This window comes from Entomohabitans teleogrylli (assembly GCF_001484765.1).
Classification (GTDB): Bacteria; Pseudomonadota; Gammaproteobacteria; order Enterobacterales; family Enterobacteriaceae; genus Entomohabitans; species Entomohabitans teleogrylli.
Genome location: NZ_KQ947376.1, coordinates 57,502 through 112,670, shown reverse-complemented (window position 1 = coordinate 112,670; position 55,169 = coordinate 57,502). Strand labels below are relative to the sequence as shown.

Genomic DNA, 55,169 nt, shown 5'->3' with positions numbered 1-55,169 from the left:
GACAGCTTTAATCGCGTCGATCACCGCCAGGGCCTGGCGTTCATTGGCGGCAATGGTGTTGTACAGCGCGCCATGGGGTTTAACGTAACGCACCGGGGTACCGGCGGCTTTTGCCAGCCCCTGCAGCGCTCCTATCTGATAAATCACATCAGCGATCAGCTCCTCGCTCGCCACATCCATATTACGACGGCCAAACCCCACCAGATCCGGGTACGACACATGAGCGCCGACCGTCACACCGCAGGCGGCCGCGGCGCGCAGCGTCTCCAGAATGCCGTCCGGCGAACCGGCGTGAAAGCCGCAGGCTACGTTAGCGCTACTGACGACCCGCAGGATGGCGGCATCGTCCCCCATCTTCCACTGGCCATAGCTTTCACCCAGATCGCTGTTGAGATCGATTTTCTTTAACATGTTTTATCCTCAGACAATCTTCAGGAAACTGAAAATGGTGCTCACCGACAGCGCCCCCATATACCAGGTCAGCGCGCAGGTCACCACCCCGCTCCACAGCAGCCAGCGCGGATAGCGGTAGCCCTGCATCAAATCGGCGCGTTTCCAGCCCACGTAAACGAAAATAGTCAGCCCGACCGGCAGCACCAGCCCGTTAAATCCGCCAGCAAAGACCAGCAGCGCGGCCGGCGCGGTGCCCATCATCAGGTAAATAACCAGCGAGACGGAAATAAAAATCAGTGTGGCGATCCCGCGCTGGCGATCGGTCATCCCATTCTTAAATACCGTCATAAAGGAGACCGAGGTATAAGCGGCGCCAATCACACTGGTCAACGCCGCCGCCCAGAAGATAAAGCCGAACAGGCGTACGCCAAATTCTCCCAGCGCATAGCTGAAGGCCTGGGAGGCCGGGTTCGAAGCCTGCCCGGAGAGATCCAACGTCACGCCGCTGGCGACAACCCCAAGGATCGCCAGGAACAGGATATAGCGCATGATGCCGACCACCAGAATACCTTTATTGGCGGCGGAGGAGACTTCGTTGATATGCTCCGGCCCGACCATACCTTTATCCAACAGGCGATGCGCGCCAGCGTAGCAGATATAGCCGCCAACCGTGCCGCCGACGATGGTGGTGATGGTGGCAAAGTTCACCGAATCCGGCAGCACCGTCTGGTACAGAGCTTCGCCGACCGGCGGCGCGGCGACAATCATGACGCCAAACATCAGGGCGATCATCAGCAACCCCAGCACAATCATCAGCCGGTCGATAGCGGTACTGGCGCGGCGCGACGAAAAAATATAAATCGCGAACAGCGCGCTAATCAGGCCGCCCCATTTTGGTGCAATCCCGAACATGGCGTTCATGCCCAACCCGGCGCCGGCAATATTACCGACGTTAAACACCAGGCCGCCGAAGATCACCAGTACTGACAGCAGATAACCGCTGCCGGGCAACGCCGCGTTGGCGACATCAGAGGCGCGCATACGGGTCAGTGTGACTACGCGCCAGATATTTTGTTGCACCACAAAATCAATCACCACCGACGCGAGGATGCCAAACGCAAAGGCGGCGCCCATCGTGGCGGTAAAGGTGGTGGTTTGGGTGATAAATCCGGGACCAATAGCCGATGTCGCCATCAGGAAGATAGCGGCAATCAGCGACGAGCGTCTTTTACTGACAAATGATTTATTGTCTGTTTCCACAGCAGCCATAGCACATTACTCCCCTGTCGTTGCTTAGTCTTGATACCCGTTATCGGCTGATTGTCGTTGCGCATCCCCGGTCAGGTTTCACCTGTTCCGGATCAGCGCCTGGGCTGTTCAACGCCGCGGCGACGTTGTCCGGCGCGCCACAATCAAGGTTATTAACCAAGCAAGAATCAGACCATGTTGTTCAGTTGCGTTGTTGTATTTGTTAATCAATCATTAATGGATTGTTGAACAATAAATTAGTAATCGCGGATTAATTAGACAAAAAGAATATTCATCTCAGTGATGAAACAGTGAAGCCGATCACTTTCTGTCGCCGGCATGGCGCCAGAGCCCTGCCAGAAATCACCAAAATGGTGCATAAAAAATCATGATGCATCATTTCGGTGCATAATCAGTCGATTCCCCGGGGCGGCTCAGCTTGCCGCAGATCGGCAAATATGTGAATATTGCCGCTCTGCTGTATTCCCCGTGGTAGGACTGAATGAAAAAAGAGGCGCCGGTTCAAACGCTAATCGAACGTACGGCTGAGACCATCCGACAAAAAATTATTGCCGGCGATCTGATCCCCGGAACCCGTCTTTCAGAAACCGCTCTCAGCGAACAGCTGAATATCTCACGCAACACGCTACGGGAAGTGTTTCGCTTGTTAACTCAGGAAGGGTTGCTGCGCCATGAACCCAATCGCGGCGTTTACGTCTCATTGCCGGATATGGCGGCGATTATTGATATTTACCGCATCCGACGCCTGATCGAGTGTGACGCGCTGCGCCACGCCTATCCTCTGCACCCGGCGGTAATGCGCATGGAAGCGGCTGTCGCTGCGGCCCGGCAATGGCGCGAACAGGGAAACTGGCGTAGTGTTGGTACTGAGAACATGGCGTTTCACACCGCCATCGTCGAGCTTTCCGACAGCGAGAGGCTCATGCGCCTGTACCGGCATATTTCGGCGGAGCTGCGCTTAGCTTTTGGTCACTTAAACGATCACGAGATGCTCCACGCACCCTATATTGATAAAAATGCAGCGATTCTGGCGCTGCTCAATCAGGGCCAGAATGAGCGGGCCGCCGCAGAGATGGAAGCCTATCTGGAACTCTCGCAGCGTACGGTGCTGGCCGCGCTGGCGCGCTACCAGCAGGCCGGCAATCGTTAATCATCGCCAGTCTGTCCACGGGGGGAAACTGATGCCTTCAAAACGATTTGTTAAAAAACACGGCAAGATGGTGATAGTACTGGTGGCGATTTGCGCGGCGATGCTGCTGCTGCGCTGGGCGGCGATGATTTGGGGCTGAATCCGTCTGCATAAAAACCGCGGGAAAGGATTTTAAAATAATGTCACGAGGCGCCACACTTTCCGGTACGCCATTTTATTCGACAGTGAAAAAGAAATAAAAAAACCGGAACAGCAAATCCGGTTCTTTTATTACACGCTCAATAAGATAAAACTGATAATGTTTCGGCTACAGGCGCCGGAGAAATTAATCAGGACCATTCTCCGGCAACCAGTGTATGCACATTGAAGGCATCATTCATTGACTGACCGGTCGACAGCGCGCCTGGCGCGATATTTGAGCCGGCTTCAACAACGCTGGCTTTTACAGCCGCACTAGTGCCATTATCCTGTGCTGGCTGAGCGGCGAAGGCCCCGAATGACAGCATCGACAGCACCATTGCCGCAGCGGTGATATGGGTTATTTTCATATTTATATTCTCGAATGTTTTGTTATATAGCAGGTCACTGGCCCACAAGTTAATAATAGATCTACGTCACACTTTTTACCAGCCAATCGGTTTGGCTTTTTGTGGCAAATAAATTAAACACCCGATTCCCTCCGGCAAATATGAAGAAATCATGGAATTATCGTCAGCGAACAATTTTGATTTAATTGAAACGTCAAGTTAATTAAATCGAACCCAATAACAGGCAGGCAAACGTCGGCCGCAGATTAGCGGCAATGACAATGGGCCGGTAACTAACGCCGGCCCTGAAGACAGATTTACATCTTATAGCCCAGCGTGACCGATGTGCGGGTATCCGTATGCTCTGGCGCTGTAGACGGTGGGTTTGAGTTCCAGGAGACGTTATAGGCGACCTTCAGGCCGAAATGTTCGTTAATCGCCACATTAAGCGCGGTTTCCGAGTTTACCGTAGTATCTTCACTTCCCAGTACCGCCACCCCCTGGCTGAATTTAGCCGTGTCGGTGAACTGCCACGCCCAGGTACCGGAGGCGTAACCAAGCGCCTGGGTTTTATGAGTACCATCGGTATACTCGTCGTAGCGCACGCCCGGGCCAAATTCCATGCGCAGGCTCTGCTGCGGACCGTTAAGGATCTGACGTCCGTAACCGCCGGTAAAGACGTCGCGCTCATGGTAGCCATTAAAGCGATCGGTAAGCCAGCTGGCCTGGCCAAAGACATAGTTCAGATCGGTCAGGTTATAGCGCCCGCGGCCACCGGCACTGTACTTTTCCGAAGATCGTTCATCGTTTGATGACGTATTGCTGGCATTACCCCATAGCGACCAGGCGGTGGTATTACCGTACCAGGTCATGGTGGAGTCGGCAGTCAGCGATGAGTTGGTGGAATTCCCCGATTGCGCGAGATAACCAGCATTGATAGTGCCTTCAAAGGGTTTTTTCGCGGTGGAAGGATCGTCCATGACAGTAAAAACATTATCGTCTGCAACAGCGAAGTGATTCACAAGCGTGCTTCCCGTCAGTAACAACGCTGCGGGTACTGTCTTCAAAAGATTCATTTAACGTATTGTCCGTACAACAAAAAAGAGACGCTTACGGTCCCGGAATGTTTTCTGAGGATCAAGGAATGATGGCCAGAGAAAGGGGGCAAATTATAAAAAAGCCCGAAAAGCATAGCAATGGATTCTTATTTCATTTTTTGAATAAGGGCGCTCTGAAAATCATTAAAAATTACTATGAACTTCCTTTTTATATTCATATTGAAAATCAGACTGTTAATTCTTTCCTGTTGAAATATCGGTGCTACCCTTCTTAAAGCATTCCGTGATAACAGGAGGTGATATGGCTGCGATTTACACTTTAACGCTGGCGCCGTCACTCGACAGCGCGACGCAAACGCCGCAAATCTACCCGGAGGGCAAACTGCGCTGTAGCGCGCCGCACTTTGAACCTGGCGGCGGCGGGATTAATGTCGCCAGAGCGATCGTTCACCTGGGCGGCGAAGCCACCGCGCTGTTTCCCATCGGCGGCGCTACCGGGGAACATCTTCTCACCCTGCTGCGCGAAGAGCGCGTCGCCACCGACCCGCTGATCACCAGCGACTGGACGCGGCAAAACCTGCACGTGCATGTCTCATCAAGCGGTGAGCAATATCGTTTCGTCATGCCCGGCGCATCATTGAGCGCCAGCGAATATCAGGCGCTGGCGCAAAAGGCGCTGGCGGTGCCCGCCGGCTCATTGCTGGTTATCAGCGGCAGCCTGCCCCCGGGCGTCAGCGTCAGTCAATTCACCTCGCTGATCGAAAAGCTGATTCAGGCCGGCGTGCGCTGCGTTGTCGACAGCTCCGGCGATGCGCTAAGCGGAGCGGTGCAGGTGGGTAATATTGAGCTGGTAAAACCGAACCAGAAGGAGCTCAGCGCGCTGGTGAATCGTTCCCTCAGTCGCCCCGATGATGTGCGCCAGGCGGCAATGGAACTGGTCGCCCGCGGCGCCGCCAGATATGTTGTGGTCTCTCTCGGTCCCCAGGGGGCGCTGGCAGTAGACGCCGGGCAGTGTATTCAGGTGGTTCCTCCGCCAATGAAAAGCCAGAGTACCGTCGGCGCCGGGGACAGTATGGTCGGCGCCATGGTGCTGAAACTGTCGCAGGGGGCGTCGCTGCTGGATATGGCGCGCTACGGCGTCGCCGCCGGCAGCGCTGCAACCCTGAATCAGGGAACCCGGCTGTGCTCAGCGGAGAATACCGCCGCTATCTACCAGTATCTGTGCCGGCAATAGCAGCGTACGATGCGCAAGCGGATGAATATTCAAAGATATCCTGATGAGGTGAACCATGAGCCAGGAACCGATTACCCGCTATATTATCAATATCGTCTGGCAGGCTAAGGGACTGACGCCGCTGAACGAACTCAACAATCATCTGACCCGGGCCGGTTTTCAGCTCACCATGGCCGACGATGAGGGAAAAATTCACGATCTGGGTCCCGGCAGCTACGGGTTCGTCACCCCACTTAGCCAGCAGGAGGTAACGGAGCTGGTCACCTCTCTGGCGACCAGCGCTATTGGCGAAACGCCGGACATCACCATCACCACCTGGGAGCAGTGGCGCCAGGAAAAAATAAGCGATTTTCCCGAACCCTGAATGCGGGTTGTGCGATACATCGTTGTTTTGATCGCCGGTTACGCGCTAAGGTAATGATATGTCAGACAACATGGGGATAACATTATGTGGCAAGCCATCAGTCGTCTGTTAAGTGAGCAACTCGGCGCAGCGGAAATCGAACAGCGAGTCGAGCTACCCGGCGGAGAAATCCACGCAGCCTGGCGTTTACGCTATGCCGGGAAGGATTTTTTCGTAAAATGCGATGAACGCGAACTACTCCCCATCTTCACCGCCGAATCCGACCAGTTGCAGTTGCTGGCACGCAGTAAAACGGTGGCGGTGCCGACTGTCTGGGGCGTTGGCAGCGACCGGGATTATAGTTTCCTGTTGCTGGAATATTTGCCCATGAAACCCCTTGACGCCCATAACGCGTTCTTACTGGGGCAGCAACTGGCCAGGCTGCACCTGTGGAGCGACCAGCCGCAGTTCGGCCTCGACTTTGATAATGATCTCTCGACAACACCGCAGCCTAACGCCTGGCAGCGGCGCTGGTCGACCTTCTTCGCCGAGCAGCGCATTGGCTGGCAACTGGAGCTGGCGGCGGAAAAAGGCATTCAGTTTGGCGATATCGATCAGATTGTCGACCTGGTTCAACAAATGCTGGCGGCCCACCAGCCGCAGCCGTCGTTACTGCACGGGGATTTGTGGTCCGGTAACTGCGCCCTGGGGCCGCTGGGGCCGGTAATTTTCGATCCCGCCTGCTACTGGGGCGACCGGGAGTGCGATCTGGCAATGCTGCCGCTGCACCCGGAGCAACCACCACAGATCTATGACGGCTACCAGTCGGTGTCCCCGCTACCGGCGGATTTTCTCGACAGACAGCCGCTGTATCAGCTGTATACCTTACTCAACCGGGCGATACTGTTCGGCGGGCAGCATCTGGTCGCCGCCCAGCAGGCGCTGGAGCGTATACTTGCCGCCTGAGGAAAGACACTGCGCCCGGCGCTCGCTGGCCGGGCGTAAGGCGCTACAGAAAGCCTAACAGTTTAAAGAAGAAGTACCCGGCGACAATAATCAGCACCGGCAGCACATAAAGCGGGAAAAACTGCAGCAAAATCGTGTGATGAGGCACCACGACCCGGGCTTCCAGTTGGGCGCGGCTCAGCCCTTCTTCGCCTTTGGCTTTTTCCAGAATCAGTTGATCCTCGATGCCTTCGCGCAGGAAACGAGACTGACGCCACATACGCGCGCCGGAAGTCTGCAGAGCGATACCGACAAAAATCAGAATATAGATAACCCAGAACATGACGTTGGCCTGATGCTGAAAATTGGGTAGCGGCGAGTTGTACCAAAAAATGTTCAGGAAAGGTGTATTGAAACGCACCATATCGATCATGACATGGGCGAAATCCAGCATGACGGCATTGATGCCGGGCTGCTTGTCGCTGTGTTCATACATGAACTTCAGCACGGAAATAACCGTTGAGATCAGTGCCGGAATAAAAACCAGCCACCCCACAACCCGTTTCAGTATGGCAAGCCGTCCCGCTTGTTGATACGTCATTCTTTCCCCTTGATTCAGACGTCGTAATAAGAGCGCCTTAAGTCTACCCTGAACCGGGAATTTTCGCCTGAATTTTGATAACCGATGGCTAAAGGGTAACATCTGACAAGTCTAATTCTCTTCATCCAGTACAGGAGTAGTACCATGACCACAGCACCTCAGGTGTGCGCCGCGATTTTTGATATGGACGGTTTGCTGATCGATTCCGAACCCTTGTGGGACGAAGCGGAACTGGAAATCATTGCGTCGCTGGGCGTAGATATTTCACGCCGCGGCGAAATGACGGATGCCCTGGGGTTGCGTATCGATATGGTTGTCGATATGTGGTACGCCCTTCAGCCCTGGCAGGGTCCGTCGAAAGCCGAGGTGACCGGGCGCATCATCAACCGGGCCATAGAACTGGTGGAAGAGAAACGGCCCATCCTGCCCGGCGTGCGCGAAGCGGTGGCCCTGTGTAAAGCCCGGGGCCTGAAAGTGGGTCTGGCTTCCGCCTCGCCGATGAGAATGCTTGAACAAGTGCTGCAAATGCTGGGATTGCGCGAACAATTTGATGCCCTGGCCTCCGCAGAACATCTGCCCTACAGCAAGCCCCATCCGCAGGTCTACCTCGACGCGGCGGCCAAACTCGGGGTTAACCCCCTGCAGTGCGTCACGCTGGAAGATTCAATAAACGGAATGGTCGCCACTAAAGCCGCCCGGATGCGCTCCATCGTTGTACCCGCGGCGGAAAACCGTGCCGATCCGCGCTGGACGCTGGCGGATGTGCAACTGCCATCCCTCATCGAACTGACGCCGGCGCATCTGTTGGATCAGCCAATTAAAAAATAAAACGCCGTTTCATAAAAATTGTTTTTTGCGCCCTCCACGGTTATGCTTTCAGGTAAAGGGTACGCCATTCCGGCGTGCCCGATGCATTACACTGTGGGGGTACTATGATACTGGACGCTTTCAGTCTTCAGGGGAAAGTTGCCATTGTCACCGGTTGTGACACCGGTTTGGGGCAAGGTATGGCGCTGGGTCTCGCCGGCGCTGGCTGCGATATCGTCGGCGTGAGCCGTAAAATTCCCCACGATACCGCTGCTAAAGTGCAGGCCCTGGGACAGCAGTTCACTGCCGTTCAGGCCGATCTCAGCCGCCAGGAAAATATTGCGCAGGTCGTTGCCCAAGCCGTTGAGCACAAGGGGCATATCGACATTCTGGTCAACAATGCCGGCACTATTCGCCGCGCCGATGCGCTGACCTTCAGCGAACAAGACTGGGACGATGTGATTAATCTGAACCTGAAATCGGTCTTTTTTCTCTCCCAGGCGGTGGCGCAGCAGTTTATTCGCCAGAACAGCGGCGGGAAAATCATTAACATCGCCTCAATGCTCTCCTTCCAGGGCGGCATCCGGGTCCCCTCTTATACCGCCTCCAAAAGCGGCGTGCAGGGATTAACCCGCCTGCTGGCTAACGAGTGGGCGGCGAAAGGCATTAATGTCAACGCCATTGCTCCAGGCTATATGGAGACGAATAACACCCAGGCGCTACGCGAAGATGAAGCACGCAACCAGCAAATTCTGGAGCGGATCCCCGCAGGCCGCTGGGGGACCCCGGAAGATCTCCAGGGCTGCGTCATTTTTCTCGCCTCGCGGGCGTCGGACTATGTTAATGGCTACACTATCGCGGTAGACGGCGGCTGGCTGGCGCGCTAGCGTCAGGCTGTGGTGTGACGTTGACAAACTGTTACAGCGTCACTACTTCCCCCCACTATATAAAAACCCTATACTGGATAAATCGACAGTAACCCTGGGTTGTATCATGACGGCGGAAGGCCACCTGCTTTTTTCTATTGCCTGTGCGGTCTTCGCTAAGAACGCGGAACTCACGCCGGTGCTCGCCCAGGGCGACTGGTGGCATATTATCCCTTCGGCGGTCCTGACCTGCCTGTTGCCGGACATCGATCACCCGAAGTCCTTTCTCGGCCAGCGATTGAAATGGATTTCCGCGCCGATCGCCAGGGCGTTTGGCCATCGGGGTTTTACCCACAGCCTGCTGGCCGTCTTTGGCGGATTAACCCTGTTTTATCTGAAAGTTCCGGAGAGCTGGTTTATCCCCACCGATGCGCTACAGGGAATGGTGCTTGGCTACCTGAGCCATATCCTCGCCGATATGCTCACGCCGGCCGGGGTCCCCTTACTGTGGCCCTGCCGCTGGCGCTTCCGCCTGCCGCTGATCACCCCCCATAAGCACAACCAACTGGAACGCGCGCTGTGTATGGCGCTATTCGGTTTTGCTGTCTGGATGCCGTCATCCCTGCCGGAAAATGGCGCGGTGCGCTGGTCATCGCAGTTGATTTATTCGCTGCAAACCAGTTTCACGCACTTTATTTCCCATCGCGGCGACTAAAAAAGAGCCATAATCATTAATAAAAGAATAAACCATTCCTTTTGGGTATAAGCGAGCCGCCACGCCATCTGCTACCCTGTGCGGTATAAAGGCATGACCAATATTTCATGCCTGACAGGCCGGGATTGGTAACCTTTTCGGCGGTATTTTCCGCCATAGCGGCAAGTTATGTCGGGGTTGGCCGTCCCAGCCAGATAATAATGAAGGAGAACGGGGATGAACTTTCCACTTATAGCGAATATTGCGGTATTCGTTATCCTGCTACTGGCGCTGGCGCAGACCCGCCACACTCAATGGAGCCTGGCGAAAAAAGTCCTGTTGGGCCTGGCCGTTGGCGTGATCTTTGGTCTGGCGCTGCAGGTCATTTACGGCTCGGATAATCCGGTGATGGCGCAGTCTATTCAGTGGTTCAACATCGTTGGTAACGGCTATGTTCAGCTACTGCAAATGATTGTCATGCCGCTGGTCTTTGCCTCGATCCTCAGCGCGGTGGCCAGGCTGCATAATGCCTCATCGCTGGGGAAAATCAGCGTCCTGACCATTGGCACGCTGCTGTTTACCACACTGATCGCCGCCCTTGTCGGGGTGCTGGTCACCAACCTGTTTGGCCTGACGGCGGAGGGGCTGGTCCAGGGTAGCGCGGAAACGGCGCGCCTTAACGCCATAGAAAGCAACTATGCCGGGAAAGTGGCGAACCTGAGCGTACCGCAGCTGTTGCTGTCATTTATCCCCAAAAATCCGTTTGCCGATCTCACCGGCGCCAACCCGACATCGGTGATCAGCGTGGTGATTTTCGCCGCCTTCCTCGGCGTCGCGGCGCTGAAATTGCTTAAAGACGATGCCGCTAAAGGCCAGCGGGTTCAGGTGGCTATCGACACCCTGCAAAGCTGGGTGATGAAATTAGTGCGTCTGGTGATGCAACTGACCCCGTACGGGGTGATGGCGCTGATGACCAAAGTGGTCGCAGGCTCTAACCTGCAGGACATTATTAAACTGGGCAGCTTTGTGGTGGCCTCTTATCTGGGCCTGGCTATCATGTTCGGCGTCCACGCGCTGTTGCTACTGTTTACCGGCGTTAGCCCGATTAAATATTTCCGCAAGGTGTGGCCGGTACTGACATTCGCGTTTACCAGCCGTTCCAGCGCCGCCAGTATTCCGCTGAACATTGAAGCTCAGACCCGTCGCCTCGGCGTTCCGGAGTCTATCGCCAGTTTCGCGGCGTCGTTTGGCGCGACCATTGGCCAGAACGGTTGCGCCGGTCTCTATCCGGCGATGCTGGCAGTGATGGTGGCGCCGACCGTGGGCATTAATCCGTTGGATCCGATGTGGATAGCTGCCCTGGTCGGGATGGTGACCATCAGTTCCGCCGGGGTCGCCGGCGTCGGCGGCGGCGCGACATTCGCCGCGCTTATCGTGCTGCCGGCAATGGGTCTGCCGGTCACCCTGGTGGCGCTGCTGATTTCAGTGGAACCGTTAATTGATATGGGCCGTACCGCCCTGAATGTCAGCGGTTCAATGACCGCAGGGACGATTACCAGCCAGTTGATGGGGCAAACCGATAAACAGATCCTGAACAGCGAAGACGAGGCCGAACTGGCCCATCGTTAAAACATCTATGTAAAGTCCCTCCTCCGTAGCATCTTACTTAACGGAGGAGGCTCCCGGGTTGGAAAATTTCTATTAAATAACACTATATGACTCCGGAATAACGGGCTGTTTAAAATATGTATACATCGAATGGTATTGTTCGAAATAAAATCATCAAAACAGACCTTATGCAGAAATAAGAATACCTTCCTAAAAGTTACGGAGTCAGGAATAACATCAGTAGTACACTGTATTCATAGTTCTCTACATTATTGAATATCACGAATTATAAGTACCCATCGTCAAACAGGCCAAATCAAGAGCACTTCATGATGACCATAGTACATCAGAAAAGGTGCCGACATAAAAATCCCGGCACCTTTTTAAGAAAACAGGCCATTATCAGGCATCAATTAATGTTTTTTCGATAACAGAAAAACCATACTGCACTACCAGAATTGAATATCAAATCAATAAAAATTCAATTCAGAGAACATACCTGATGCCATAATATAAACCTATTACCATCCAAAGATAGAGTTTACCACACCAACTAAACCAATTTTTTCTGCAACTTTAGCCAGATCACGACCACCAGAAGATCCAAACATTTTCTGCATGTTTTCGATGAAGCGACTCGATGCGTCAGCTGCAGCCTTATCTTCCGGAACAGGTGGTGTCACAGGACCGTCTTCACTAAAAATTTTATTGATTGCTCCTGAAATATCAAGAGACTTCACGGTATTCATAACGAACAGCGCAAGAAAAATACCGCCATTGACTGATTCCATTTCTTTATTTGTTAACTGTTTCATATGTATCAATTATCCTTTTGTAAAAACAATCATAAAGAGGCATGAAAAAATTCAAGCCAGTAAATATATTACACCAACTTTCGCCCACCGCAATATGATACTCGTCATGCTTCAATCTTCACAAGCAATGTTTTATCTCACTCAACCACCCAGTCATTTTCATTTCAAAATTATGGCCATCTCAAGGCAAAATCAGAGTAATACAAGTAGAAGCGACTCATCTAAAATATAAACATTTTATATAAAAAAGCAAAACCCAGAAAAAAACAATATACTATCATTTGATAAGGAGTTTATCTGACTGTCTCTTTGATAATAAAAAAAACAAATTCATTTAACATTAAAATAGAGCAGCGCTGATAATAATGCGGTCATTATAACCTCAATACCATACCCAGGGACCTTATAATTCATCCTGCCTGACCTGATCGGCCCAGCGCTGGGCCGCCTGGGGCGCGTCAAACTTCGGGGACTGGCGAAAGCGATTCCCTGACAGCACAAACGCCACATATTTACCGCGCAACACCCAGACATCCCGGAACTCCTCCAGCCGCCAGGCATGTTCCGGCGGCGCCGGTTCAACCCGGGGCGTGTAACTAATGATGCGGCGATTTTGTTGGCGATGTGGTTTCATATGCGTCGGAATTCACTTAATTTCAATTGCACATTATGAACTTGCCATTATACCCCAGGACGCGCTGGAATGCCCTTATTCCTTAGCGCGCCGTCTCCTTCTTACCAGCCTGACGGCCTGCAGAGTCTGCCGGGTACTCTATAGTTAACGGGTTGTAACGCAACAACGACCATTTTTCAGTAATGAAAACAGGAGACGAGTGCAATGTCGAAACAACAACCAGAAAGCCATACTTCCCCGGTACATGATGCCAGTGAATCCCGGCCAGGCCTGGACTCGCTGGCGCCGGCTGATAATAGCCATCAGCCCCCCGCTAAACCCACGCTTCCCGGAGAGTTTCCCACCGCCCCCGGTAGCCTGAAAGCGCCGCAAACCCGCAGCGATAAGCTTGACGCCCTGGAACCGTTCCGCAAAGGTAGTAAAGAAGTACCGCTCACCACCAATCAGGGGGTGCGTATTGCTGACGATCAAAACTCACTGCGCGCCGGCAGTCGCGGGCCGACCCTGCTGGAAGACTTCATCCTGAGAGAGAAAATTACCCACTTCGACCATGAACGCATCCCGGAGCGCATCGTTCATGCCCGCGGTTCAGCAGCCCACGGCTATTTTCAGGCCTATGAGAGCCTGAGTGAATTCACCAAAGCGGATTTTTTGTCCGGGGCAGGTAAAACCACGCCGGTTTTTGTACGCTTCTCCACCGTCCAGGGCGGCGCCGGATCAGCCGATACGGTGCGGGATATCCGCGGTTTCGCCACCAAATTTTATACGCAGGAGGGGATTTTTGATTTAGTGGGGAATAACACGCCGGTATTTTTCATTCAGGATGCCCATAAATTCCCCGATTTCGTCCATGCGGTAAAACCGGAGCCCCACTGGGCGATTCCTCAGGGCGCCAGCGCCCACGATACCTTCTGGGACTATGTTTCACTGCAGCCGGAAACGCTACACAATGTGCTGTGGGCGATGTCCGATCGCGCTCTGCCGCGCAGCTTTCGCACGATGGAAGGTTTCGGTATTCACACTTTCCGCCTGATCAACGCCCACGGCAAAGCCACTTTCGTGCGCTTTCACTGGAAGCCGGTAGCCGGCAAGGCGTCGCTAATCTGGGACGAATCTCAGAAACTGACCGGTCGCGACCCGGACTTTCACCGCCGCGATTTATGGGAATCAATTGAAGCAGGCGATTTCCCGGAATATGAGCTTGGACTCCAGCTCATTCCTGAGGAAGATGAATTTAAATTCGATTTTGACCTGCTCGATCCTACCAAGCTGATCCCGGAGGAGCTGGTACCGGTCAGACTGGTAGGCAAAATGGTACTCAACCGCAATCCGGATAACTTCTTTGCCGAAAACGAACAGGCGGCGTTTCACCCGGGTCATATTGTGCCGGGACTGGACTTTACCAACGATCCGCTGCTTCAGGGGCGGCTCTTTTCCTACACCGATACCCAGATCAGCCGTCTCGGCGGAGCAAATTTCCACGAAATTCCAATTAACCGCCCAACTTGCCCGTATCACAACTTCCAGCGTGACGGTATGCACCGGATGGATATCGATACCAACCCCGCTAACTACGAACCGAACTCGATTAATGACAACTGGCCCCGGGAAACGCCGCCAGCGCCAAAACGCGGCGGTTTTGAATCTTACCAGGCTCGGGTGGACGGCGCCAAAATCCGCGAGCGCAGCCCCTCTTTCGGTGAATATTATGCCCATCCGCGACTATTCTGGAACAGCCAGACCCCGGTGGAACAGCAGCATATTATCGCCGCGTTCAGTTTCGAGCTGAGCAAAGTGGTACGCGGTTATATCCGCGAACGGCTGGTGGACCAACTGGCGCGGATTGATATCACGCTGGCGCAGGGAGTGGCCGACAATCTCGGCATTGTACTCAGCGACCAACAACGCAATATCGCTCCGCCTGCCGACGTTAACGGCCTGAAAAAAGATCCCTCTCTGAGCCTTTACGCCGTTGCCGGCGGGTCGATTAAGGGACGCGTGGTGGCCATTTTGCTTAATGAACGCACCCGCGCCAGCGATTTAATGGCCATACTGCAGGCGCTGACGGCCCAGGGCGTTCACGCTAAGCTGCTGTATCAGCGGATGGGCGAGGTCGAAGCTGACGATGGCTCACGCCTGCCAGTGGCGGGGACGTTCGCCGGTTCGCCTTCCGTTTCGGTAGACGCGGTGCTGGTGCCTGGAGGCGATATCGTACAACTCCGGCAGTGCGGCGAGGCCAGTTATTATTTACTGGAAGCCTATAAGCATCTGAAAGTCATCGGCCTGTGCGGTGAAGCGCGGAAATTAACCCGCGTTATTGGCGTCGACTCTCACGGCGAGCATGGCGTGGTGGAGGCGGATACCGCGGACGGGAATTTCATGGATACCTTCCTGCGCCAGTTAGCCGAACACCGTATCTGGTCCCGGGAGGGTAAAGCCGCGGCGGTTCCGGCATAAAAATAAGGGTGAGCCATAAGGCTCACCCTTATTTTATAACCGGAAAACGATTATTTCTGCTGCGCTGGATCGGTATCGTACTCTGCGCAACTCTGGTAGCCGGAATTCATCACATGACCGGTATCATCCAGCGCCACGAAGTAAGTTTCCATCTTGCCATCGCGCTGCCCCAGAATATAGGTCTGGCAGGTACCGCGGGCGTGAACCATCGTAATTTCCGATGACGGCTGACCGGCTATCTGGCGCACCTGCTCACGACTCATGCCTTTTTTCACATCTTTTACCACCGGCTGCGTGAACTGATCTTTGGTGCGATCGTAAGCCGTACACCCCGCCAGCATGGTCAGAACAGCTGCGGCGCCCAGAATTCCTGCAAAATGCTTGTTCATTATATGTCCTCTTATTATTTCACTCGTAGACTAAGCCTGGAATATAAAATAACATTTTTCAACCTGTTAGCACTTTTAGTTACAATCAATCACGATTATCTGTTCGCAGGAAGTACTTTAAAATAATGCGCTTAGCGCCTGTTCTGGCGGCGCGGCTTGTCGTTTGCCCGGCAAACGGGTAGTTTTGAGCAGGTTACTCTTTTTGCCGCCCCATCCGGGCCGGTTTCTCATTAATGGAGGGGTTAAATGGCTCTGCAGCAAGAGATTATTCAGGCACTGGGCGTTCAGGCGCATATCGATCCTCAGCACGAGATCCGCCGCAGCGTGGATTTTCTCAAGTCCTACCTGACGACTTATCCGTTTATTAAAAGTCTGGTGCTGGGCATCAGCGGCGGCCAGGACTCCACTCTTACCGGGAAGCTGTGTCAGATGGCAATCGACGAACTGCGTCAGGAGACCGGCGACCATGACTATCAGTTTATCGCCGTACGCCTCCCCTATGGCGTTCAGGCCGACGAGCAGGATTGCCAGGACGCTATCGCCTTTATTGAACCGGACCAGTCGTTAACGGTGAATATCAAAGGCGCGGTGCTGGCCAGCGAGCAGGCCCTGCGCGACGCGGGCATCACACTCAGCGACTTTGTGCGCGGCAATGAAAAAGCGCGTGAGCGTATGAAAGCCCAGTATAGCATCGCCGGTATGACCAAAGGCGTGGTGGTGGGCACTGACCATGCCGCGGAGGCCGTCACCGGCTTCTTTACCAAATATGGCGACGGCGGTACTGACATTAACCCAATCTACCGCCTCAACAAGCGCCAGGGCAAACTGCTGCTGAAAACCCTGGGCTGTCCGGAACATCTGTATCTGAAAAAACCCACCGCCGATCTTGAAGACGATCGCCCTTCACTGCCAGATGAAACCGCGCTGGGAGTCAGCTACGAGCAGATTGATGACTATCTGGAAGGGAAAAGCATGGCGCCGGAAATCAGCCGTATTATTGAAGACTGGTATACCCGTACAGAGCACAAGCGCCGCCCGCCAATTACCGTCTTTGATGATTTCTGGAAAAAATAACCGCCCTGCCGGGCGCAGCGCCCGGCAATGTTGCGACGCCGCTGTCTCAATGAGCGCGGCCGTCTTCACTAAACACAACACTGGCTGTTTACAAAACACTTATGGAATCAGGATCGCAACGCGCCACGCTGGCAGGGCTGGTGGCCATTTTATTGTGGAGCACTTCCGTCGGGCTGTTCCGTAGCCTGGCGGAACACTTTAGCCCGCTGACCAGCGCTGCGCTGATTTACAGCCTGAGCGCGATTTTTCTCTGCCTGTCGCAGGGGATCCCGCGTCCGGGAATACTGCCGCGACGCTATCTGATCTGCGGTGGCGCGTTGTTCATCGGCTATGAGATTTGCCTGGCGCTGGCCGTCGGGCTGGCGCATACCCGAGCCCAGTCACTGGAGCTGGGAATGATCAACTACCTGTGGCCGAGCCTGACTATCCTGTTTGCGCTGTTTATCAACCAGCAGCGCTGGCGCTTCTGGCTCTGGCCAGGCCTGCTGCTGGCGCTGATCGGCGTGTTTCAGGTAGTACGTGGCGATAACCCCTGGTCCTTCACCCTGCTGTGGAGCAATGTTCAGGATAATCCGCTGGCCTATAGTCTGGCGTTCAGCGCCGCCATTATCTGGGCGCTGTACTGCAATCTGACCCGGCGCTGGGCCAACGGTAAGAGCGGCGTTACGCTGTTCTTCTGCGCTACGGCGCTGGTACTGTGGGCCATGGTGATGGTCAGCGATACGCCGCCGATTCGCCCGGCCCTGTCGCCAATACTACAACTGCTGTTTATGGGCCTGTCCACCGCGGTCGCCTATTCGGCCTGGAACCGCGGTATCCAGCATGGCAATATGACCCTGCTGGCAACCGCCTCTTACTTCACGCCGGTGATGTCGGCGCTGATCGCCAGTCTGTGGCTGGGACTTTCTCCCGGCTGGTCTTTCTGGCAGGGGGTGATTCTGGTGGTTGCCGGTTCGCTGTTGTGCTGGCATGCCACCCGTGCGGCATAATCAAATACGCCGCTTTCAGGAGCGAAACGGTTCTGGCCAGGCGTTAAGTTCCTGCATCGCCCGGGCAAACGCGGCGTCGCATGACGCATCCAGCGCATGGCGGCGCCGGGCGATGACCTCGCGCCCGGCCACCCAGACATCGCGGATTTGCCGACTGCCGCGGCCGAAAATCCAGCGGTTGAGCAGCCCATAATCATCCACGTGGCTGAGCCAGGCATCCTGCTCCAGCACCAGCCAGTCGGCGCGCAATCCGGGAGCAATCCCGCCGAGCATCACCCCGGCGGCGCGGGCGCCGCCCGCCGCGGCCTGGCGCCACAGCACCTCCCCCACCTGAGGCCACTCCGGTAGTGCCATGCGTTGCGGCTGACCATCGCGCAGCCGCTGGGTGAGCTCCAGCATCCGTAATTCTTCCGCTGCGCCGGGCGTCAGGTAACCGTCGCTGCCAATCCCCCATGCGCCGCCCTGGTGAATATAGTCGCTGACCGGGAATCTCCCGGCGCCTTCGCTGGCCTGCGCCAGTGGGCACATCCCCGCCACCGCCCGGCTTTCCGCCAGCAGAGCGCGCTCCTGCGCATCCAGATAAGCAGGAGAGACCAGGCACCAACGTTCATCTACGGCGAAGCGGTTAAACAACCATTCTGCCGGCTTCTCACCGCTCCACGCCAGACATGCCTCAACTTCCCGGGCAGAGACGGCGACCGGCAGATATACCGGTAACCGGTAATCACAGGCCTCCAGCACATCTTCCATTTGCTCCTGAGTGACGGCGGACAAAGAATAAAAACCGATACCCTGATTGATCAGCGGATAACGTACCAGAGCGCCCGCCAGCGCCTGCTGGAGCCGCAGGTAGCGATCCACATCCTGTACCAGCCGGCGCTGGGCCTTATCGGCCGGACGAGCGCCGAACCCGTTGTGGCTGACTAACACCGGCAGCAGCGTCTGACCAATACCAACCTGGTCCGCCGCGACAATCAGTTGCTGGAGCATCTGCTCCCCCTGGGTCCAGGGCTTGCCCTGCGGATCGTGGTGCAGGTAGTGAAATTCCGCCACCTGGGTATAGCCGCCCTTGAGCATGTCAATATACGCCCGACAGGCAATCGCGCCAGCCTGCTCTGGCGTCAGGCAGCGCTGCAGAAGTTCACGCCACGGCCGTGAAACGGCAGGAATATCGCTGCGCACCTCATCAAGGCCGGCGATAGCGCTGAGGAAAGTCCGCGAATGCAGATTCACCATGGCGGGGATCACGACGCCATCCAGTAGCGTACAACCCTGAGCCTCGCGGCCAGGCTGGACATCGCTAATCATGCCCAGATGATTCACCTCGATACGTACCTGGCGCGCCCAGCCTCCGGGCAGCATTACAATCGGCGCGTAAAACGCAGTCATGGTCGATCCTTTTTAGCGAGTGTTGCCGCCGGCGACCCGGCAACGAAAAAAACGCGATATTCCAGTCGCGCTAAAGATTCTGGCTATAGCGCCAGCGTCAACGCCCGGTATTTTGCCGACACTGAAATGTTAACGCTATTGTAGTGAAGCCGCGACGGCTAACAAGTGGCAGGTACCGACGGGAACAAACGCAGCGGCGGGGCATATTTTGCGCTATGGCAGTGGACGGACAAAAGAAAACCGCCGGACCTGCCCACGGCAACAGCCATTTATGGACAGGTTCGGCGGTCTTATGTTCTGCGCTTCAGTAATTATTGCTGAGCAGGAGCCATTCTATCGCCTCGTGCCGGACGTTCTGTCAGGCGCTTCTCAAAATTGGCATTAAACTGTTTTTTCTGATCCGCAGTCAGGATGTTGTAGATCTTGTTCTGCGTTTCCATGTGTTTCAGCATCCGGGCTTTTTGCTGTCCGGCCATTTTGTCAATCTGGGCTTCCGCTTTTGCACGATCGAAGCTGTCGCTGGCGATGATGTCGTGCATAGCGCGACGCTCTTCCTGTGACGGCGGCTGCATGTCGCCGCGCTGGGCTTTCATGATTTCGCGCACCTGCTGTTTCTGGGCGTCGGTCAGATTGAGGTCTTTAAACATCATCTCGTGATGCGGACCGCGCGGGCCTTTGTGCTGCATACCCGCCATACCCGCCGCATTATCTTTCGGTGCCGCGGTGGTCGAAGCGTCTGCCGCGTGCGCCAGATTAGCTGCGCCAAGGGCCAGAGTAGATGCTACAAAAATCGCAGTTAATTTACGCATGTTCATGTCCTTTTCTTTCAGTTATTCAGCGACAGGGTTTGTCGCGTTGACAGGAATAAGCTTACGGTGTTTAAAGTCAATTAATCACTGTCTCGGTAAATCATTGAAAGTATAAAAATCAAATTCTACGCAATTATGGAGAAAAAAAGGATAAACCACGCAGAGTCCACAAAATAATATGATAACGACGTGATTCAGGAGAAACGATGGAGAAAGTGTAGCGCAATTATCACAGCAGGGAAAGTTTTAACCAGGAATACTCTGGATATTTGGTTTTTCTTTTTATCTGCCCCACCAGAACAATTACCATCGCCACAACGGATAATCAGCGCAGCGCTGCCCCCCAGCGATACCGGGCCAGCCCGGGCCGGCGACGAGTCTGCCGCCGGGCTAATTACAGCGCCTCCGCGGCGCACGATGTTCTGGCGGAATATCGCCGCACGGCGAGACTATCCCGTTATTGAACCGCTCGTCATGACGTGGACATCTTCATGGAAGATAAATAATAGTAATAAACCACCAATACCATCACTTCAGGAAAATAATTTCTTCGCATAATTAATAAGGAAGCAAGGAATAATGTCTCCGCGCTGAGCAATGATTTACCATACTCAACCTCAACGTATTACCCCGAAAATAACAGCGCCGATATCAGTCGTACGGTTAGCGCTGCGGTTTATACCCGTTACGTTATGGGAAAATAACCGCTCGCTAATCGCAAATGTCAATGACCTGCGGGATGAAAATAAGCCATAGCCCGACGTAGTCCTGAAAGAATAATACCCGTGAAAATTTCCCCGGTTTCCGACAGCGCACTGCGGCGTATTTTCTGCTACCATCCTGCCATCATTCACCTTGCAGAAATGATCGCGACTATGAAATTTGTCTCTTTTAATATCAACGGGCTACGGGCTCGTCCCCATCAACTGGCAGCCATTGTCGAACAGCACCAGCCGGATGTGATTGGCCTGCAGGAAACCAAAGTCCACGATGACATGTTTCCTCTCGAAGAGGTGGCTAAACTCGGCTATAACGTGTTTTATCACGGTCAGAAAGGCCACTACGGCGTGGCGCTGTTAACCAAAGAGACGCCGATCACGGTGCGGCGCGGTTTTCCCGATGACGCAGAGGACGCCCAGCGCCGCCTGATTATCGCGGAAATTCCCTCTCCGCTGGGCAACCTGACAGTGATTAACGGCTACTTCCCGCAGGGGGAAAGCCGTGACCATCCGGTTAAATTCCCCGCCAAGGCCGCTTTCTACCGCAATCTCCAGCAATACCTGGAAAATGAGCTCTCCCGAGAAAATCCCGTGTTGATTATGGGCGATATGAACATTAGCCCGACCGATCTGGACATCGGCATTGGCGATGACAACCGCAAACGTTGGCTACGAACCGGGAAATGCTCCTTCCTGCCGGAAGAGCGCGAATGGATGGAACACCTGTTAAGCTGGGGGCTGGTGGATACCTTCCGCCACGCTAATCCGCAAACCAGCGATCATTTTTCGTGGTTTGACTACCGTTCAAAAGGCTTTGATGATAACCGTGGGCTACGTATCGACCTGCTGTTGGCCAGCCAGCCGCTGGCGCAACGCTGTGTCGCGACCGGTATTGATTACCAGATCCGCGCCATGGAAAAACCGTCCGACCATGCGCCGGTCTGGGCCGCCTTTGATTTCTGATTACCCATGCGACGTCGGAAGCCCACCTCCGGCGTTATCGCCTCTGTCAAAGCTGTGAATCTATGCACCAGACCATTGATGTCGTTGCCGCCATCATCGAAGAACAGGGTAACCTGCTGCTTGCCAGACGCCCTGCCGGCGGAGATCAGCCTGGCCTCTGGGAGTTTCCCGGCGGCAAAGTGGAGCCCGGCGAGAGCCAGCCACAGGCGCTGGCGCGTGAGCTTTATGAAGAGCTGGGCATTCGCGCCCATCCCGAACGCTATATCGCCAGCCACCAGCGGGAGGTGTCCGGGCGTCTGATTAACCTGCACGCGTGGTATGTCAGAGAGTTCAGCGGAACCCTCCAGCTACACTGCCACAGCGAGGTCATCTGGTGCCCGCCGGCGCAGATTTTCGCCTGGCCGCTGGCGCCCGCGGATGTTCCATTGCTGGAGGCCTTTATCGCTCAATCCGCCGCCAGGCCAGCGGCTGAGTGCTGACCGCTTTATCATCTCTCAGGCACTGGAGCAGGATTTCCCCGACATTAATCACCGCCCCCTCGCTGTATTGCCGGTCTTCATAAACACAGCAACTGGCGCACGGAGTCGCGGCCTGGCGCTGCGTGGTAAAGACCTGCGGGGGAACAGAAACCTCCACATCCGCCGCTCGCTGTTGTGCAAATAGCGGGGCGCTGAAGCACAGCAGCGCGCCCACGACTCCCCATAACCTGACTGGCGCCATCGCCATTTCCCCTCCATAAAGAGTGACCTGGATCACTCATTGCCCAGCACGATATCCTGCCTCTGTTAACATTGAGTGTAGTAAATCAATGGACACAGCGGTATCTGCCAGTGTGTTACATTCGAATCATTTCTTCATAAGAAAATCTTATGATGTTTTTTAATAATCTTCCTCCCTGGGATAATTTTCGCTTGCCTGACGGGTAATTGCTGGTGATATAGTCAAAACGCAAACGATCAGGCAGCGTTTTATCAGGGTCATAACCATTTAGTGCACGTCTGATACACACTTCATCATAAATAAAAGTTATCAACGAACAGGAGCCAATGTTCTATGGAACAGTCTTTATCTCTGGAGCAGTTTCTTGCCAACGTAAAGCAGCGCGACCCCTATCAACCCGAATTTGCTCAGGCGGTACGGGAAGTGATGACCACGCTGTGGCCCTTCCTGGAACAGAACCCGCGCTACCGCCAGAACGCGCTGCTGGAACGACTGGTAGAACCGGAGCGAGTGATTCAGTTCCGGGTAGCATGGGTCGATGACCGCAATCAGGTTCAGGTAAATCGGGCCTGGCGGGTACAGTTCAGTTCCGCTATCGGCCCTTTTAAAGGCGGTATGCGTTTCCACCCTTCAGTAAACCTCTCCATCCTTAAGTTCCTCGGCTTTGAGCAAACCTTTAAAAATGCCCTCACCACCCTGCCAATGGGCGGCGGTAAAGGCGGCAGCGATTTTGATCCAAAAGGTAAGAGCGAAGGCGAAGTAATGCGCTTCTGCCAGGCGCTGGTCACCGAACTGTATCGCCACCTGGGCGCAGATACCGACGTTCCCGCCGGGGATATCGGCGTCGGCGGCCGTGAGGTTGGCTACATGGCCGGGATGATGAAAAAGCTCTCCAACAACACCGCCTGCGTCTTTACCGGCAAAGGGTTGTCATTTGGTGGTAGCCTGATCCGTCCGGAAGCTACCGGCTATGGGTTGATTTACTTCACCAACGCCATGCTCAAGCGCCACGGTCTGGGAATGGAAGGGTTGCGCGTCGCGGTATCGGGTTCCGGTAACGTGGCTCAGTACGCCATTGAGAAAGCCATGGAGTTCGGCGCTCGCGTGATCACCGCCTCTGATTCGAACGGGACAGTGGTCGATGAAGCCGGCTTTACCAGCGAAAAACTGGCGCGCCTGTGCGAAATCAAAGCCAGCCGCGATGGCCGCGTCGCCGACTATGCCCGCGAGTTTGGTCTGACCTACCTGGAGGGTAAGCAGCCGTGGTGTGTACCTGTTGATATCGCCCTGCCCTGCGCCACCCAGAATGAGCTGGACGTCGACGCCGCGCGGATGCTGATTGAAAATGGCGTTAAAGCGGTGGCCGAAGGCGCCAACATGCCGACCACCATCGAAGCGACCGATATGTTCCTCGAAGCCGGCGTCCTGTTTGCCCCGGGTAAAGCGGCTAACGCTGGCGGAGTGGCGACTTCCGGACTGGAGATGGCGCAGAACGCCGCACGCATGGGCTGGAAAGCCGAGAAGGTCGACGCGCGCTTACATCACATCATGCTGGATATTCACGAAGCCTGCGTAAATTACGGCGGTGAAGACAAACAGACCCACTATGTCCGCGGTGCCAATATCGCCGGTTTTGTCAAAGTGGCCGATGCGATGCTGGCGCAGGGCGTGATCTGATAGCACACCGGTTCGCGTCATTACCCTGACTGGCTCCGCCAGCCTGATATTTGCCTGCCAGGGCCCCGACTCAATACGGGGCCTTTTTATTCCCCTTACCGACCGGCAACCACTGCTCTGTATATAAAAACCGTGTTTTATCGCTGTCAGGATCGCGGCGACATCATCACACTAAAAAATCGGTATACCAATCCGCGATAATCAGAAAATGCCACTATTTGGCAGAATATAATGTTATACACAGCGCGATTCTCTGGGTATCAGGCAGAGATAACCACTTATCCTGAAAATAAGTGTGGAATAAAAAGCGGATAGCGGGATAACGTTGCGTACCGGTCATTTGCGCCTGCCCGGGTAATAAGCGTGGCGGCGCTTTTTGTACGACATAATTGCCTGCCAGTGGGCTATCCAGCGCACCAGATAAGATAAATCCATTATGACCGGGCTTAATTGTCTGCCTTTGTAATTCTATGAATTCAGTTTTTGTGAAGAGGGTCATCGTAATTAGTTGTATGACAGGTTAAGGTTAATCCGAACAAGCAGTAACATATCTTTTGATTCTTGTCTGTCCACATGGAAAGAAGCAGTTTTAGTACGCCATTATAACTTTTGGATTTAGACCAATATCTCTGGAGAAGAGTGATGAAGCTTACCAAAACGCTGTTCAGTTTGTGCATTGGCTCCGCTTTAATGTTGACTTGTCATACATCTCTGGCGCAAACGTTTCGTGCAGCAGATGTTCATCCCGCAGATTACCCTAACGTCGTCGCCATGCAGCACATGGGCGAAAAGCTCTCTGCCGCCACTAACGGTCGTCTGGATATCAAAACCTTCCCCGGCGGCGTGCTGGGCGATGAGAAACAGATGATTGAACAGGCCCAGTTAGGCGCCATCGACATTATTCGCGTTTCAATGTCGCCGGTCGCGGCGATACTCCCCGATGTTAACGTCTTTACCCTGCCCTATATCTTCCGCGATGAAGAACACATGCACAAAGTGCTTGATGGCATGGTCGGTAAAGAAATCGGCGATCGTCTGACCGCCAGCAGTAAATCCCGTCTGGTATTCCTCGGCTGGATGGACGGCGGCACCCGCAACCTGATCACCAAAAATCCGGTGGCGAAACCCGAAGATCTGAAAGGCATGAAAATCCGCGTTCAGCCCAGCCCGGTATCGCTGGATACGCTGAAAGCCATGGGCGCCAACTCGGTCGCGATGGGATCCAGCGAAGTATTCAGCGGCCTGCAAACCGGCGTAATTGACGGCACCGAGAACAACCCGCCGACCTATGTTGCCCATAACTACCTGCCGGTCGCCAAAAACTATACCTGGAGCCGCCACCTGATTATTCCCGAAGTTTTCCTGTTTTCGAAAGCGAAGTGGGACAAGCTGGAAAAAGAAGATCAGGAGCTGATTCTCAAGCTGGCGAAAGAAGCCCAGGACGAACAACGCCAACTGTGGGCGGAATATAACGAGAAGTCGCTGGAAACCATGCGCGCCAGTGGCGTTCAATTCCATGATATCGACACCGATTTCTTCTTCAAAGCCACTCAGTCAGTGCGTGATAAATACGGTAAAGATCACCTGGAATTAATTCAGAAAATCCAGGACGTCAAATAACTTCCCCGCAGGGCAATTGCAAAATTGCCCTCGTTAAATTTAATCAGGGTTGAAATTATGGGTGAACGCTACTCGTTAGTGATGGATGTCATCTACCGGATTTCAATGTGGCTGGCAGGGCTGGCATTACTGTTTATGGTAGCTGTCATCCCGGTCGGAATATTTGCTCGCTATATTCTCAACAGCGCCTTATCCTGGCCGGAGCCGATCGCCATTCTGTGTATGGTGACCTTTACGTTCGTCGGCGCCGCGGTCAGCTACCGCGCGGGTTCTCATATAGCCGTGACCATGGTGACCGACCGGCTCCCGGAATCGATGCAGAAATACTGCTCGGTACTGGCCGATCTGATGCTTATGGCAATCAGTATCTTTATTTTCTGGTACGGCACCAATTTGTGTATGGAACTCTGGGACCAGCCGGTCGCGGAATTTCCCGCACTTAGCGCCGGGCAAAACTACCTTCCTTTGCCAATAGGCTCAGCCGTTACGATTCTTTTTATTATTGAAAAACTGTTTCTGGGATCGCAATACCAGCGGCCGGTGGTCATGTTGGGTTCTTCTCATTAATTATCAGGAACCGAACCGTTCAGTAAGGAAAGCATATGGATGCATTTATTCTGGTCTTCACCCTTGCCATTATGCTGGCAATTGGCGTACCGGTGGCCTATGCGGTGGGCATCAGCGCCATCATCGGCGCCTGGTATATTGATATTCCCCTCGAAGCCGTCATGATTCAGCTCACCAATGGCGTTAACAAATTTTCGCTGTTGGCTATTCCATTCTTTATTCTGGCCGGTGCCATTATGGCGGAAGGAGGGATCGCCAGGCGGCTGGTGAATTTTGCTTATATCTTTGTGGGGTTCATACGCGGCGGACTGTCGCTGGTGAACATCGTTGCCTCCACCTTTTTCGGGGCCATTTCCGGGTCGTCGGTCGCTGATACCGCCTCTATCGGTTCGGTGATGATTCCGGAGATGGACAAAAAAGGCTATCCGCGCGACTTTGCCGCCGCGGTAACCGCCAGCGGTTCGGTACAGGCGATTCTGACGCCCCCCAGCCATAACTCGGTTATTTACTCGCTGGCCACCGGCGGCACAGTCTCTATCGCCGCGCTGTTTATCGCCGGTATTCTGCCGGGGATCCTGCTGAGCCTGTCACTGATGGTGATGTGCGTCGGCTTCGCCCACCGCCGCGGCTACCCGAAAGGTGAACTGGTGCCCTTCCGCCAGGCGCTGAAAATCTTCCTCGACACACTGTGGGGACTGATGACGGTAGTCATCATCATGGGCGGTATTCTGTCCGGTATTTTTACCGCCACTGAATCCGCGGCCATCGCCTGCCTGTGGTCATTCTTTGTGACCATGTTTATCTACCGCGATTATAAGTGGTCGGAACTGCCGAAACTGATGTACCGCACGGTGAAGACCGTCACTATCGTTATGATTCTGATAGGCTTCGCCGCCGCGTTCGGCGCCATCATGACCTACATGCAGTTGCCGATGCGCATCACCGAGGCATTCACCAGCATCTCTGACAATAAATATGTCATTCTGATGTGCATCAACATTATGCTGCTGCTGATTGGCACCCTGATGGATATGGCGCCGCTGATTCTGATCCTGACGCCGGTTCTGCTGCCCGTCACCAATGCGCTGGGCATTGACCCGGTTCACTTCGGCATGATCATGCTGGTTAACCTGGGCATTGGCCTGATCACGCCGCCGGTAGGATCGGTGCTGTTCGTCGCCAGTGCGGTCAGTAAGCAGAAAATTGAACAGGTGGTGAAGGCGATGCTGCCCTTCTATTGTGTCCTGTTTATTGTACTGTTGCTCATCACCTACGTGCCGGCTATCTCACTGTTCCTGCCAAAACTGTTCGGTGTCTACTGATGCCACGCCCGGGTATGCCTGCGCATACCCGGGTGCATTACCCTGCCGCAGATTGCTCGCCGTCAGAATCAGTGTCCGGCGCCTTACGGGCCGCCGGGCGACGTTTCTTTTTCGCGCTATCGCTTTTACTTTTGCCTTTGCCGCGCGGCGCGCCGTCGGCGCCAGATGCCACGATGCCGCGAAACTGGCGTACCGGCGTGGTTCGCGCCTGGGCTATCAGCTCATACAGCGTTTGCACCAGCGGCTGCATAAAGTCCTGGTAGCGGCACTGCTTTTCACTGATTTGCGTCAGCGTCGACTCCCAGTGTGCGGTCATATCCGGGCGCCCGGCCAGCTCCGGCAAAGAGTGGATCAGCGCCCGCCCGGCCTCGGTGGAATGGATATAGCGCCCTTTCTTAACCAGAAATGAACGGCGGAACAGCAGTTCGATAATCCCGGCGCGGGTCGCTTCAGTGCCCAGCCCGTCGGTGGCGCGCAGGATTTTTTTCAGATCCTTATCCTGGACGAAGCGAGCAATTCCGGTCATCGCCGACAGCAGCGTGGCATCGGTAAAATGACGCGGCGGCTGGGTCTGGCGCTCCACCACTTCGCCTTTTTCGCACAATAGCTCGTCCCCTTTCGCCACCACCGGTAGCGGCGTTCCGTCGTTCTCTTCGTCACGTTCTTTAGCCCCCAACAGCGCACGCCAGCCAGCCTCGGCCAGAAAACGCGCTTTGGCGACAAATTTTCCACCAGCAATATCCAGATCGATCACACACTTGCGGAACACGGCGTCCGGACAGAACTGCATCAGATACTGGCGGGCGATCAGCCCATATACCTGTTGCTCATTTTCCGTCAGCCTGACCGATGAGCTACGCGCCGTCGGGATAATCGCATGGTGAGCATCCACTTTTTTATCATCCCAGCAGCGGTTGCGGCGATCGACATCCACCACCGGCTGAGGCAGCAGTTGCGACGCATGAATGCCAATGGCATTCAACACCGCATGGCGCCCGGCAAAGTGCTCTTCCGGCAGATACCGGCAGTCCGATCGCGGATAAGTGATCAGTTTGTGGGTTTCATACAATTTCTGGCAGACATCCAGCACCGCCTGAGCGCTCAGGCCAAAGCGCTTCGCCGCCTCAATTTGCAGACTGGAGAGGGAAAACGGCAGCGGCGCCGGTTCGGATTCCCGCTTATCGTTATAAGCGGTCACCAGCGCCGGCTGGCCGGTAATGCGTTTGACAACGTGTTCCGCCAGCGGCCGGTGCAAAAGACGCCCTTCTTCATCCTGGTAAGGCTCGCAGGATTCGCTGGGCTGCCAGAGCGCGACAAAACGCTCATCCGCCGGGGTGACGATATGGGCTTTGACCTCAAAGAAATCCTTCGGGACAAAGTTTTCTATCTCTTCGTCGCGCCGCACCACCAGCCCGAGCACCGGGGTCTGCACCCGCCCAACGGAAAGCACCCCCTGATAGCCGGCGTTACGCCCCAGCAGGGTGTAGGCCCGGGTCATATTGATACCGTACAGCCAGTCAGCGCGAGCGCGTGCCAGCGCCGAAACACATAAAGGGATGAATTCGCTGTTGGCGCGCAGGCGGGCAATCGCCCGTTCGACGGCCTGTGGATTGAGATCGTTGATCAGGCAGCGCTGCACCTGCTGGCGCTTTTCCGCCGACAGTTGCAGATAGTCCAGCACTTCGTCCACCAGCAACTGGCCTTCACGATCCGGGTCGCCGGCGTGGATGACTTCGCTGGCGTCCTGCAACAGCCTCTTAATCACATTGAGCTGTTTGGTGACCGAAGGCCGCGGCTGTAACTGCCACTTTTCCGGTACGATGGGCAGATCCGCCAGATTCCAGCGCGCATAGCGGCTGTCATAGACATCCGGCTGCGCCTGCTCCAACAGGTGGCCGACGCACCATGTCACCACCTGACCATTGCCGCATTCAATGTAGCCATCGCCCCTGCGATGCGGCTTTGGCAACACATCGGCGATCGCCCTGCCCAGACTGGGTTTTTCCGCGATAAACAGCCGCATGAGGTTCAGCGGATCTCAATCATCGGACGGCCGCCGCGCGCTTCACGCAGCTCGCCAATCGGCGCCAGGGTGATACCATGCCGCTGCGCCACCGCCTGAACCTGCGCTTCGCCGTCCGCCGCAACCGCCAGCAGCAAGCCGCCCGAAGTCTGGGGATCGCACAGCAGGTCGCGCCAGGCATCCGGCATCTCGCCCATCAGGTGCCCGTAGCTGGCAAAGTTACGCCCGGAGCCTCCCGGTACGCAGCCCTGAGCGATATAGTCTGCAACGCCGGGAAGCGTCGGCACCTGATCAAACCAGACTTCCGCCTGTAGTCCGGCGCCGCGACACACCTCGCTGAGGTGACCCAGCAAGCCGAATCCGGTGACATCGGTCATGGCTTTTACCGCTTCCAGCGCCGCGAAATCCGCCCCGCAGGTATTCATTCGGCACATCACGTCCGTCGCCAGCCCCTGGTGTTCCGGGCGCAGCAGGGATTTTTTCTCCGCGGTGGTCAGCACTCCGATCCCCAGCGGCTTGGTAAGAAACAGTTTACATCCCGCCTCAGCGGTGCTGTTTTTCTTAATGCGCTCGGTCGGCACCACGCCGGTCACCGCCAGCCCGAAAATCGGTTCCGGCGCATCAATGGAATGGCCGCCGGCCAGCGCTATTCCCGCCTGCTGGCAAGCGTGGCGTCCCCCCTCCACGACCTGGCGAGCAATTTCCGGCGCCAGTGTGTTAATCGGCCAGCCGAGGATCGCAATGCCCATAATCGGCTTACCGCCCATGGCATAGATATCGCTGATGGCATTCGTGGCCGCAATACGCCCGAAGTCGAACGGATCGTCGACAATCGGCATAAAGAAATCCGTGGTGCTGATAATACTGGTGCCATTCCCCAGATCGTAAACCGCCGCGTCGTCGCTGGTTTCGTTGCCCACCAGCAACCGCGGGTCGCTGAACTTCGCCTGTTCGCTGTGCAGGATGGTTTCCAACACTTTGGGGGAAATTTTGCAACCACAGCCGGCGCCGTGGCTGTACTGGGTCAAACGCACCGTTTGCTCACTCATGGTCATCTCCTGACATTGGCAATCCGTTAATGGTAACCCGTACTTCCCGGGGTGGTAAGAGAGAGGGTCTGAAATCCGGTGTTTTTGCACATTCCCTGTGCAATCGGCCCCGTAGAATGCAATCCGGCGCGGCCTGATTCGCAAACGCGCCGGATTCAGGTTCAGAAGCGGCTGACGAAAGGCGTGGTATCCGGGGCGCTAAAAGTGGTGGAAGCTTTCAGTTGCGGCGTGCCCAGGTACAGGAAGCCGACAATCTGATCCTGGTCGCGGCAGCCAAACGCCGCGCGCACCTGCGCATCCTCAGCCCAGGCGCCGCTGCGCCAGATACCGTTAAACCCCTGCGCCACAGCGGCCATTTGCATCGCCATCACCGCGCAGCCGGCCGACAGCAGTTGTTCCCAGCGCGGTACTTTAGGATGCTCCTCACAGTGGGCCACCACCGTGATAATCAGCGGGGCGCGAAACGGCGCTGATCGGGCTTTCTCAATGCCTTTGTCATCCAGCCCCGTCTCCCGGGCCGCCTTTTCCAGCAACTGGCTGAAGCGCTCGCGGCCTTCCCCTTCCACCAGAATGAAACGCCACGGCTGGAGGGTGCCATGATCCGGCGCACGCATTGCGGCGCGCAGAATATTATCCAGCGCCTCTCCCTGAGGACCCGGCTCCGCCAGACGCGATGCGCTGCGGCGGTTGACTAACAGTTCAAGTGCATCCATCAGTTAACTCCTGTAATGATTTTTATTCACAAAATTAACACACGATAGATTTTTGTTACAGCCCGGAGGGCGATTCCTGCTGACAAGTGGAGCGCAGCTATTTAGGATACCAGCATTCAACCTGCCGGTTCGCGCAACGCAGAGCGGCGAGGAGCCCTGAAACTACTGTTATGGAGAGGACATGCGCACCATTTGGCGATTTATTGCCGGTTTCTTTAAATGGGGCTGGCGCCTGCTGAATTTCATCAGGTCGCTGGTTCTGAATCTGATTTTTATTGCCATCGTGCTGGCCGGTATCGGCGTATGGTCGCAAATGAAGAGCACCGCCTCCACTGAACCGGGGCGTGGCGCGCTGTTGCTGGATATCAGCGGTGTGATTGTCGACAAGCCGTCGGTCAGCAATAAACTCGGCGCCCTGGGACGCCAGCTATTCGGCGCCAGCTCCGATCGCCTGCAGGAAAACTCGCTGTTCGATATTATCGACGCCATCCGCCAGGCGAAAGACGATCGCAATATCACCGGCATTGTCCTCGACCTGAAAAATTTTACCGGCGCCGATCAGCCCTCAATGCAGTATATCGGCAAGGCGCTGCGCGAATTCCGCGATAGCGGTAAACCGGTCTACGCGATTGGCGAAAGCTACAGCCAGGGACAATATTACCTGGCCAGCTTCGCCAACAAGATCTGGCTCTCCCCGCAGGGCATGGTCGATCTGCACGGTTTTGCCACCAACGGGCTGTATTACAAATCCCTGCTCGACAAGCTGAAGGTTTCGACGCATGTATTCCGGGTCGGTACCTATAAATCCGCCGTCGAACCCTTTATCCGCGACGATATGTCCCCTGCCGCTCGCGAAGCGGACAGCCGCTGGGTCGGGGAACTGTGGCAGAATTACCTGAATACTGTCGCCGCTAACCGCCAGATCGCGCCGCAGCAGGCGTTCCCCGGCGCGCCGGTGATGCTGGCCGCCCTGCAAAAACTGGACGGCGACACCGCGAAGTACGCGCTGGATAACAAGCTGGTGGATGAACTGGCAACCCCAAGTACCGTGAATAAAGCGCTGGTGAAGGAGTTCGGCTGGAGCAAGAAGGATAAAGACTACCGGGCAGTCAGCATTTATGACTACACCCTGAACAAGAAGCCGGATCAGGCGGCCACGGTGGCGGTGATCTTTGCCAACGGCGCAATCATGGACGGCCCGGAAACCGCCGGCAATGTCGGCGGCGATACCACGGCAACCCAGATCCGCGATGCGCGGCTCGATCCGAAAGTAAAAGCTATTGTTCTGCGGGTTAACAGCCCCGGCGGCAGCGTCACGGCCTCCGAACTTATCCGCAGCGAACTGGCGGCGGCCCGCGAAGCCGGCAAACCGGTTGTTGTCTCAATGGGCGGTATGGCGGCCTCCGGCGGCTACTGGATCTCCACGCCGGCGAACTACATTATCGCCAGCCCCAGCACCCTGACCGGCTCGATCGGTATCTTCGGCATTATTAACACGCTGGAAAATAGCCTCGACGCTATCGGCGTGCATACCGACGGGGTGGCCACATCGCCGCTGGCGGATGTGGCGCTGACCAAATCGCTGAACCCGGAAGTACAGCAAATGATGCAGCTCAGCATCGAAACCGGCTATAAGCGCTTTATCAACCTGGTCTCCCAGTCGCGCAACAAAACCCCGCAGCAAATTGACCAGATTGCCCAGGGACACGTCTGGACTGGCCAGGACGCCAAAGGTAACGGGCTGGTGGACAGCCTCGGCGATTTCGACGATGCCGTGGCGAAAGCCGCTGAGTTAGCCAAACTCAAGCAGTGGAGCCTGAGCTTCTACCAGGAACAACCGACCTTCTGGGATACCGTTTTCGACAGTCTTAACGGTTCGGTGCGCGCGATGTTGCCGGAAGCGCTGCAGGCGGCTCTGCCGGCTCCACTGGCCGGCGCCGCGCAGGTGGTAAAAGCCGAAGGCGACAAGCTGGCGACGTTTAACGATCCGCAAAACCGCTATGCGTTTTGCCTGAATTGCGGCAATGTTCGCTAACCCTGTTCGCCACTGAACTGTCCCCATCAGCCCGGCATTGCCGGGCTGAAACCGCTGTCAGACATCAATTCCGCCCCGGCACTCACCTTGCCCACCCCAAAAACCGCGAAATCCATTTAATGATTTCCGCCCGTTAACGATAAAGCCCAAAAACACGCTTTTTTAAGCTTTATTACTCCCGAAGCCCGATAACACCGGGCTGTTATTTTTCATTTCGCTAACTATACTGCGCCTGTGTATTTATCCCCGGATTTCCCCATGACCAAAAAATCCATTTACGTTGCCTATACCGGCGGCACCATCGGGATGCAGCGTTCCGAGCACGGTTATATTCCGGTCTCCGGCCATTTGCAGCGCCAGCTGGCGCTGATGCCTGAATTCCACCGTCAGGAGATGCCGAACTTCACGATTCATGAATACCGTCCGCTGATGGACTCGTCGGACATGACCCCCCAGGACTGGCAGCATATCGCGGATGATATTCACGCCCGCTATGAGGAGTACGACGGCTTCGTTATCCTCCACGGCACCGACACCATGGCTTATACCGCCTCGGCGCTCTCTTTCATGCTGGAAAATCTGGCAAAGCCGGTGATCATTACCGGCTCGCAAATCCCGCTGGCGGAACTGCGCTCCGACGGGCAAATCAACCTGCTGAACGCGCTGTACATTGCGGCGAATTACCCTATCAACGAGGTGACGCTATTTTTTAATAACCGTCTGTATCGCGGCAATCGCACCACCAAAGCCCATGCCGATGGTTTTGACGCCTTTGCTTCCCCTAATCTTGCGCCGTTACTGGAAGCAGGGATCCATATTCGCCGACTCGGCACGCCCCCGGCGCCGATCGGCAACGGCCCGCTGACCGTACACCCGATTACCCCACAACCGGTCGGGGTGGTGACCATTTACCCGGGCATCTCCGCGGACGTGATTCGTAATTTTGTCCGCCAGCCGGTTCGCGCCCTGATTCTGCGTTGCTACGGCGTCGGTAACGCCCCGCAGAACAAAGAGTTTCTGACCACGCTGGAAGAAGCCTGTCAGCGCGGTATTGTGGTGGTGAATCTGACCCAGTGCATGTCAGGGAAAGTCAACATGGGCGGCTATGCCACCGGCAATGCGCTGGCGCAGAGCGGCGTTATCAGCGGATTCGACATGACCGTTGAAGCCACGCTGACTAAACTGCACTATCTGCTCAGTAGCTGTCTGGAAACTGAGGCCATTCGCAGCGCGATGATGCATAATCTTCGCGGTGAACTTACCCCTGATGAGTAAGGAGGACACGATGACACAGCGAGCTCTGGTGCTGGTTGATCTGCAGAATGATTTTTGCGCCGGCGGCGCTCTCGCCGTCGCCCAGGCCGATGAGACCATTGGGGTGGCTAACCACCTGATTGAAGAATTCCGCCGCCGCGGCGACGCGATTGTCGCCACCCTGGACTGGCATCCGGCGAACCACGGCAGTTTCGCCAGCGTGCAACAACAGCCCCCCTACACTACCGGCGAGCTGGACGGTCTGCCCCAGACCTGGTGGCCGGATCACTGCATACAACACAGTAGCGGCGCGCAGTTGCACCCACTACTCAATCAGCAGAACATTGATGAACGGTTTTATAAAGGGGAAAACCCGGCCATCGACAGTTATAGCGCTTTCTATGACAACGACCATCGGCAGAAAACCCGACTTGACGACTGGCTGCGCGAACGCCAGATAGACCAGCTTGTTATAATGGGACTGGCGACCGATTACTGTGTGAAGTTCAGCGTCCTGGACGCTCTGGCGCTGGGCTACCGGGTTGATGTGGTGACCGACGGCTGCCGCGGTGTAAATCTCCGTGCGCAGGACAGTCTGGCGGCGTTTCAGGATATGGCGGCGGCGGGAGCCACCCTGTACACGCTGAATAATTGGCTGGAAATGCAGGATCAAACCCTGGCGTAACCTTCCTGGCATGCTCACAGCGGCGCAACTGACCGGCTGCTGTGAGCGCCCTGATATCAAAAATTGGGTCAGGCCGGCCCTTTTTCACTCCGGCTTTAGCGAAACAATCGTCTCAGGCACAATACCAAACTCTTCCTTAAGCTGTTGTTTACTTTTCATCACGATCTGGCCGTTGGTACCGATAGTCATATGCTCCGGCTGTGTATTGTGACGCTGCTGCCACATCATCACCAGTTGCAGAGTATTCTCTTTCTGCTGGTCGGTCAGCGCGACGCCATCCGGCCACTTCCCGGTTTCCACCGCCGTGGCCAGGCGCTGGTAAACTTCCGGTGTCATTGCGGCAATTATCTGGTCAAGATTCATTCGGTGGTTCCTCTCCAGGAATAGTTAGCTGAATCGATTCTTCAACCTTTGACTGGCTGGTCGCCATTCTCATCGGCAAAGCTCAGCGAGGCCGAATTAACACAATAGCGCTCCCCGGTGGGTTGCGGGCCGTCAGGGAATACATGTCCCAGGTGGGCACCACAGTTCCCACAGCGAATTTCCACCCGCTCCATCCCGTGCGAGTAATCCTTGAGATAGCGTATCGCCTGCTCAGACACCGGCTCATAAAAGCTCGGCCAGCCGCAGCCGGAATCATACTTGCTTTGCGAGGTAAACAGCGGCGCATCGCACACCAGACAGTGATAGATGCCATCGCGCTTATTGTGCAGCAAACGCCCGGTATACGGGGGTTCGGTACCATGCTGCTGGGTGACATAGAACTGCATTTCCGTCAGTTCATTCTTCAGTTCATCGGGGTTTTTTGTGTTAGCCATAACTGTACTTCTCTGGGCAGATGGTGGCGGATATCTCTCGTCAATTCTAACAAAAAATTAACAAGCAGGGAGCGCTTTTGCTGATAAAATTGTTATCTATGTCCGGCAAAGCACTAATTGTGATCCATTTCACATATTTATCGGTCATGGTCTTTAAAATTCGCGCCACTATCCCCATATGGGGAGTGGCCGAAATGGAAACGTGAGCGAATGAATCGTGCAAGACCTGAACACTGGATTGATTTGTCGCAATGATTGACACGATTCCGCTTGACGCTGTGCAAGGTTTTTGTAATTTTACAACCAACCTTTTATTCACTAACAACTAGCTGGTGGAATATATGACTATCAAAGTAGGTATCAACGGTTTTGGCCGTATCGGTCGCATTGTTTTCCGTGCTGCTCAGAAACGTTCTGACATCGAGATCGTAGCAATCAACGACCTGTTAGACGCTGATTACATGGCTTACATGCTGAAATATGACTCCACTCATGGTCGTTTTGACGGCACCGTTGAAGTGAAAGATGGCCACCTGATCGTTAACGGTAAAAAAATCCGTGTTACCGCTGAAAGAGATCCGGCTAACCTGAAGTGGGACGAAGTTGGCGTTGACGTAGTTGCTGAAGCTACCGGTATCTTCCTGACCGACGAAACTGCTCGCAAGCACATCACCGCTGGCGCGAAAAAAGTGGTTCTGACTGGCCCGTCCAAAGACAACACCCCGATGTTCGTTAAAGGCGCCAACTTTGACAAATATGCCGGCCAGGACATCGTTTCCAACGCATCCTGCACCACCAACTGCCTGGCGCCGCTGGCTAAAGTTATCAACGACAACTTCGGCATCATCGAAGGTCTGATGACTACCGTTCACGCTACCACCGCAACTCAGAAAACCGTTGACGGCCCGTCTCACAAAGACTGGCGCGGCGGCCGCGGCGCAGCTCAGAACATCATCCCGTCCTCTACTGGCGCCGCTAAAGCGGTAGGTAAAGTCCTGCCGGAACTGAACGGTAAACTGACTGGTATGGCGTTCCGCGTTCCGACTCCGAACGTATCCGTTGTTGACCTGACTGTACGTCTGGAAAAAGCGGCTTCTTATGAAGACATCAAGAAAGCCATCAAAGCGGCTTCTGAAGGCCCGATGAAAGGCGTTCTGGGTTACACCGAAGACGACGTGGTTTCTACCGATTTCAACGGCGAAGTTTGCACTTCCGTGTTCGATGCTAAAGCAGGTATCGCCCTGAACGACAACTTTGTGAAACTGGTCTCCTGGTACGATAACGAAACCGGCTACTCTAACAAAGTTCTGGATCTGATTGCTCACATCTCCAAATAAGTTGAGATGCGACAGTAATCTGAAAGAGCGACTTCGGTCGCTCTTTTTTTGCGTTTGATACAGAGGATTGTTCACATGATAAATACGATTTTTGCCCTGCCGGTCGTCGAACAACTTACCCCGGTCCTCTCCCTGCGCAAGATGGACGAACTGGAGCTCCTGGTTGTCGATCATCCGCAGGTACGGGCCTCTGTGGCTTTACAGGGCGCACATCTGCTCTCCTGGAAACCTGCCGGCGAAGAAGAAGTGCTGTGGCTGAGCGACAACACGCCTTTTAAAACCGGCATCGCCCTGCGCGGCGGCGTGCCCATCTGCTGGCCGTGGTTCGGTCCGGCAAGCCAGCAGGGACTACCCTCTCACGGTTTTGCCCGCAATCTGCCGTGGAGTCTGTCGGCCCATAATGAAGACGAAAATGGCGTGGTGCTGACATTCGAATTGCTGGCCAGTGAAGCATCGCGCCAGTACTGGCCTCATGACTTTACGCTGTACGCACGCTATAAGCTGGGAAAAACCTGCGAGCTTGAGCTGGAAGCCCACGGCGATTTCACCACCACCAGCGCGCTGCACAGCTACTTTAATGTTGGCGATATCGCAGCGGTGAAAGTCAGCGGTCTGGGCCAGCGCTACCAGGATAAGGTCAACGGCGGCGCGGAAGGCCAGCTCAGTGACGGCGTGCAAACCTTCCCGGATCGCACCGATCGCGTCTATCTGGAGCCGGAAGCCTGCAGCGTGATTCACGACCCGAGCCTGAAGCGCACGATTGATGTTGTTCATCACCACCACAGCAACGTGGTCGGATGGAACCCGGGTCCGGCGCTGTCAGTCAGTATGGCGGACGTTCCCGACGATGGTTACAAGACCTTTGTTTGTGTGGAAACGGCGGCGGTGACCGCGCCGCAGACCGCGGCGGCGGAAAGACCTTCGCGCCTCGCCTGTGTCTTTAAAGTCAACCGTAAAGCCTGATATCCTGCGCCCGGTAATAGCGCCGGGCGCATCCACTACACCACATCCAGCGCCACTTTACGTTGTACTGGCGGATACGCCCTATCAAGCAATCGACACTCCTCGTCCGTTAAACGAATCTGCAGCGCCGCCGCGTTCTCCTGCACGTGGGCGATGGTGGCGGCTTTAGGAATGGCCATTACGCCCTGCTGGCGAATCACCCACGCCAACAGAATTTGCGCCACCGTGACGCCGCGCCCGGCGGCCACCTGACGCACTAGCGGGTGGTTGATTAATCCGTTACGCAACCGACCAGCCTGCGCCAGCGGGCAATAGGCCATAACCGGCATTCTCTGCGCCTGGCACCAGGGCAGCAGATCGTACTCAATACCGCGCGACGCGAGATGATACAGCACCTGATCGGTCGCACAGGCGCCGCCGCCCTCCACGGCCGCCAGCTCGCGCATATCATCCATGTCGAGGTTTGACACGCCCCAGCGGCGAATTTTCCCCTGAGCGATCAGCATCTCCATGGCGGACACCGTCTCTTGCAGGGAAAAATTGCCGCGCCAGTGCAATAAGTAGAGATCGAGATAATCCGTCCGTAAACGGCGCAGGCTTGCCTCACAGGCGGCAAGCGCTTTTTGCCCGCCGGCATTCCACGGATACACCTTGGATACCAGGAACACACTATCGCGCCGTCCGGCAATCGCCTCGCCGACGATCTCCTCCGCGCCGCCGTCGGCGTACATTTCCGCGGTATCAATCAGCGTCAGCCCCAGATCGATACCGGCCCGCAGCGCCGCGACTTCATCCTGGCGGCGCTGCGGATCCTCGCCCATATACCAGGTACCCTGACCAATGGCCGGCTGTCGCCCTGATTCGCCAAACGCCACGCTCTTCTCAGTCATCGCCATCCTCCCGGAGAAATTGCACCACCATAGAGCAAACGGGGCCCAAAGGCCCCGTCAGACAGCAGACAAAGGAGGAAAAAACGTGGTTTTTCCTCCTTTGTGGTTATCAGCCGAAAATCAATACATTGATTTTCCTTGCCTGTTATCGGGTGATATCAGCAAGTGCGGCAATAAATATGAGGTTTCTCATTAATCCCACGGGGCCCAAAGGCCCCGTTATATTGCACAAATTGCCCTATCAGAAACTGTAGGTTATTCCGGTAGAGAACAGGGCGCTCCAGGATTTATTGACCATCGGGCTGTCTTTAATTTCATCCGACAAGCGGGTATAGCGTCCGATACCGTATACACTCCAGTCATCGGTAAGACGGAAGTTGACAGTCAGCGCCAGCCACGGGTTCCAGCCGCTGTCAGGATCGTAACTATGCAACCCGCTGCGCCGGGATTCATTGCCGCTAACCCCGTAATAATATTCGTTCTGGTTTTCGCTATTCCACTCAACGCCGATACCCGGGATCACCGTCCAGCGCGCATTCGTGTAACGGTACAGCCAGCCAATATCCCAGATGATCCCGTTACTGTTATCCAGCGTATCCCCTACCAGGGTGGTGCGCAGGTAACCGTATGGCGTATCGTGGGTGTAGGTTAACCCGGCCATCATGGTGGATTTACGGCGGTCGAGCTGGCGCAACTGGCGGTTATCGCTGTCTTTCGGTTTGAAATAGGTTGGCGAGTAGAAGGCGGTAATCGACAGTTTGTCGCTGGTGTCGTTCCACAGATAGTAGCCCGCCCCCAGGCCACGGAACCAGAAACTTTCGCCTTCATAGCCAATGACCGGTACCGGGTAGACGTCGTGTTTGTACTCTTTATACGGATGTTCAACGAAAGCGGCACCCGCCCCCAGTGTCCATGGGCCCTGAGCGTGCGCAGCGGTGAATGTAACGGCAAACAGCGCGCCGGTTGCGAGAAGTTTGAATCTGGTCACAATCCGTTCAATCCTTTAGTCAAATAATCAACTCTGGAAGTGTAACCGCCTGACGCATTCATCCCAAATATTTTGCATCAACACATTAAAAAATTCAGAACTGTGTAATATTGCACCCCATTATGTCAGGTGGTTTTCACTTCAATGACGGTTTAGTTTCACACACAATGCTGCGCAATTCACTTTTCCAAAAATGTCCCGTTGACTCATTGATATATCGCTGAAATTTCGTGTTTGTGATATGCAAGTTTGCTAAATGCCATCTACGCTTAAATTTACGGAGGTACCACAACCCGACGCTGTCAACCGACTGTTTCCGGCACTTATGTCTTATATGGCATAAAGGTTGCTGCGATCGGCTAACGTCTTCCGGGAGCCGACATTACACTTACCAATGGCTCTTTAACCTGTGCTAAAAAACGAAAGGACGGCATGCCATGAATATATTCGATCACTATCGCCAGCGCTACGAAGCTGCCAAGGACGAAGAGTTCACACTGCAGGAGTTTCTTACCGTATGTCGGCAAGATCGCAGTGCCTATGCCAACGCGGCAGAACGGCTATTGACGGCCATTGGAGAGCCAGTGATGGTGGATACTGCCCTGGATCCCCGGCTGTCCCGTCTCTTTTCGAACCGGGTCATCGCACGCTACCCGGCCTTTGAAGAGTTTTACGGCATGGAAGAAGCCATTGAGCAAATTGTTTCCTACCTGAAACATGCCGCTCAGGGGCTGGAAGAGAAGAAACAGATCCTGTATCTGCTGGGCCCGGTGGGCGGCGGTAAATCGTCGCTGGCCGAACGCCTGAAAGCGCTGATGCAGCGGGTGCCTATCTATGTGCTGAGCGCCAACGGAGAGCGCAGCCCGGTGAACGACCACCCGCTGTGTCTGTTCAATCCTCAGGAAGATGCGCAAATTCTCGACAAAGAGTACGGGATCCCCAACCGCTATCTGGGCACCATTATGTCTCCCTGGGCCGCCAAGCGGCTGCACGAGTTCGGCGGCGACATTACCAAATTCCGGGTCGTGAAAGTATGGCCGTCGATTCTTCAGCAAATCGCCATCGCCAAAACAGAGCCTGGCGATGAAAACAACCAGGATATCTCTGCCCTGGTCGGTAAAGTGGATATCCGCAAACTGGAGCACTACGCCCAGAACGATCCCGACGCCTATGGTTACTCCGGGGCCCTGTGTCGCGCCAACCAGGGGATCATGGAATTCGTCGAGATGTTTAAGGCGCCGATTAAAGTGCTGCATCCGCTGCTGACAGCCACGCAGGAAGGCAACTATAACGGTACCGAGGGGATTTCTGCCCTGCCCTTTAATGGCATTATTCTTGCCCATTCCAACGAATCTGAATGGGTGACTTTCCGTAACAACAAAAATAATGAGGCGTTCCTTGACCGTGTGTATATCGTCAAGGTGCCTTACTGCCTGCGTATTTCTGAAGAGATCAGGATTTACGAAAAACTGCTGAATAACAGTGAGCTGACCCACGCGCCCTGCGCGCCGGGCACACTGGAAACCCTGGCCCGTTTCTCAATCCTGTCGCGCCTGAAAGAGCCGGAAAATTCGAGCATGTACTCGAAAATGCGCGTCTATGATGGCGAAAGCCTGAAAGACACCGATCCGAAAGCCAAGTCGTATCAGGAGTACCGGGACTATGCCGGGGTGGATGAAGGGATGAACGGTCTGTCGACCCGCTTTGCCTTTAAAATCCTCTCGCGGGTGTTCAACTTCGATCACGCTGAAGTAGCGGCTAACCCGGTTCATCTGTTCTATGTCCTTGAACAGCAGATTGAACGTGAACAGTTCCCCCAGGAGCTGGCGGAGAAATATCTTGAGCACCTGAAAGGCTATCTGATCCCGAAATATGCCGAGTTTATCGGTAAAGAGATCCAGACCGCCTATCTGGAATCTTACTCCGAGTACGGGCAGAATATTTTCGACCGCTATGTGACTTACGCCGACTTCTGGATTCAGGATCAGGAGTATCGCGATCCGGACACCGGGCAGTTGTTCGACCGCGAATCCCTGAACGCCGAACTGGAGAAAATCGAGAAACCGGCGGGCATCAGCAACCCGAAAGACTTCCGCAACGAGATAGTCAACTTCGTGCTGCGCGCCCGGGCCAATAATAACGGCCGCAACCCGAACTGGACCAGTTACGAGAAGCTGCGTACCGTGATAGAGAAGAAAATGTTCTCTAACACCGAAGAGCTGCTGCCGGTCATTTCGTTCAATGCCAAAACCTCAACCGATGAACAGAAAAAGCACGATGATTTCGTCGATCGCATGATGGAAAAAGGCTATACCCGCAAGCAGGTACGCCTGCTGTGCGAATGGTATCTGCGCGTGCGGAAATCGTCATAAGGAGATAATCGCCCGGCATACGCCGGGCTGTCGGCAATCTGGCAGCCCGCGCATGACCGGCCTGGCCACGAGCGTACTCGTGACCCTCTGCGCATCCGGCATTAGCAGTTTGGGGGGAATTATGACCTGGTTTATTGATCGCCGGCTTAACGGCAAAAATAAAAGCGCGGTTAACCGCCAGCGCTTTTTGCGGCGCTATAAGGGACAGATCAAACAGTCGATTTCCGAAGCCATCAATAAGCGTTCGGTCACCGACGTAGAGAGCGGCGAGTCGGTCTCGATTCCAACGGAAGACATCAGCGAGCCGATGTTTCATCAGGGCCGGGGAGGCTTACGCCACCGCGTACACCCCGGTAATGACCATTTCATTCAAAATGACCGTATTGAGCGTCCCCAGGGCGGCGGAGGCGGTTCCGGCGGCGGTCAGGGCCAGGCCAGCCCGGACGGCGAAGGGCAGGATGAATTCGTCTTTCAGATTTCCAAAGACGAATACCTTGATTTGCTGTTTGAAGATCTGGCCCTGCCAAACCTGAAGCGTAACCAGCAGCGACAGATCAATGAGTACAAAACGCATCGCGCCGGCTACACGTCAAACGGCGTGCCGGCCAATATCAGCGTGGTGCGTTCATTACAAAACTCGCTGGCGCGCCGTACGGCGATGACCGCCGGCAAACGCCGCCAGTTACGCGCGCTGGAGGAAGAGCTCGCGGATGTCGAAAACAGTGAACCCGCGCAACTGCTCGAAGAAGAGCGGCTGCGCAAAGAGATAATTGAGCTACGCGCGAAAATCGACCGGGTGCCGTTTATCGACACCTTCGATTTACGCTACAAAAATTATGAAAAACGCCCGGAGCCTTCCAGCCAGGCGGTGATGTTCTGCCTGATGGATGTCTCCGGCTCAATGGATCAGTCGACCAAAGATATGGCCAAACGTTTTTATATCCTGCTCTACCTGTTCCTGAGCCGGACCTATAAAAATGTCGATGTAGTGTATATTCGCCACCATACGCAGGCCAAAGAGGTGGATGAACATGAGTTTTTCTACTCTCAGGAAACCGGCGGCACCATTGTCTCCAGCGCCCTGAAACTGATGGATGAGGTGGTCAAAGCGCGCTACGACCCGGCCCAGTGGAACATCTATGCCGCCCAGGCGTCCGATGGCGATAACTGGGCGGATGATTCGCCGTTGTGTCATGAGTTGCTGGCAAAGCAGATCCTGCCGGTGGTGCGTTATTACAGCTATATCGAGATTACCCGCCGCGCTCACCAGACGCTGTGGCGCGAGTACGAGCAGCTACAGGCGACATTTGATAATTTCGCTATGCAGCATATTCGCGATCAGGAGGATATTTACCCGGTATTCCGTGAACTGTTTCAGAAACAGGGATCGGAAGCGCGGGCGTGATCGATAAAAAAATCAGCCAGCGATTTCGCTGGCTGATTTTCTTTATGCAATTCATTTCATGACCGCGGCAGAATCGCCCCGCGACAGCGGTTCAGTTTATCGACAGATAACGATGCATACTGCCCTGAATGAATAAAGAACCGCTACGGTAAATAGCGCCTGTAAACATGCCGGGCCATATCAGAAATGCCTGATAACTGGTCACTCATCAGACCCGCAGGAGATAAAAGCACCGGGGCAACAGGATAACTACAGCTCCGCCAGTGCCTGATTAAGCTCTTCCTGAGCATCGATAAGTCGCAAAGCTTTTTTACTGATTTTTTCCGTATCACCCTTGAGTTTTGCCTGTTCCAGTTCCTGGCGGCGCTCACTCACCTTCTTTTCCTTGTCGCGTATTTTCTCCCATGCGTCATCGTTGCGGGTCGATAGCGGTGCGCCATGGCAATATCGCTCGACGTTCGCCAGCGCTCTGTTAAGCCCTGCTACGCGGTGATAATTACCATACTGTTTTGCATACTCGATTTGTCTGAGAATGTTGCTTTTCTTTATTTCACATCCATTCTGGTACTGACCGGCGCTGGCGCTAAAAGCAACCACCAGTAAAAGGCATGAGCCAATTACCTTTTTCATAAAATTCATCCTTAATAATTTTCCTGATACGCCCACTGATTATCTGGTCAATATGTCAGTAATAAACCAGGAATGGTCTGTAATGTCCATTGCAAAAATTCCTGGTTCATTCAGGAAAACCCAGGATTATTCTTTCTGATAAGGTTTTTTCTTAAAAAATACCCATGGAGAAGACGATAAATTTTATAGCGCAGGCCATTTCGGGAAGCTAGAAACTAAGTGATTTTTCCGCCTGACGGCCGGAGAACCGGGCTGAAGTATTCTTTCTGAGCGCCCGTTCGCGCTTAGCGGCAATGATTCTGTTGGCTATTTTTTTCTCCATAATCATCATATCCCGGCACAAAAACCATGCGCAGGGATGCAGGCTGGAGAAACCGCGTCTTTTAAGAATTTTTAACCATCGCTGGTAAAGACTTTTCTCCTGCAGCCCCAAAATATTTGATAACATCGGTAGGTTGCCCCCTTCACACAGGGTATTAATGATCTGGATATCACATTCTGAAATCTTTGGCCTGGATAACGGTGAAAAAAATGCCTCCAGCAAAATATGGGCATACATTCGGGGTTCCAGACGAGGCAACGCATAAGGAAATGCCAGACGTTCTCCCGGGCACACCGCAATACGGGTTTCAAAAATACAGCGGCAGGCGGGTAAGAATTCACTGCTGACAATTTGGTTACGCAGGTACATATCAGTAATAGCAACCACTACCACTGAATCCGGCATTACCGGTTCGGTGTTAGCCGATAACGTCTGTAAATCCATGCCTGAGTAGGCATAGACTAACCTGCAGTTAATGTGGCTGTGCATACAAAACGATGCTACGCCCTGTAAATAAACACAGTCATCAGAAATAAAGGTGATAACCTCAGAAACGACCTTTCCGTTATGCTCCATCATATTAAAAAACAACCTGTGCTCCCTTCCCTTTAGCTACAGACGTCAGGCATTAAATACAAAAAATTAACTTATCACGATCTTTTATACTGTTAATAGCATTTTTTTCAGATCTATGATCCATCAAAGACATCACAAACAGAATTAAAATCTGTTGAATGATCGTTAAGTAGATCAAAGATCCGTAATATTAATAAAAATTGATCAGTTAAATAATAAAAACAAAAAAATCCAGAATATTGTTCTTGTTATTAATGGAAATAAGAGTCAGACTTTTTTCATATTTTCGCTACTTTTACGCGTGACTTATTCCTCGCAGCAATATTAGCGTCGGTCAATTCTGTTAACGGCATCCCGCAGCACTCGATAAGAAATACTTTTTCTTAACAGAGTTATCATTGCAAAAAGAATAGTTTCACCATTGCTTTCATGATGAAACAATTTCAACTCACGCTATTTATCATCTCTATATTTCAAGCCATCATTATTAATGATCTTATTATCACAAACTGTGACTATAACCTCCATTAGCCAGACAAAAACCGTGATAGAACCGAGCGCCGATATTTTCTCCCTTTAACCGATAAATGTTATGGTGTCCCCTGGTCGCAAAGCATTCAGGGGAGTCAGTGCATGTCAGGCGGTGAAGAGGTATTTCAGAAACTGATTACGCTATTACAGCAGCAAAATGCCGCATTCAGAATTATGGAACATGAACCGGTAGGCAAATGTGAGGCCGTTGCCGCTATCCGCGGTACCGCCCTCGGCCAGGGAGCCAAGGCGCTGGTCTGCAACGTAAAGGGAAATGGCGTCAAACAACATGTTCTGGCGATCCTCGGCGGCGATCGCCAGGCCGATCTGTCGTTGCTGGCGCAGCATATTGGTGGCCTGAAGGCTTCACTGGCCAGCCCGGCGGAAGTCGATGCGCTGACCCGCTGCCAATTTGGCGCGATACCGCCGTTCAGTTTTCACCCGGGCCTCAAACTGGTGGCTGACCCACAACTGTTCGGGCTCTATGACGAGATTGCGTTCAATGCCGGCTTACTGCATAAATCCATCATTCTGAATAGCGCTGATTATCTGCGTATCGCTCGCCCGGAGCTGATCGCTTTCCAGCGCCTGCAGCAGTAACCCCACCAGCATCTCCTCCGCCGGTGAAAGAAAGCGGCACATTTAAACGCTTCGGATAACGCCTGTAAAAAAAGCCTGTTTATTCACGCCGTTGCGCGTAAAGTAAACAGGCTTATCATTTCTGGCAAGGATTCACATTCATGTTCGACGTTACCCTGCTGGTCCTGCTGGGACTGGCCGCGCTCGGTTTTATCAGCCATAACACTACGGTTGCCGTCTCCATTCTGGTGCTGATTATTGTCCGGGTCACCCCGCTCAATACCTTCTTTCCGTGGATAGAAAAACAGGGGCTGTCCATCGGGATTATTATCCTCACGATTGGCGTGATGGCGCCCATCGCCAGCGGCTCGCTGCCGCCCTCCACGCTGTTTCACTCGTTCGTTAACTGGAAATCGCTGGTGGCGATTGTCATCGGGGTATTCGTCTCATGGCTGGGTGGGCGCGGGGTCACTCTGATGAGCAGCCAGCCGACGATTGTCGCCGGGCTGCTGGTTGGAACAATTATTGGCGTCGCGCTGTTCCGCGGGGTACCCGTCGGCCCGTTGATCGCCGCCGGTCTGGTATCGCTATTTATTGGCCGCCAGTAAATAGCGACGCTGCCAGCGCCCGGCCATTACGGCCAGTCCGCTGCACAGCAAGTAGTAAACCAGACCGGTAAAAATAAAAATTGCCGCCGGATAGATCTGTATCCGGTTATTCACCTGCCCGGCGATAGTGGTCAGTTCAGGCACATTCACGATAAAAGCCAGCGAAGTATCCTTTAATAATGCGATGAACAGCCCCACCAGCGACGGCAACACATTGCGCAGCGCCTGGGGCAGCAGTAACAGCAGAAGCGCCTGCCCGGCGCTGAATCCCTGACTCTGCGCGGCCTCATACTGCCCTTGCGGCAAAGCCTGGAGACCGGCGAATACCGAATGCATCACCGATGCCGATGTAAACCATGCCAGCGCCAGGGTCACCGTCAGGGCGCCGGGCAAATCGGCGCCGGTCAACGCAGGCAACAAATACCAAAGCCAGAAAATCACGAAAATCAACGGGATCCCGCGAATCAACTCCGCCCAGATAAACAGTAGTTTGCGTACCCGACCGGGCCAGCGCCAGGCAAGGCCCGCCAGCGCGATACCGCCGGGCAACGCCAGCATCCCCGCTCCCAGGGCCATCAACAGGGTGAGCAAAACGCCTCCCGGCTGCCCCTGCCCCACTCTTCCCCACAGCAGATAGTCGAGGTTATCGGTTATTACCCGTAATTCAGCAATCATCGGCAGCCTCGCTGAGCTTACGGCCCGGTGAGCGGCCAGAGACCGCAGCGCGCCGACCGCGACGCGGACCAATCCGCGCAAGCCCAAAGCTCATCGCCACGCCCAGTACCAGATACAGTAGCGTCCCGACGGCAAAGGCCTCCAGGGCATGGGCGTTATAACTTTCGATTTGCCTGACCTGACAGGTCAGTTCCGCGAAGCCAATAGCGCTGGTCAGCGAGGAGAGCTTCATCAAATTCAGGTACTGGCCGACAATCGGCTGCCAGGCATTTTCCAGCCCCTGGGGCAGCAGGATCCAGCGTAACAACCTCCATCCGGAAAAGCCCTGTGCCTGCGCCGCCTCGCGCTGACCGCCAGGTATCGCCCGCATCCCGGCGGTGATTTCCTCGATAAGAAATGCCGATGTAAATACCCCAAGCCCCCACGCCGCGCAGAGAAATTCCGGTGTCAGCCACCAGACATTGCCAGGCAACGTGGACCACATATGATCGTCATTGACGAAATCGCGCAGCGTCTGTGGCAGTAGATTCCAGGCCGCAAAATACCAGAACAGCAGTTGTACCAGCAGCGGGGTATTGCGAAACAGCGATACCCAGGCGGCGGCGATTCCACGCCCCGCCACACCTCCCGCCAGGCGCAGCGCCAGTAATAATATCGCCAGCAACGTAGCAAGGAATACGCCTGCCGCCGTCACCCAGAGCGTGGTAAGAAAACCGCTAATGATCCATTGCAGGGGCTGGCCCGCCAGTACGCCCTGCCAGTCGAAAAATGACATTAGTCCCGCGTCTCCTGATGCAGCGGATCGAGGACGTTGCGGAGAAAACGCCGCGCCCGCGGATGCTGCGGGTGGCTGAAGAAACGTGCCGGCGACGCCTGCTCCAGTATCTCGCCGCCGTCAATAAACACGACCCTGTCAGCGATTTCCCTGGCGAACGGCATCTCATGGGTCACCACTATCATTGTGATACCGCTGTGGGCCAGCGATTTCATCACCTGCAGTACTTCGCCAATCATTTCCGGATCGAGCGCCGAAGTCGGTTCATCGAACAACAAAATCGCCGGTGATGACGCCAACGCCCGGGCAATGGCCACTCGCTGCTGCTGACCTCCCGATAGCTGGGCCGGGTAATGGCGCGCTTTGTCGAGCAGCCCGACGCGTTCCAGCAATGCCTGCGCCCGCTGTTGAGCGGCGGCTTTTTGCCAGCCGTGAACCTGAGTCAGCGCCAGGGTAATATTCTCCCGGGCGCTCAGGTGGCTGTAGAGATTGAACTGCTGAAAGACGAAGCCGACCCGACTACGCAGTTCACGCAGCCCCCGGCCACGCAGCCCACGTGTAGAACGGTTATCGATCAGAATATCGCCGCTGCTCAGCGCTTCCAGTTGATTCACCAGTCGAATCAGGGTCGACTTCCCTGAACCGGATGGCCCGAGGATCGCCACTACTTCGCCGGGATTAACCGTGAGATTAATGCCGTTGAGCACCCGCTGATCGCCGTATTGCTTCACTACTCCACGAAATTCCACGCTGGCCTGCCGGAGCTGTGAAAATTCCGCGGGCGAAGCCGCGGAACCAGAAAATAGACCAGACAACATATTATTGCGCTTCTATTTTAAATGACCGGGGCTGCGGCGATGGCGTGGCGGGGCCAAACCAGGCGTCATAAATTTTTGCCGCTTCACCGCTGGCCTCCAGCTTCACCAGCTCGTCATTCACCGCTTTGAGTAGCGCCGGCTGTCCTTTCTTCACGCCGACGCCAATCTCTTCTTTACTCAACAGATCAGGCAAAATTTTGAAGCTGGCTTTATCGGGAGCGCCAGCCAACAAGCCGGCGAGGATGGTACTGTCCTGAGTGATGGCCTGTACGTTTCCGTTGCGCAGCGCGGTAAACGCCAGCGGGATATCGTCATAAGCCAGGACCCGGGCGGCAGGGAAACGCTGATGTAATGCCTGTTCTCCGGTAGTGCCTTTCACCGCGCCAATGCGCGCACGACCATAGTCGTCCAGTTTGTCAGTTGACGTAGCCGGCACCAGAAATTGTTGGCCAGTGACAAAATAAGGCGTTGAGAAATCAATGACCTGAGCGCGCTCCGGAGTAATGGTAATATCAGCGACAATCAAATCCGCTTTGCCGGACTGCAGCAGAGGAATGCGGTTTGCCGGATTGGTAGCCACCAGCTCCAGTTTTACCCCCAGCGATTTCGCCAGCGCCTGAGCGAAGTCCACATCGTAGCCCACCAGTTGATGAGTTTGCGGATCGACGGAACCAAACGGTGGGTTCGCGTCAAAGGTGGCGATTTTCACCACGCCGGCCTGGCGGATATCCGCCAGTTGATCGGCATGGGCGCCAGACGCTGCCAGGCCCAGTAGCGCCAGGACAAGCATTTTTTTCTGTGTGTGTGCGTAAGCCATAGTAGTCCCTGTAATCCCAAAGGTTTATCTCTCTGTGGTCCTACGCTCCCATAACTTAAAACCGCGCACCAATGCTTATATTTACTTTAGATATGCAAAAAAATGATGACCTGGCGCGTGATGGCATAAAGCGCTAACGGCATCGCAGCCAGACCCGTATGCACTCTATTTTTTGCTATCACCTACGGCTCAATTCAGGAGAAATCACCGCTTAGTTCCCCGGAAGAGAGCGCCTCCAGCGACGCCAGATACTTGCCAGGCGTTTGCCCCATGCCATTGCGAAACATGGTGATAAAAGCGGTAGTGGACTCATAACCCAGTTGCCGGGCTACCTGCTGTACGGCATCACCGCCAATCAGCAGGCGCAGGGCCTGAATCAGTTGTAGCTGATGACGCCAGCGCCGGTAGTTAAGCCCGGTCTCTTTTTCCACCAGTCTGGCGAGACTGCGCTCACTCATCGCCAGCGTCTTCGCCCATTCCGCCAGGGTACGCCGCTGTTCCGGATGGCGCGCCATAAAATCCACCATGCGGCGAATACGCGGATGTTCGGATACTGGCAGTTGTAACTGCTCCACCGGCTGGCGCGGCAACTCATCAAACAGTACCGCCACCAGGCGCCGGGTCGCTGGCGCATTCAGATTCTGCTGGCGATCGGCCAGCGTCAGGATCAGTTCACGCACCAGCGGCGAAATGCGCAGAGCGCAGCAATGTTCCGGCATCTCGACGGCGCCGGGCTCAATAAACAAAAAACACAGCCGGGCTTGCGCTGTCGCCCGATTGGTATGCGGCATACCGCCGGGAAGCCAGACCGCATACTGCGGCGGAACCATCCACATCGCCTGCGACACCTCGCAGGTAATACCGCCGTGCAGCGCCACGATCAGTTGCCCTTTGCGATGCTGATGGCGGGGTATTTCCTGCTCATTTTCAGTAACGCGAACCCGGAATGCCACCGCGGGATCCGCATGGTTATCCGGTTGATAGCCCTCAAGAGCCAGCCCTCTGTCCATCATATTGTCCGAATTTAGCGATAATTAGTCATTTTAGCTTGATTATACCATTCGCTGAACGCGGTATCGTAGCGCGACTGATTTATCCGGAGAGAATTACCCATATGAAAACCACCCCGGACCTGCGCACGGCGCTGCTGTTGCCCGGTATTTTGCTAATCGCCACCACGTTGCGGGTGGCTTTCACCGGCGTTGCGCCGCTGCTGGACACGCTACGCGAGGTATTTGGCTTAACCACCGCACAAACCGGATTACTGACCACCCTGCCGCTAATGGCCTTCGCCGTCGTCTCACCGCTGGCCGCCGCGATCGCCAACCGTGTCGGCACCGAACGCAGCCTTGGCGCGGCGCTGCTGTTGATATGCCTCGGCATTATCCTGCGCTCTTCAGGCCTGGTTACCCTGCTGTTCTTCGGCACCGCGCTGATTGGTTGTGGGATCGCCATGGGCAACGTCCTGCTGCCCGGACTTATCAAACGTGACTTTCCCGGCAAGGTAGCGAGGCTGACCGGCGCTTATTCGCTGACCATGGGCGTTGCCGCCGCGCTGGGCTCCCTGATGGTGATTCCGCTTATGGAATGGGGCGCCGGCTGGCAGGGCGCCCTGCTGGGACTGATGCTGTTTCCCCTGCTGGCGCTGTGCCTCTGGCTACCTCAGTTAACCTGCCGCTCCGCTGATCGTATCGGCACCGGCAGTGCCCTGAGCAGTCGGACAGTCTGGCATTCAGCGCTGGCGTGGCAGGTGACGCTGTTTCTCGGCATTAACTCACTGATTTATTATGTGATTATTGGCTGGCTGCCGTCTATTCTGGTCAGCAATGGCTACAGCGAACTTCAGGCCGGTTCGCTTCACGGTCTGATGCAACTGGCGACGGCCGCGCCGGGCCTGTTTATCGGTCTGTTGCTGAGCAAACTCAGCGATCAGCGCGGCATTGCCATACTGGTCTCTTTGCTGTGCGGTGTGGCGGTAACAGGACTGTGGCTGTACCCCGGACTGGCTACCCTGTGGGTGATGCTGTTCGGTTTCGGTTCCGGGGCCACCATGATTCTGGGTTTAACCTTTATCGGGCTGCGCGCCAGTTCAGCGCACCAGGCCGCGGCGCTGTCAGGCATGGCGCAATGTGTAGGCTACCTGCTGGCGGCCTGCGGCCCTCCGCTGATGGGGCGCGTCCACGACCTTGACGGCGGCTGGAGCATACCGCTGCTTAGCATCGCACTGCTCTCGGTAATAATGGCGCTGTCTGGCGCTGCATCGGGGCGCGATCGGGCGATCGCCGCCGCCGGAGACATCCAGCCCGGTTGCAGGCTGGAATAGAACTAGCGCGCCGCCGCGGACAGAAATGCCTGAACCAGCGGCGCGGGATGCCCTTTCAGCGCCGCACGCTCATGCTGGAATAGTGTGGCGACAAAAAACGGATGCCCTGACAGTTCCACCGCCCGAACCTCTCCCTGTTCATCCCAGCCGGTTACTTTTAAAGGCTCCCCGTCCAGCCTGGCGATAAAATCATCGGCGACACCATAGTTACAGCGATATTCCCCGTCAATTTCCGTCGTTCCCCAGGCCCGGGCAATCAAAGTATGGGAACGCAGTTCAACCATGGCGGTTTTTTCGACCAGCGAGCAACTCAGCGGTGTGACCACCAGACGTCCCTCGCTGTCGGTTTCCCCATGACCGGCATCCGCCCAGCCCAGAACGTTGCGGGCATATTCGACAATTACGTGCTGAAACCCACCACAGGTGCCGAGAAAAGGCAGTGCGTTTTCCCGGGCGTAGCGAATCGCCAGCAGCGCGCCGTCCATAGAGCGGTAAGGACTTCCGGGAACCACCCAGACAGCATCCACATCCTGGAGTAGCTCGACGGAAACCGCATCAGTGGCTATCCACGGGTATTCAACGGCGATATCCAGCACGGCGGCGGCGGCGTCCAGCGCCAGCGGAATAGCCCGGTGCGCAACAATATCGTCGCTATAGTCGCCAACCAGCGCAATACGAAGAGTGGGAGATGATGAAGATGGCATAGCAGGATTCCTTATGTCTCAACATGGCTGCATAAGGAATCTCAGAATACAGATCCAGGCAGCAAATCACAACCATTGCCGCGGCCGACGATAGACAATCATTTTCAGCGCTTTATCATCAGGGTATGGTGTGATTACCCGCAATAATTTGCCATAGTGATGAAAACGAAAATATTGGTTAGCGCTTGCCTGCTCGGACACCCGGTGCGTTACAACGGGAGTGCCAAATCCCACGACGCCGAATTACTGGCGCACTGGCAGGCTGAAGGCAGGGTCGTCGTCTTTTGTCCTGAACTGGCTGCCGGGCTGGCAACGCCGCGCCCACCGGCGGAAATTCAATCAGGAGACGGCGAAGCGGTTATTGCCGGCCGGGCGCAGGTGCGCGACAGAGAAGGCCGGGATATGACGCAACCGTGGCTACTGGGCGCCTGGCTTACGCTACGCAGCGCCGATATCCACCAGTGCCGCATAGCCTTTTTGACCGAAGGTAGCCCGTCCTGCGGTAGCCAGACTATCTATGACGGTACCTTCAGCGGCCGCCTGCGAACCGGAAGCGGTGTAGTCACTGCCCTGTTACGCCGCCATGGCATAGAAGTTTACTCACAGCACCAGACTTTGCTGGTGCAGAGTCGGTTACACGAGATGGACAAGGAGACATAATGATTCAGTGTAAACGCGTTTACGAACCGGTCGGCGCAGACGATGGCTACCGTATACTGGTCGATCGCCTGTGGCCGCGCGGGATCAAAAAAGCCGATCTGGTCTGCGATGAATGGTGTAAGGCGATCGCCCCATCCACCGATTTACGCAAAATTTTCCACTCCGGCGTGGTCGACTTCGCCCACTTCAATCAGCAATACCGCCAGGAATTAAAAGATAACCCGGAAGTCCATCGCCTGGCGGAAATTGCCCGGACCCGCACCCTGACACTGCTCTACGGCGCCAGAAATACCACTCAAAACCATGCCGAAGTACTGGCGGATGTACTGCGCAGCTATCCGCTATAACAGGCGCAGCAATCGCGCCGGATTACCGGCGTAAACGCCCTTGCGGGTAATTGACCGGGTGACCACGCTGCCTGCGCCAATCACCGCGCCGGCACAAATTTCCACAGCCAGAATCGTCGCGCCGCTGCCAATAGAAACGCCATCGCCAATAGTGATTCTCCCCCAGTTGTTCGGATCAGGATCGGGGCTCCCGTCACGGAACATATCATTGGCAAACATGACGCCGTGACCAATAAAACAGTCGCGCCCGATGGTGACGTATTCACAGATGAAACTGTGGGACTGTACCCGGGTACCCGTGCCGATAACACAGTGCTTCTGAATCTCCACGAACGGACCAATCCGCACATTATCCGCCAACTGGCAGCCATAGATATTGACAGGCTGAATGATTGTGACGTTGTCACCAAACTCTGTATTATTGATTCCGATATTACATAGAATCGGCGTTTTACTCATCGTGCTCTCCTGGCGCAGAAATGTGGGCTGGCGCTGACACCTCACCGCACTAACGCGAATAGCGCGCCTGGCGACGCTACCACCAGACAGCCGCGGCGCTGCATAATGATTACGGATGATCGCGGCGGAATAACGTCCACTCATCCACCACTTCCCCGGAAGGTAATTTGCAGT

General features: G+C 55.0%; 58 protein-coding genes (2 of these 58 only partly in view). 30 read left to right on the top strand and 28 right to left on the bottom strand.

Annotated features, from left to right (window positions below):
• Together AQ981_RS00570 and AQ981_RS00565 are read right to left on the bottom strand one after the other, a co-directional pair.
• Window positions 1-411: the 5' portion of a LamB/YcsF family protein gene (locus tag AQ981_RS00570; protein ID WP_058909809.1), read on the bottom strand. 360 nt of this gene lie to the left of the window's left edge; the window shows 411 of its 771 coding nt (coding positions 1-411); it begins with the start codon at window positions 409-411; its stop codon lies off the left edge, out of view.
• 9 nt (window positions 412-420) lie between these two features.
• Window positions 421-1,662 carry an NRAMP family divalent metal transporter gene (locus AQ981_RS00565; protein WP_058909808.1) on the bottom strand — a complete coding sequence of 414 codons (1,242 nt, stop codon included), beginning with the start codon at window positions 1,660-1,662 and terminating at the stop codon, window positions 421-423.
• 481 nt (window positions 1,663-2,143) lie between these two features.
• On the opposite strand from AQ981_RS00565, the gene AQ981_RS00560 reads away from it, so the two are divergent.
• Entirely contained in the window at window positions 2,144-2,812 is a 669-nt protein-coding gene (locus tag AQ981_RS00560) for a GntR family transcriptional regulator (protein ID WP_058909807.1), read from the top strand.
• 31 nt (window positions 2,813-2,843) lie between these two features.
• Window positions 2,844-2,951 carry a small membrane protein YniD gene (yniD, locus tag AQ981_RS27105; RefSeq protein WP_121500593.1) on the top strand — a complete coding sequence of 36 codons (108 nt, stop codon included), beginning with the start codon at window positions 2,844-2,846 and terminating at the stop codon, window positions 2,949-2,951.
• A 190-nt stretch (window positions 2,952-3,141) separates the two neighbouring features.
• On the opposite strand, the gene AQ981_RS00555 is transcribed toward yniD, so the two are convergent.
• On the bottom strand, window positions 3,142-3,360 hold the full coding sequence (locus AQ981_RS00555) for a YdgH/BhsA/McbA family protein (RefSeq protein WP_058909806.1): 219 nt from the start codon (window positions 3,358-3,360) through the stop codon (window positions 3,142-3,144).
• Window positions 3,361-3,656: 296 nt separating this feature from the next.
• On the bottom strand, window positions 3,657-4,415 hold the full coding sequence (locus AQ981_RS00550; RefSeq protein ID WP_058909805.1) for a DUF481 domain-containing protein: 759 nt from the start codon (window positions 4,413-4,415) through the stop codon (window positions 3,657-3,659).
• Window positions 4,416-4,698: 283 nt separating this feature from the next.
• On the opposite strand from AQ981_RS00550, the gene pfkB reads away from it, so the two are divergent.
• The 3 genes from pfkB to AQ981_RS00530 all read left to right on the top strand — a co-directional run bounded on the left by pfkB (window position 4,699) and on the right by AQ981_RS00530 (window position 6,940).
• On the top strand, window positions 4,699-5,631 hold the full coding sequence (pfkB, locus tag AQ981_RS00540; protein WP_058909803.1) for a 6-phosphofructokinase II: 933 nt from the start codon (window positions 4,699-4,701) through the stop codon (window positions 5,629-5,631).
• Window positions 5,632-5,686: 55 nt separating this feature from the next.
• Window positions 5,687-5,995, top strand: a complete 309-nt coding sequence (gene ghoS / locus AQ981_RS00535; RefSeq protein ID WP_058909802.1) for a type V toxin-antitoxin system endoribonuclease antitoxin GhoS — start codon at window positions 5,687-5,689, stop codon at window positions 5,993-5,995.
• A gap of 84 nt (window positions 5,996-6,079) precedes the next feature.
• The gene (locus AQ981_RS00530; protein WP_058909801.1) at window positions 6,080-6,940 is read left to right on the top strand and encodes a fructosamine kinase family protein; all 861 of its coding nucleotides are present in this window, start codon (window positions 6,080-6,082) and stop codon (window positions 6,938-6,940) included.
• A gap of 43 nt (window positions 6,941-6,983) precedes the next feature.
• Here the strand turns inward: AQ981_RS00530 and AQ981_RS00525 are convergent, their stop codons facing one another.
• Window positions 6,984-7,520, bottom strand: coding sequence for a YniB family protein (locus tag AQ981_RS00525; RefSeq protein ID WP_058909800.1), 537 nt, complete (start codon window positions 7,518-7,520; stop codon window positions 6,984-6,986).
• A gap of 144 nt (window positions 7,521-7,664) precedes the next feature.
• Here AQ981_RS00525 and hxpB point away from each other — a divergent pair, with 144 nt between their 5' ends.
• From hxpB to AQ981_RS00505, 4 genes are all read left to right on the top strand, one after another.
• On the top strand, window positions 7,665-8,348 hold the full coding sequence (hxpB, locus tag AQ981_RS00520) for a hexitol phosphatase HxpB (protein WP_058909799.1): 684 nt from the start codon (window positions 7,665-7,667) through the stop codon (window positions 8,346-8,348).
• 104 nt (window positions 8,349-8,452) lie between these two features.
• Complete coding sequence (kduD, locus tag AQ981_RS00515; RefSeq protein ID WP_058909798.1) at window positions 8,453-9,214, top strand: 2-dehydro-3-deoxy-D-gluconate 5-dehydrogenase KduD; 762 nt, start codon at window positions 8,453-8,455, stop codon at window positions 9,212-9,214.
• A 106-nt stretch (window positions 9,215-9,320) separates the two neighbouring features.
• On the top strand, window positions 9,321-9,908 hold the full coding sequence (locus AQ981_RS00510) for a metal-dependent hydrolase (protein ID WP_058909797.1): 588 nt from the start codon (window positions 9,321-9,323) through the stop codon (window positions 9,906-9,908).
• Between the two features lie 216 nt (window positions 9,909-10,124).
• Entirely contained in the window at window positions 10,125-11,516 is a 1,392-nt protein-coding gene (locus AQ981_RS00505) for an L-cystine transporter (RefSeq protein WP_058909796.1), read from the top strand.
• Between the two features lie 500 nt (window positions 11,517-12,016).
• Here AQ981_RS00505 and AQ981_RS00500 read toward each other — a convergent pair whose 3' ends face one another.
• Complete coding sequence (locus AQ981_RS00500; RefSeq protein WP_058909795.1) at window positions 12,017-12,310, bottom strand: bacteriocin; 294 nt, start codon at window positions 12,308-12,310, stop codon at window positions 12,017-12,019.
• A gap of 403 nt (window positions 12,311-12,713) precedes the next feature.
• The gene (cedA, locus tag AQ981_RS00495) at window positions 12,714-12,944 is read right to left on the bottom strand and encodes a cell division activator CedA (protein WP_058909794.1); all 231 of its coding nucleotides are present in this window, start codon (window positions 12,942-12,944) and stop codon (window positions 12,714-12,716) included.
• 204 nt (window positions 12,945-13,148) lie between these two features.
• Here cedA and katE point away from each other — a divergent pair, with 204 nt between their 5' ends.
• Window positions 13,149-15,401, top strand: coding sequence for a catalase HPII (gene katE / locus AQ981_RS00490; protein WP_058909793.1), 2,253 nt, complete (start codon window positions 13,149-13,151; stop codon window positions 15,399-15,401).
• 50 nt (window positions 15,402-15,451) lie between these two features.
• On the opposite strand, the gene osmE is transcribed toward katE, so the two are convergent.
• On the bottom strand, window positions 15,452-15,790 hold the full coding sequence (gene osmE, locus AQ981_RS00485) for an osmotically-inducible lipoprotein OsmE (RefSeq protein WP_058909792.1): 339 nt from the start codon (window positions 15,788-15,790) through the stop codon (window positions 15,452-15,454).
• Between the two features lie 246 nt (window positions 15,791-16,036).
• Here osmE and nadE point away from each other — a divergent pair, with 246 nt between their 5' ends.
• Both nadE and yddG read left to right on the top strand, forming a co-directional pair.
• Window positions 16,037-16,864 carry an ammonia-dependent NAD(+) synthetase gene (nadE, locus tag AQ981_RS00480; protein WP_058909791.1) on the top strand — a complete coding sequence of 276 codons (828 nt, stop codon included), beginning with the start codon at window positions 16,037-16,039 and terminating at the stop codon, window positions 16,862-16,864.
• 101 nt (window positions 16,865-16,965) lie between these two features.
• Window positions 16,966-17,853, top strand: a complete 888-nt coding sequence (gene yddG, locus AQ981_RS00475; RefSeq protein ID WP_058909790.1) for an aromatic amino acid DMT transporter YddG — start codon at window positions 16,966-16,968, stop codon at window positions 17,851-17,853.
• Window positions 17,854-17,868: 15 nt separating this feature from the next.
• On the opposite strand, the gene hutF is transcribed toward yddG, so the two are convergent.
• Entirely contained in the window at window positions 17,869-19,242 is a 1,374-nt protein-coding gene (gene hutF / locus AQ981_RS00470) for a formimidoylglutamate deiminase (RefSeq protein ID WP_058909789.1), read from the bottom strand.
• Between the two features lie 311 nt (window positions 19,243-19,553).
• Window positions 19,554-20,051 (bottom strand): ATP-independent periplasmic protein-refolding chaperone Spy, encoded by a 498-nt coding sequence (spy, locus tag AQ981_RS00465; RefSeq protein WP_058910307.1) that lies wholly within the window; start codon window positions 20,049-20,051, stop codon window positions 19,554-19,556.
• A gap of 875 nt (window positions 20,052-20,926) precedes the next feature.
• Between spy and xthA the strand changes: the two genes are divergently transcribed.
• Window positions 20,927-21,733: an exodeoxyribonuclease III gene (xthA, locus tag AQ981_RS00460; protein ID WP_058910306.1), complete on the top strand. Its 807-nt coding sequence runs from the start codon at window positions 20,927-20,929 to the stop codon at window positions 21,731-21,733.
• Window positions 21,734-21,795: 62 nt separating this feature from the next.
• Window positions 21,796-22,212 (top strand): pyrimidine (deoxy)nucleoside triphosphate diphosphatase, encoded by a 417-nt coding sequence (locus AQ981_RS00455; RefSeq protein ID WP_058909788.1) that lies wholly within the window; start codon window positions 21,796-21,798, stop codon window positions 22,210-22,212.
• Here the strand turns inward: AQ981_RS00455 and AQ981_RS00450 are convergent.
• On the bottom strand, window positions 22,172-22,459 hold the full coding sequence (locus tag AQ981_RS00450) for a DUF1496 domain-containing protein (protein WP_249226242.1): 288 nt from the start codon (window positions 22,457-22,459) through the stop codon (window positions 22,172-22,174). The two genes, AQ981_RS00455 and AQ981_RS00450, sit on opposite strands and share 41 nt — an antisense overlap.
• Window positions 22,460-22,786: 327 nt before the next feature.
• Here AQ981_RS00450 and gdhA point away from each other — a divergent pair, with 327 nt between their 5' ends.
• The 4 genes from gdhA (at window position 22,787) to AQ981_RS00430 (ending at window position 27,639) form a co-directional block, all read left to right on the top strand.
• Window positions 22,787-24,130, top strand: coding sequence for an NADP-specific glutamate dehydrogenase (gene gdhA / locus AQ981_RS00445; protein WP_058909787.1), 1,344 nt, complete (start codon window positions 22,787-22,789; stop codon window positions 24,128-24,130).
• A 642-nt stretch (window positions 24,131-24,772) separates the two neighbouring features.
• Window positions 24,773-25,750, top strand: a complete 978-nt coding sequence (locus AQ981_RS00440) for a TRAP transporter substrate-binding protein (RefSeq protein WP_058909786.1) — start codon at window positions 24,773-24,775, stop codon at window positions 25,748-25,750.
• A 57-nt stretch (window positions 25,751-25,807) separates the two neighbouring features.
• Window positions 25,808-26,317, top strand: a complete 510-nt coding sequence (locus AQ981_RS00435) for a TRAP transporter small permease (RefSeq protein WP_058909785.1) — start codon at window positions 25,808-25,810, stop codon at window positions 26,315-26,317.
• Between the two features lie 35 nt (window positions 26,318-26,352).
• Window positions 26,353-27,639, top strand: a complete 1,287-nt coding sequence (locus AQ981_RS00430; protein ID WP_058909784.1) for a TRAP transporter large permease — start codon at window positions 26,353-26,355, stop codon at window positions 27,637-27,639.
• 37 nt (window positions 27,640-27,676) lie between these two features.
• On the opposite strand, the gene AQ981_RS00425 is transcribed toward AQ981_RS00430, so the two are convergent.
• The 3 genes from AQ981_RS00425 to AQ981_RS00415 form a co-directional block, all read right to left on the bottom strand.
• Window positions 27,677-29,662, bottom strand: a complete 1,986-nt coding sequence (locus AQ981_RS00425; RefSeq protein ID WP_058909783.1) for a DNA topoisomerase III — start codon at window positions 29,660-29,662, stop codon at window positions 27,677-27,679.
• A gap of 5 nt (window positions 29,663-29,667) precedes the next feature.
• On the bottom strand, window positions 29,668-30,711 hold the full coding sequence (gene selD / locus AQ981_RS00420; RefSeq protein ID WP_058909782.1) for a selenide, water dikinase SelD: 1,044 nt from the start codon (window positions 30,709-30,711) through the stop codon (window positions 29,668-29,670).
• Between the two features lie 161 nt (window positions 30,712-30,872).
• A complete protein-coding gene (locus AQ981_RS00415) occupies window positions 30,873-31,424 on the bottom strand; it encodes an NAD(P)H nitroreductase (protein ID WP_058909781.1) in 552 nt (183 codons plus the stop codon).
• Window positions 31,425-31,605: 181 nt separating this feature from the next.
• Between AQ981_RS00415 and sppA the strand changes: the two genes are divergently transcribed.
• The 3 genes from sppA to pncA all read left to right on the top strand — a co-directional run bounded on the left by sppA (window position 31,606) and on the right by pncA (window position 35,398).
• Entirely contained in the window at window positions 31,606-33,459 is a 1,854-nt protein-coding gene (gene sppA / locus AQ981_RS00410) for a signal peptide peptidase SppA (RefSeq protein ID WP_058909780.1), read from the top strand.
• Window positions 33,460-33,717: 258 nt separating this feature from the next.
• On the top strand, window positions 33,718-34,734 hold the full coding sequence (ansA, locus tag AQ981_RS00405; RefSeq protein ID WP_058909779.1) for an asparaginase: 1,017 nt from the start codon (window positions 33,718-33,720) through the stop codon (window positions 34,732-34,734).
• A 10-nt stretch (window positions 34,735-34,744) separates the two neighbouring features.
• Window positions 34,745-35,398 carry a bifunctional nicotinamidase/pyrazinamidase gene (gene pncA / locus AQ981_RS00400; protein WP_058909778.1) on the top strand — a complete coding sequence of 218 codons (654 nt, stop codon included), beginning with the start codon at window positions 34,745-34,747 and terminating at the stop codon, window positions 35,396-35,398.
• Window positions 35,399-35,482: 84 nt separating this feature from the next.
• Here the strand turns inward: pncA and AQ981_RS00395 are convergent, their stop codons facing one another.
• Both AQ981_RS00395 and msrB read right to left on the bottom strand, forming a co-directional pair.
• A complete protein-coding gene (locus AQ981_RS00395) occupies window positions 35,483-35,761 on the bottom strand; it encodes a YeaC family protein (RefSeq protein WP_058909777.1) in 279 nt (92 codons plus the stop codon).
• A 41-nt stretch (window positions 35,762-35,802) separates the two neighbouring features.
• Window positions 35,803-36,216, bottom strand: a complete 414-nt coding sequence (gene msrB, locus AQ981_RS00390; protein ID WP_058909776.1) for a peptide-methionine (R)-S-oxide reductase MsrB — start codon at window positions 36,214-36,216, stop codon at window positions 35,803-35,805.
• Window positions 36,217-36,557: 341 nt separating this feature from the next.
• On the opposite strand from msrB, the gene gapA reads away from it, so the two are divergent.
• Both gapA and AQ981_RS00380 read left to right on the top strand, forming a co-directional pair.
• Window positions 36,558-37,553 (top strand): glyceraldehyde-3-phosphate dehydrogenase, encoded by a 996-nt coding sequence (gene gapA, locus AQ981_RS00385; protein WP_043000921.1) that lies wholly within the window; start codon window positions 36,558-36,560, stop codon window positions 37,551-37,553.
• Between the two features lie 75 nt (window positions 37,554-37,628).
• The gene (locus tag AQ981_RS00380) at window positions 37,629-38,516 is read left to right on the top strand and encodes a D-hexose-6-phosphate mutarotase (protein ID WP_058909775.1); all 888 of its coding nucleotides are present in this window, start codon (window positions 37,629-37,631) and stop codon (window positions 38,514-38,516) included.
• Window positions 38,517-38,551: 35 nt separating this feature from the next.
• Here AQ981_RS00380 and AQ981_RS00375 read toward each other — a convergent pair whose 3' ends face one another.
• Window positions 38,552-39,406, bottom strand: coding sequence for an aldo/keto reductase (locus tag AQ981_RS00375; protein WP_058909774.1), 855 nt, complete (start codon window positions 39,404-39,406; stop codon window positions 38,552-38,554).
• 241 nt (window positions 39,407-39,647) lie between these two features.
• Window positions 39,648-40,394, bottom strand: coding sequence for a MipA/OmpV family protein (locus AQ981_RS00370; RefSeq protein WP_058909773.1), 747 nt, complete (start codon window positions 40,392-40,394; stop codon window positions 39,648-39,650).
• 437 nt (window positions 40,395-40,831) lie between these two features.
• Here AQ981_RS00370 and yeaG point away from each other — a divergent pair, with 437 nt between their 5' ends.
• Together yeaG and AQ981_RS00360 are read left to right on the top strand one after the other, a co-directional pair.
• On the top strand, window positions 40,832-42,766 hold the full coding sequence (yeaG, locus tag AQ981_RS00365; RefSeq protein WP_058909772.1) for a protein kinase YeaG: 1,935 nt from the start codon (window positions 40,832-40,834) through the stop codon (window positions 42,764-42,766).
• A gap of 121 nt (window positions 42,767-42,887) precedes the next feature.
• Window positions 42,888-44,171, top strand: a complete 1,284-nt coding sequence (locus tag AQ981_RS00360) for a YeaH/YhbH family protein (protein WP_058910304.1) — start codon at window positions 42,888-42,890, stop codon at window positions 44,169-44,171.
• A gap of 249 nt (window positions 44,172-44,420) precedes the next feature.
• Here AQ981_RS00360 and AQ981_RS00355 read toward each other — a convergent pair whose 3' ends face one another.
• Together AQ981_RS00355 and AQ981_RS00350 are read right to left on the bottom strand one after the other, a co-directional pair.
• On the bottom strand, window positions 44,421-44,801 hold the full coding sequence (locus AQ981_RS00355) for a DUF1090 domain-containing protein (protein WP_058910303.1): 381 nt from the start codon (window positions 44,799-44,801) through the stop codon (window positions 44,421-44,423).
• A gap of 208 nt (window positions 44,802-45,009) precedes the next feature.
• The gene (locus tag AQ981_RS00350; protein WP_154675888.1) at window positions 45,010-45,702 is read right to left on the bottom strand and encodes a hypothetical protein; all 693 of its coding nucleotides are present in this window, start codon (window positions 45,700-45,702) and stop codon (window positions 45,010-45,012) included.
• Between the two features lie 630 nt (window positions 45,703-46,332).
• Between AQ981_RS00350 and AQ981_RS00345 the strand changes: the two genes are divergently transcribed.
• Window positions 46,333-46,830 (top strand): YbaK/prolyl-tRNA synthetase associated domain-containing protein, encoded by a 498-nt coding sequence (locus AQ981_RS00345; protein WP_058909770.1) that lies wholly within the window; start codon window positions 46,333-46,335, stop codon window positions 46,828-46,830.
• Window positions 46,831-46,970: 140 nt separating this feature from the next.
• The gene (locus AQ981_RS00340; RefSeq protein ID WP_058909769.1) at window positions 46,971-47,417 is read left to right on the top strand and encodes a DUF441 domain-containing protein; all 447 of its coding nucleotides are present in this window, start codon (window positions 46,971-46,973) and stop codon (window positions 47,415-47,417) included.
• On the opposite strand, the gene AQ981_RS00335 is transcribed toward AQ981_RS00340, so the two are convergent.
• The 5 genes from AQ981_RS00335 to AQ981_RS00315 all read right to left on the bottom strand — a co-directional run bounded on the left by AQ981_RS00335 (window position 47,397) and on the right by AQ981_RS00315 (window position 51,512).
• A complete protein-coding gene (locus AQ981_RS00335) occupies window positions 47,397-48,092 on the bottom strand; it encodes an amino acid ABC transporter permease (RefSeq protein WP_058909768.1) in 696 nt (231 codons plus the stop codon). The genes AQ981_RS00340 and AQ981_RS00335 overlap by 21 nt on opposite strands.
• Window positions 48,082-48,867 carry an amino acid ABC transporter permease gene (locus AQ981_RS00330; RefSeq protein WP_058909767.1) on the bottom strand — a complete coding sequence of 262 codons (786 nt, stop codon included), beginning with the start codon at window positions 48,865-48,867 and terminating at the stop codon, window positions 48,082-48,084. The genes AQ981_RS00335 and AQ981_RS00330 overlap by 11 nt, the downstream gene beginning before the upstream one ends.
• Complete coding sequence (locus AQ981_RS00325; protein WP_058909766.1) at window positions 48,867-49,685, bottom strand: amino acid ABC transporter ATP-binding protein; 819 nt, start codon at window positions 49,683-49,685, stop codon at window positions 48,867-48,869. The genes AQ981_RS00330 and AQ981_RS00325 overlap by 1 nt, the downstream gene beginning before the upstream one ends.
• Window position 49,686: 1 nt before the next feature.
• A complete protein-coding gene (locus tag AQ981_RS00320; RefSeq protein ID WP_058909765.1) occupies window positions 49,687-50,502 on the bottom strand; it encodes an ABC transporter substrate-binding protein in 816 nt (271 codons plus the stop codon).
• A 194-nt stretch (window positions 50,503-50,696) separates the two neighbouring features.
• Complete coding sequence (locus AQ981_RS00315) at window positions 50,697-51,512, bottom strand: AraC family transcriptional regulator (RefSeq protein WP_058910302.1); 816 nt, start codon at window positions 51,510-51,512, stop codon at window positions 50,697-50,699.
• A gap of 104 nt (window positions 51,513-51,616) precedes the next feature.
• On the opposite strand from AQ981_RS00315, the gene AQ981_RS00310 reads away from it, so the two are divergent.
• Complete coding sequence (locus tag AQ981_RS00310) at window positions 51,617-52,825, top strand: MFS transporter (RefSeq protein ID WP_058909764.1); 1,209 nt, start codon at window positions 51,617-51,619, stop codon at window positions 52,823-52,825.
• Between the two features lie 2 nt (window positions 52,826-52,827).
• Here AQ981_RS00310 and AQ981_RS00305 read toward each other — a convergent pair whose 3' ends face one another.
• On the bottom strand, window positions 52,828-53,529 hold the full coding sequence (locus AQ981_RS00305; RefSeq protein WP_058909763.1) for a CTP synthase C-terminal region-related (seleno)protein: 702 nt from the start codon (window positions 53,527-53,529) through the stop codon (window positions 52,828-52,830).
• Between the two features lie 159 nt (window positions 53,530-53,688).
• On the opposite strand from AQ981_RS00305, the gene AQ981_RS00300 reads away from it, so the two are divergent.
• Window positions 53,689-54,189: a 2-thiouracil desulfurase family protein gene (locus tag AQ981_RS00300; RefSeq protein WP_058909762.1), complete on the top strand. Its 501-nt coding sequence runs from the start codon at window positions 53,689-53,691 to the stop codon at window positions 54,187-54,189.
• Window positions 54,189-54,536, top strand: a complete 348-nt coding sequence (locus tag AQ981_RS00295; RefSeq protein WP_058909761.1) for a DUF488 domain-containing protein — start codon at window positions 54,189-54,191, stop codon at window positions 54,534-54,536. Before AQ981_RS00300 ends, AQ981_RS00295 begins: the two co-directional genes overlap by 1 nt.
• Here the strand turns inward: AQ981_RS00295 and AQ981_RS00290 are convergent.
• Together AQ981_RS00290 and AQ981_RS00285 are read right to left on the bottom strand one after the other, a co-directional pair.
• Window positions 54,531-54,995, bottom strand: a complete 465-nt coding sequence (locus tag AQ981_RS00290; protein WP_058909760.1) for an acyltransferase — start codon at window positions 54,993-54,995, stop codon at window positions 54,531-54,533. The two genes, AQ981_RS00295 and AQ981_RS00290, sit on opposite strands and share 6 nt — an antisense overlap.
• A gap of 109 nt (window positions 54,996-55,104) precedes the next feature.
• On the bottom strand, window positions 55,105-55,169 hold the 3' portion of the coding sequence (locus AQ981_RS00285) for a putative hemolysin (protein ID WP_420809735.1). It continues 154 nt past the right edge of the window; only the last 65 of its 219 coding nucleotides appear in the window; the start codon falls outside the window, past its right edge; the stop codon is at window positions 55,105-55,107.

Excerpts from the sequence above, each read along its gene's own strand:
- sppA (WP_058909780.1), top strand. The coding sequence starts at position 31,606 with ATGCGCACCATTTGGCGATTTATTGCCGGTTTCTTTAAATGGGGCTGG.
- pncA (WP_058909778.1), top strand. The coding sequence starts at position 34,745 with ATGACACAGCGAGCTCTGGTGCTGGTTGATCTGCAGAATGATTTTTGC.
- AQ981_RS00300 (WP_058909762.1), top strand. The coding sequence starts at position 53,689 with ATGAAAACGAAAATATTGGTTAGCGCTTGCCTGCTCGGACACCCGGTG.
- AQ981_RS00325 (WP_058909766.1), bottom strand. The coding sequence starts at position 49,685 with ATGTTGTCTGGTCTATTTTCTGGTTCCGCGGCTTCGCCCGCGGAATTT.
- AQ981_RS00560 (WP_058909807.1), top strand. The coding sequence starts at position 2,144 with ATGAAAAAAGAGGCGCCGGTTCAAACGCTAATCGAACGTACGGCTGAG.
- AQ981_RS00320 (WP_058909765.1), bottom strand. The coding sequence starts at position 50,502 with ATGGCTTACGCACACACACAGAAAAAAATGCTTGTCCTGGCGCTACTG.
- AQ981_RS00525 (WP_058909800.1), bottom strand. The coding sequence starts at position 7,520 with ATGACGTATCAACAAGCGGGACGGCTTGCCATACTGAAACGGGTTGTG.
- AQ981_RS00455 (WP_058909788.1), top strand. The coding sequence starts at position 21,796 with ATGCACCAGACCATTGATGTCGTTGCCGCCATCATCGAAGAACAGGGT.
- AQ981_RS00375 (WP_058909774.1), bottom strand. The coding sequence starts at position 39,406 with ATGACTGAGAAGAGCGTGGCGTTTGGCGAATCAGGGCGACAGCCGGCC.
- cedA (WP_058909794.1), bottom strand. The coding sequence starts at position 12,944 with ATGAAACCACATCGCCAACAAAATCGCCGCATCATTAGTTACACGCCC.
- ghoS (WP_058909802.1), top strand. The coding sequence starts at position 5,687 with ATGAGCCAGGAACCGATTACCCGCTATATTATCAATATCGTCTGGCAG.
- msrB (WP_058909776.1), bottom strand. The coding sequence starts at position 36,216 with ATGGCTAACACAAAAAACCCCGATGAACTGAAGAATGAACTGACGGAA.
- AQ981_RS00360 (WP_058910304.1), top strand. The coding sequence starts at position 42,888 with ATGACCTGGTTTATTGATCGCCGGCTTAACGGCAAAAATAAAAGCGCG.
- AQ981_RS00450 (WP_249226242.1), bottom strand. The coding sequence starts at position 22,459 with ATGGCGATGGCGCCAGTCAGGTTATGGGGAGTCGTGGGCGCGCTGCTG.
- kduD (WP_058909798.1), top strand. The coding sequence starts at position 8,453 with ATGATACTGGACGCTTTCAGTCTTCAGGGGAAAGTTGCCATTGTCACC.
- AQ981_RS00435 (WP_058909785.1), top strand. The coding sequence starts at position 25,808 with ATGGGTGAACGCTACTCGTTAGTGATGGATGTCATCTACCGGATTTCA.
- yniD (WP_121500593.1), top strand. The coding sequence starts at position 2,844 with ATGCCTTCAAAACGATTTGTTAAAAAACACGGCAAGATGGTGATAGTA.
- AQ981_RS00505 (WP_058909796.1), top strand. The coding sequence starts at position 10,125 with ATGAACTTTCCACTTATAGCGAATATTGCGGTATTCGTTATCCTGCTA.
- xthA (WP_058910306.1), top strand. The coding sequence starts at position 20,927 with ATGAAATTTGTCTCTTTTAATATCAACGGGCTACGGGCTCGTCCCCAT.
- spy (WP_058910307.1), bottom strand. The coding sequence starts at position 20,051 with ATGCGTAAATTAACTGCGATTTTTGTAGCATCTACTCTGGCCCTTGGC.
- AQ981_RS00310 (WP_058909764.1), top strand. The coding sequence starts at position 51,617 with ATGAAAACCACCCCGGACCTGCGCACGGCGCTGCTGTTGCCCGGTATT.
- AQ981_RS00330 (WP_058909767.1), bottom strand. The coding sequence starts at position 48,867 with ATGTCATTTTTCGACTGGCAGGGCGTACTGGCGGGCCAGCCCCTGCAA.
- gapA (WP_043000921.1), top strand. The coding sequence starts at position 36,558 with ATGACTATCAAAGTAGGTATCAACGGTTTTGGCCGTATCGGTCGCATT.
- hxpB (WP_058909799.1), top strand. The coding sequence starts at position 7,665 with ATGACCACAGCACCTCAGGTGTGCGCCGCGATTTTTGATATGGACGGT.
- AQ981_RS00335 (WP_058909768.1), bottom strand. The coding sequence starts at position 48,092 with ATGATTGCTGAATTACGGGTAATAACCGATAACCTCGACTATCTGCTG.
- AQ981_RS00305 (WP_058909763.1), bottom strand. The coding sequence starts at position 53,529 with ATGCCATCTTCATCATCTCCCACTCTTCGTATTGCGCTGGTTGGCGAC.
- AQ981_RS00345 (WP_058909770.1), top strand. The coding sequence starts at position 46,333 with ATGTCAGGCGGTGAAGAGGTATTTCAGAAACTGATTACGCTATTACAG.
- AQ981_RS00440 (WP_058909786.1), top strand. The coding sequence starts at position 24,773 with ATGAAGCTTACCAAAACGCTGTTCAGTTTGTGCATTGGCTCCGCTTTA.
- yeaG (WP_058909772.1), top strand. The coding sequence starts at position 40,832 with ATGAATATATTCGATCACTATCGCCAGCGCTACGAAGCTGCCAAGGAC.
- AQ981_RS00395 (WP_058909777.1), bottom strand. The coding sequence starts at position 35,761 with ATGAATCTTGACCAGATAATTGCCGCAATGACACCGGAAGTTTACCAG.
- AQ981_RS00295 (WP_058909761.1), top strand. The coding sequence starts at position 54,189 with ATGATTCAGTGTAAACGCGTTTACGAACCGGTCGGCGCAGACGATGGC.
- osmE (WP_058909792.1), bottom strand. The coding sequence starts at position 15,790 with ATGAACAAGCATTTTGCAGGAATTCTGGGCGCCGCAGCTGTTCTGACC.
- AQ981_RS00315 (WP_058910302.1), bottom strand. The coding sequence starts at position 51,512 with ATGGACAGAGGGCTGGCTCTTGAGGGCTATCAACCGGATAACCATGCG.
- AQ981_RS00555 (WP_058909806.1), bottom strand. The coding sequence starts at position 3,360 with ATGAAAATAACCCATATCACCGCTGCGGCAATGGTGCTGTCGATGCTG.
- AQ981_RS00290 (WP_058909760.1), bottom strand. The coding sequence starts at position 54,995 with ATGAGTAAAACGCCGATTCTATGTAATATCGGAATCAATAATACAGAG.
- AQ981_RS00340 (WP_058909769.1), top strand. The coding sequence starts at position 46,971 with ATGTTCGACGTTACCCTGCTGGTCCTGCTGGGACTGGCCGCGCTCGGT.
- pfkB (WP_058909803.1), top strand. The coding sequence starts at position 4,699 with ATGGCTGCGATTTACACTTTAACGCTGGCGCCGTCACTCGACAGCGCG.
- AQ981_RS00565 (WP_058909808.1), bottom strand. The coding sequence starts at position 1,662 with ATGGCTGCTGTGGAAACAGACAATAAATCATTTGTCAGTAAAAGACGC.
- AQ981_RS00415 (WP_058909781.1), bottom strand. The coding sequence starts at position 31,424 with ATGGATGCACTTGAACTGTTAGTCAACCGCCGCAGCGCATCGCGTCTG.
- ansA (WP_058909779.1), top strand. The coding sequence starts at position 33,718 with ATGACCAAAAAATCCATTTACGTTGCCTATACCGGCGGCACCATCGGG.
- yddG (WP_058909790.1), top strand. The coding sequence starts at position 16,966 with ATGGAATCAGGATCGCAACGCGCCACGCTGGCAGGGCTGGTGGCCATT.
- AQ981_RS00530 (WP_058909801.1), top strand. The coding sequence starts at position 6,080 with ATGTGGCAAGCCATCAGTCGTCTGTTAAGTGAGCAACTCGGCGCAGCG.
- AQ981_RS00550 (WP_058909805.1), bottom strand. The coding sequence starts at position 4,415 with ATGAATCTTTTGAAGACAGTACCCGCAGCGTTGTTACTGACGGGAAGC.
- AQ981_RS00430 (WP_058909784.1), top strand. The coding sequence starts at position 26,353 with ATGGATGCATTTATTCTGGTCTTCACCCTTGCCATTATGCTGGCAATT.
- AQ981_RS00355 (WP_058910303.1), bottom strand. The coding sequence starts at position 44,801 with ATGAAAAAGGTAATTGGCTCATGCCTTTTACTGGTGGTTGCTTTTAGC.
- AQ981_RS00380 (WP_058909775.1), top strand. The coding sequence starts at position 37,629 with ATGATAAATACGATTTTTGCCCTGCCGGTCGTCGAACAACTTACCCCG.
- hutF (WP_058909789.1), bottom strand. The coding sequence starts at position 19,242 with ATGACTGCGTTTTACGCGCCGATTGTAATGCTGCCCGGAGGCTGGGCG.
- nadE (WP_058909791.1), top strand. The coding sequence starts at position 16,037 with ATGGCTCTGCAGCAAGAGATTATTCAGGCACTGGGCGTTCAGGCGCAT.
- AQ981_RS00425 (WP_058909783.1), bottom strand. The coding sequence starts at position 29,662 with ATGCGGCTGTTTATCGCGGAAAAACCCAGTCTGGGCAGGGCGATCGCC.
- selD (WP_058909782.1), bottom strand. The coding sequence starts at position 30,711 with ATGAGTGAGCAAACGGTGCGTTTGACCCAGTACAGCCACGGCGCCGGC.
- AQ981_RS00500 (WP_058909795.1), bottom strand. The coding sequence starts at position 12,310 with ATGAAACAGTTAACAAATAAAGAAATGGAATCAGTCAATGGCGGTATT.
- AQ981_RS00510 (WP_058909797.1), top strand. The coding sequence starts at position 9,321 with ATGACGGCGGAAGGCCACCTGCTTTTTTCTATTGCCTGTGCGGTCTTC.
- katE (WP_058909793.1), top strand. The coding sequence starts at position 13,149 with ATGTCGAAACAACAACCAGAAAGCCATACTTCCCCGGTACATGATGCC.
- gdhA (WP_058909787.1), top strand. The coding sequence starts at position 22,787 with ATGGAACAGTCTTTATCTCTGGAGCAGTTTCTTGCCAACGTAAAGCAG.
- AQ981_RS00350 (WP_154675888.1), bottom strand. The coding sequence starts at position 45,702 with ATGATGGAGCATAACGGAAAGGTCGTTTCTGAGGTTATCACCTTTATT.